Source organism: Streptomyces sp. NPDC059861 (assembly GCF_042731435.1).
Classification (GTDB): domain Bacteria; phylum Actinomycetota; class Actinomycetes; order Streptomycetales; family Streptomycetaceae; genus Streptomyces.
Genome location: NZ_JBHWJQ010000048.1, coordinates 1 through 55,744 on the forward strand (window position 1 = coordinate 1; position 55,744 = coordinate 55,744).

Consider the following 55,744-nt stretch of genomic DNA (forward strand, 5'->3'; position numbering starts at 1 on the left):
AGGTCATCAAGACCGTCCCGGAGTCGAAGATCGTCGAAACCCTCATCGAGGAGGCCATGAAGCTGGCCGAGCAGATGGAGGCGGACGGGGCGGCGTCGGGCGAGCCCTCGGTTTCCGTCGCGGGCTGAACGACGCCCTGAGGGGGCGCGGGGAACTGCGCGACGAGCCACACGGAACCCGCACCCCCAAGCCTCCGAACGACCCGAGACGGTGGGCGCACATCACGCCGCCCACTTCACGGCGGGCGGTGCCTCATGCGGGGCGGCACCGCTCAGCTTCCGCGGGTACAGTGCGGAGATCAGCAGACCCCACCCGTGAGGCCCCGCCCGTGTTGACCCAGACGACCTCCCGGGTCCTCGAACCGAGCGACCTGGACGCCGCGCTCACCATCCTCGACCGCGAGCCGGTGGCCAACGCCTTCGTGACCTCCCGGGTCCAGGTCGCCGGTCTCGACCCGTGGCGGCTCGGCGGCGAGATGTGGGGCTGGTACGAGGACGGCATGCTCACGTCCCTCTGCTACGCGGGCGCCAACCTCGTCCCCATCTGCGCCACCCCGCGCGCCGTCCGCGCCTTCGCCGACCGCGCCCGCCGGTCCGGCCGCCGCTGCTCCTCCGTGGTCGGCCCCGCCGACCCCACCGGCCAGCTCTGGCGGCTCCTCGAACCCCACTGGGGCCCCGCCCGCGAGGTCCGCGCCCACCAGCCCCTCATGGTCACCGACCGGATGCCCACCGGCATCGCCCCGGACCCCTACGTCCGCCGCGTCCGCAAGGACGAGATGGAGACGATCATGCCGGCGTGCGTGGCGATGTTCACCGAGGAGGTCGGCGTCTCCCCGTTGGCCGGCGACGGCGGCCTGCTCTACCAGGCCCGTGTCGCCGAACTCGTGGGCTCCGGCCGCTCCTTCGCGCGCCTCGACGAACACGGCAGGGTCGTCTTCAAGGCGGAGATCGGCGCCGCGACCGACCGGGCCTGCCAGATCCAGGGCGTCTGGGTGGCCCCCGAGTACCGGGGCCAGGGCCTCGCGGCCCCCGGCATGGCGGCGGTCCTTCGCTACGCCCTCGCGGACATCGCCCCGGTCGTCAGCCTGTACGTCAACGACTACAACACGGCGGCGAGACGGACGTACCGAAGGGTCGGCTTCCAGGAGGTCGGCGCCTTCATGAGTGTCTTGTTCTAGACGCCCGCGAAGGCGCGGCCGGCCCCGACCCACCCGCCCCCGACGGACCACCGAAACCCCCCTGTAAGCTCCCCGCCATGGACCTCGTCTTCGGCCCCCTGGATCTCCCCGCCCACGTAGACGAGGCCCTCGCAGTCCAAGCCGCGGCCTTCGGTCTGGGCTCCGACGAGATCGCCGTCCGCCGCCAGATCGTCCTGCGCCACATGAGCTACCCCGGCGCACGCGCCCTCGGTGCCACCGCGGACGATCGCCTCGTGGGCTTCGTCTACGGCATGCCCAACGACCGCGCCCACTGGTGGTCCACCGTCGTCGAGCCCTACCTGCGCGCCCAGCACCACGACGAGTGGCTCGACGACTCCTTCGTCATCACCGAGCTGCACGTCCACCCGCGCCACCAGAACCAGGGCATCGGCCGGACGCTCATCACCGCGATCACGGACACGGCGGCCGAACCCCGCTCGATCCTCTCGGCGATCGACACCGACAGCCCCGCCCGCGGCCTCTACCGCTCCCTCGGCTACCAGGACCTCGCCCGCCAGGTCCACTTCCCCAGCGCCCCCAAGCCGTACGCCGTGATGGGCGCCCCGCTGCCGCTGCGCCGATAACCGATTTCCACCGTCCCGTACCGCCCGGCTAACCTCCTTGGCACCACCCTTACGCAGCAGGAGTACGAGAACCATGGCGAACGCATCGGTCCAGCGCATGTCCCAGTTGATGGCGAAGACTCTGCGCGACGACCCGGCGGACGCCGAGGTCCTCAGCCACAAGCTGCTCGTCCGCGCCGGCTACGTGCGCCGGACCGCCGCCGGCGTGTGGTCCTGGCTGCCGCTCGGCAAGAAGGTCCTCGCCAACGTGGAGCGGATCGTCCGCGAGGAGATGGACGCGATCGGCGCCCAGGAGGTGCTGCTCCCCGCGCTGCTGCCGCGCGAGCCCTACGACGCGACCGGCCGCTGGGACGAGTACGGCCAGGAGCTGTTCCGGCTGAAGGACCGCAGGGGCGGCGACTACCTCCTCGGTCCCACCCACGAGGAGATCTTCACGCTGCTGGTGAAGGACCAGGCGTCCTCCTACAAGGACCTGCCCGTGATCCTCTACCAGATCCAGAACAAGTTCCGCGACGAGGCCCGTCCGCGCGCGGGCATCCTGCGCGGCCGTGAGTTCCTGATGAAGGACTCCTACTCCTTCGACCTCGCCGACGAGGGCCTCGCCCACTCCTACGCCCTGCACCGCGAGGCGTACCAGAAGATCTTCACGCGCCTCGGCCTCGACTACCGCATCTGCGCGGCGACCGCCGGCGCGATGGGCGGCTCCAAGTCGGAGGAGTTCCTCGCGCCGGCCGACGCCGGCGAGGACACCTTCGCGGACTGCCCGAACTGCGACTTCGCCGCCAACACCGAGGCGATCACCTACGGGCTGAACCCGGTGGACGCGTCCGGCGTCCCGGCCGCCGAGGAGATCCCCACCCCCGACACCCCGACCATCGAGACCCTCGCCGCCTCGCTCGGCGTCCCGGCCTCCGCCACGCTGAAGAACCTCCTCGTGAAGGTGGCCGGCGAGATCGTCGCCGTCGGCGTGCCCGGTGACCGCGAGGTCGACCTGGACAAGGTGGAGGCGCACTTCGCCCCGGCGGCGGTCGAGATGGTCACGGTCGAGGACTTCGTGGGCCGCCCGGACCTGGTCCGCGGTTACGTCGGCCCGCAGGGCCTGGGCGAGAAGGTGAAGTACATCGCCGACCCGCGCGTGGCGCCGGGCACGGCCTGGATCACCGGCGCCAACAAGGCGGACACGCACGCGAAGAACGTCGTCGCGGGCCGCGACTTCGAGGTCGACGCGTACGTGGACGTCGTCGTGGTGCAGGAGGGCGACCCCTGCCCCAAGTGCGGCACCGGCCTCAAGCTGGACCGCGCCATCGAGATCGGCCACATCTTCCAACTGGGCCGCAAGTACGCCGACGCCCTCAAGCTCGACGTCCTCGGCCAGAATGGCAAGCCGGTCCGCGTGACCATGGGCTCCTACGGCGTCGGCGTCTCCCGCGCGGTGGCCGCCCTCGCGGAGCAGACGGCCGACGACAAGGGCCTGTGCTGGCCCAAGGAGGTCGCCCCGGCCGATGTGCACGTCGTCGCCGCGGGCAAGGCCCTCCAGACCGAACTCGCCCTGGACGTCTCGGAGAAGCTGGCCGCGGCCGGCCTCCGCGTCCTGGTGGACGACCGCGCCGGGGTCTCGCCGGGCGTGAAGTTCACCGACGCGGAACTGATCGGCGTACCGCAGATCCTGGTGGCCGGGCGGCGTGCGGGCGAGGGCGTCGTCGAGCTCAAGGACCGCAGGACGGGTGAGCGCGAGGAGCTGCCGGTCGACGAGGCGATCGCCCGCCTGACCGCCTGATCCCGCACCCGGGGCGAGCGACGCCGGCCGGCGGCGGCCCGGCGTTCTTCGGTGGCCGCTGCGGGTCCGAGCCGGCCGGCTCGCGCTCGCGGCTGGTCCGTGGCTCCGTCGGCCGCCGCGCGCCCGGGCCGGCCGCCCGGGTCACAGCCAGCCCGCGAACTCCAGCAGCCCGGGCCGGCCGCCCGGGTCACAGCCAGCCCGCGAACTCCAGCAGCAGCTCCGAGTCCTGCACCCGGCCCACCCGCCGGGCCCGGACACCCGACTCCACGGCCCGGAACAGCGTCCAACCGCGCAGCCGTTCCTGGTCCACCTCCAGCGACTCCGCGAGCCGCTTCACCCGCCGTCGGGTCGTCGAGGCGCCCGACGGCGTGGCGATCAGGTCCTCCACCCGGTCCCGGACGAGCCGCGCCAGATCGAAGGCGCACTCGCCGACCACCGGATCGGGCCCGACCGCCAGCCAGGGCATCCGGTCCCCGGAGAGCACCTTGCTCTGCCGGAACGTGCCGTGCAGCAGCCGGTGGTCGGGCGGCGCCGCCAGCAGCTCCTCGCGGGCCGCGAGCGCCGCGTCGACCAGCGGGACGAGATCCGCGCCGGCGCTCTTCCGCATCGCCTCCGCCTGCCGTCCGGTGCGCCCGGCCACGGTCTCGAAGGAATGCCCCTGTGGCGGCTCCACCCACAGCTTCCGCAGCGTCCCCGCCGCCTCCAGCAGCGCCTTCGCCTCGGGCAACGACCGCACCGACATCTCCGGATGCAGCCGCTCCAGCAGCAGCACACCCCCGTCGCCGGGTTCGAGCAGCTGTACGGCCCCCAGGCCGCCCCAGTGCGCCAGCGCGGCCCGCTCGCTCTCCGGGCGGGCCCGGGGCGGGGCCAGCTTCAGCACCGCGGGCGTGCCGTCAGCCCGCCGCACCAGCAGCACCAGGCTGCTCCGGCCGCCCGGCACCTGCACCCGTTCCACGGTCAACTCGCGTAGAGCAACGGCCTGTTGCGCCGCCTCGGGCAGCTTCTCCAGCCAGTCGTCACTGTCCGCCGCCGTCTCACCGAGCGCCCTGACCAGTCGCTGCGGCGGTTCGAAAGCCATACGCGAGATGTCCCCTTCCTGTGCGCGTCAAGCCGTCGGTGTCGCCGGCGCCGAGGCGGCACCGGCCCGCTCGGCGAGCCCAGGGAAGGTTACGCTCCGGCCCTGCCAGCGCACCGCCCGCACCGCCGCTTCCCGCAGCGCCGCCGCGGCCGTGCCCCGCAGCCCGTCGCCGGCCGCCCGCACCAGGTCGGAGTACACCCCGGCCACCCGCTCCTCCAGCTCGGCGGCGAGCCGGACCGCCGTCTCCTGGTCGGTCACCTGGAACGGCAGCGCGTACCCGGCGGCCGCGGCCACCGGCTCGGCGCCCAGCGCGCGGACCTGGCGCACCAGGGTGTCCCGCCGGGCGCGATGGGCGTCGTACGCCGTCCGTGCCTCGGTGCGCCGCGCCTTGCCGATGGTCCCGCCGACGACGCCGTAGCCGTACACCGCCGCGTGCTCGGCGGCCAGTGCCGCCTGCAGGGCCCGCAGCTCCCCGTCCTTCGCCTCGCTCATGCCTTGCCGTCACCCTCCGTGAGCAGATACGCGTGCGCCGCACCGGCCGCCGCCACCGACGCCAGCAGCCGCGCCAGCTCGCCCGGCACGCCGAGCAGGGCCTTGGCCCGCCGGTCCGCGAGGGCGCGCTCGGCGGCGGCCAGCTCGGCGAGGGCGGCCCGCTCGGTGTCCGGCACCTTCAGCGAAACGTTCCTGGTGCCGCCGGAGGCCGTCGCGGTCGGGGAGGCCTGCGCCGTCACGCCGCCGAACGCCTCCGCGTGCCGCACCGCCGCGTTCCGCAGCGGCAGCAGCCGTTTCGCCAGTCCGGGATGTGCGGCGATCACGGCGTCGTACCGAGTGACCAGGCCGTCGCTGTCCCGGGCCGCACGCGCGCGTGCCCGGGTCGCGGCCGACGGGCTGCCGCCCGTCGTGTCGGAGCCGTCGGGGCCGCCGGAGCAGCCGGTGAGCAGGGCGACGCCCGCGGCGGAGGCGAGCAGGGTCCTTCTGCGCGGCCCCGAGGGCATGCGCGGCGGCAGGAGAAACGGCACGGCTGACGTCCTCGAAGGCTCGTACGAAAGGACTGGGCGGCATGCCCGTGATCACCGTACCCGTGCATGTGTCCGAAACCACTCACCGGCACCGCACAGACACAGGTGGACGGCATCACCGTCCGGGACCGGATACCCTTTCACCAGACACGCGACCTTCCCACAACAGCACACGCGGCCGAGGAGTCACCCGGATGAGCACCACCCAGAGCGAGAGGCTGCGAGAACTGCTCGAACCGCTCGTCACCTCCCAGGGTCTGGATCTCGAGGAGATCGCGGTGGACTCCGTCGGACGCAAGAGAGTGCTGCGCGTCGTCGTCGACTCCGACTCCGGAGCGGATCTCGACCAGATCGCCGATGTGAGCCGTGCGCTCTCGGCGAAGCTCGACGAGAGCGACGCGATGGGCGAGGGCGAGTACACCCTCGAGGTGGGAACCCCCGGCGCGGAGCGCCTCCTCACTCAGCACCGCCACTACGTGCGCGCCATCGGTCGGCTGGTCGGCTTCCAGCTGGCGGAGGGCGGCGAACTGGTGGCCAGGATCCTCACCGTCGACGACGAGGGCGTCGATCTGGAGATCCCCGGGGTCAAGGGGCGCAAGCCCACCGCGCGCCGGATCACCTTCGGCGACATCGCCAAGGCGCGCGTTCAGGTCGAGTTCAGCCGCAAGGACAAGAAGGAAGAGGAGGCGTAGCCGTGGACATCGACATGAGCGCCCTGCGGGGCTTGGTCCGGGAGAAGGAGATCTCCTTCGACCTGCTGGTCGAGGCGATCGAGGCGGCCCTCCTCATCGCCTACCACCGCACCGAGGGAAGCCGCCGGCACGCGCGCGTGGAGCTCAACCGGGAGACCGGACACGTGACCGTGTGGGCGAAGGAGGACCCCGAGGACCTCGACGAGGGCCAGGAGCCCCGCGAGTTCGACGACACCCCGTCCGGTTTCGGCCGGATCGCCGCGACCACCGCCAAGCAGGTCATCCTGCAGCGGCTGCGCGACGCCGAGGACGACGCCACGCTCGGCGAGTACGCCGGCCGCGAGGGCGACATCGTCACCGGCGTGGTGCAGCAGGGCCGTGACCCGAAGAACGTGCTCGTCGACATCGGCAAGCTGGAGGCCATCCTGCCGGTGCAGGAGCAGGTGCCCGGCGAGACCTACCCGCACGGGCTGCGGCTGCGGTCGTACGTCGTCCGGGTGGCCAAGGGCGTCCGCGGTCCGTCGGTGACCCTGTCGCGTACGCATCCCAATCTGGTGAGGAAGCTCTTCGCGCTCGAGGTGCCGGAGATCGCCGACGGGTCCGTCGAGATCTCCGGCATCGCGCGTGAGGCCGGCCACCGCACCAAGATCGCCGTCCGGTCCACCCGTTCGGGCCTGAACGCCAAGGGCGCCTGCATCGGCCCCATGGGCGGGCGGGTGCGCAACGTGATGGCCGAGCTGAACGGCGAGAAGATCGACATCGTGGACTGGTCGGACGACCCGGCCGAGATGGTGGCGAACGCCTTGTCCCCAGCCCGGGTGTCCAAGGTCGAGGTCGTTGACATGTCGGCCCGTTCCGCGCGCGTCACGGTGCCGGACTACCAGCTGTCCCTGGCGATCGGCAAGGAAGGGCAGAATGCCCGACTTGCGGCCCGGCTCACCGGATGGCGGATCGACATCCGTCCGGACACCGAACAGCCGGAGGAATAGATCTCGGCCCCGAGTGGGTTGGATCACGACAGTTATCGGTGCTGCAACTGTTCGATCTCTGCCCCAAAGGGGTGAGGTCGCTACGGGGAGGTAGACTTAGCGGTGTCTGGCCGGACGCGAGCCCGCGCATGCCCGGAACGCACCTGTGTCGGGTGCCGGGAGCGAGCGGCCAAGACCGAGCTGCTGCGCATCGTGGCGATCAAGGGCGAATGTGTCCCCGATCCTCGCGGTACGCTGCCCGGCCGGGGTGCGTATGTACACCCCGCCTTGGTCTGTCTCGACCAGGCGATACGTCGCCGGGCGTTCACGCGGGCGTTGCGCGCCCCGGGATCGCCCGACACAAAGGCGTTGCGCCGGTACGTCGAGCGGACGACAGTTGCCGAGCAGGCAACACGGTAAGAAAGCTTGCCGTGCGGAACCCCCCGTGCGGCCTGGTACCTCGCGAGTCGAAAGCAGGTCGAGATTGCGATGAGCACTCGATGAGTACGCGATGAGTACGCCCATGAACTAGCGACGGTCCGGCCGCAACCCGGACCTCAGAGGAGCGAAGTGGCTAAGGTCCGGGTCTACGAACTCGCCAAGGAGTTCGGTGTCGAGAGCAAGGTCGTCATGGCCAAGCTCCAGGAACTCGGTGAATTCGTCCGATCGGCGTCTTCGACGATCGAGGCGCCCGTAGTACGCAAACTGACCGACGCCTTCCAGCAGGGCAGTGGCAACGGCAAGTCCGCCGCGAAGCCTGCCCCCCGGAAGGCCACCCCCAAGCCCGGCGCGCCCTCACCGGCGCAGTCGGCGCGTCCGGCCGCCCCCAGGCCGGCCGCCCCCAAGCCCGCCGCTGCCCAGCAGCCCGCGGCTCCCGCGGCCCCGGCGGCTCCCGCCGCTCCGGCGCCCGCGCCGTCCTCGGGTCCGCGTCCGACGCCGGGCCCCAAGCCCGCGCCGCGTCCGGCTCCGGCCGCCCCGGAGTTCACCGCTCCGCCGTCGGCCCCCACCCCGGCCGCCGCGTCCGGCCCCAAGCCGGCCGGCGCCCGTCCCGGTGCCCCCAAGCCCGGCGGCGCCCGTCCGGGTGGCCAGGACCGTCCGGACCGTCAGGACCGTCAGGGCCAGCGCCCCGGTGGTCAGGGTCCGCGTCCCGGCGCTTCCGCGCCGCGTCCCGGTGCCCGTCCGGCCGGCCCGCGTCCGGGTAACAACCCCTTCACCTCCGGCGGCTCCACCGGCATGGCGCGCCCGCAGGCGCCCCGTCCGCAGGGCCAGCGTCCCGGTGGTGGCCCCGGTGCCCCCGGCGCCGGTCCCCGTCCCCAGGGTCCGGGTGGCCAGGGTGGCGGTCCGCGTCCGCAGGCTCCGGGCTCCCGTCCGAGCCCCGGCTCGATGCCGCGTCCGCAGGGCGGTGCCCCGCGTCCCGGCGGCGGTCCCGCAGGTCCCCGTCCGAACCCCGGCATGATGCCGCAGCGTCCCGCTGCCGGCCCGCGCCCGGGTCCCGGCGGCGGTCGCGGCCCGGCCGGTGCCGGTCGTCCCGGTGGTGGCGGCGGCGGTGGCGGTCGTCCCGGTGGTGGCGGCGGCTTCGCCGGTCGTCCCGGTGGTGGCGGCGGTGGCGGTCGTCCGGGTGGTGGCGGCGGCTTCGCCGGTCGTCCCGGTGGCGGTGGCCCCGGTGGTGGCGGCGGTGGCTTCGGTGGCGGCGGTGGCCGTCCCGGCTTCGGCGGTCGTCCCGGTGGTCCCGGTGGCCGTGGTGGCACGCAGGGCGCCTTCGGCCGTCCCGGCGGTCCCGCGCGTCGCGGCCGCAAGTCGAAGCGGCAGAGGCGCCAGGAGTACGAGGCCATGCAGGCCCCGTCGGTCGGCGGTGTGATGCTGCCTCGCGGCAACGGCGAGACCATTCGCCTGTCGCGCGGTGCCTCCCTCACCGACTTCGCAGAGAAGATCAACGCCAACCCGGCGTCGCTCGTCGCGGTCATGATGAACCTCGGCGAGATGGTCACGGCCACGCAGTCCGTCTCCGACGCGACCCTCGAGGTCCTCGCCGGCGAGATGAACTACACGGTCCAGATCGTCAGCCCCGAGGAGGAGGACCGCGAGCTGCTCGAGTCCTTCGACATCGAGTTCGGTGAGGACGAGGGCTCCGAGGACGACCTGGTCGTCCGTCCGCCGGTCGTGACCGTCATGGGTCACGTCGACCACGGTAAGACCCGCCTGCTCGACGCCATCCGCAAGACGAACGTCATCGCGGGCGAGGCCGGTGGCATCACCCAGCACATCGGTGCCTACCAGGTCGCGACCGAGGTCAACGACGAAGAGCGCAAGATCACCTTCATCGACACCCCGGGTCACGAGGCGTTCACCGCCATGCGTGCCCGTGGTGCGAAGTCGACCGACATCGCGATCCTGGTCGTCGCGGCCAACGACGGCGTCATGCCGCAGACGGTCGAGGCGCTCAACCACGCCAAGGCGGCCGACGTGCCGATCGTGGTCGCGGTGAACAAGATCGACGTCGAGGGTGCCGACCCGACCAAGGTGCGCGGTCAGCTGACCGAGTACGGCCTCGTGGCCGAGGAGTACGGCGGCGACACCATGTTCGTCGACATCTCCGCCAAGCAGGGTCTGCACATCGACTCGCTGCTGGAGGCCGTGATCCTGACGGCCGACGCCTCGCTCGACCTGCGGGCCAACCCGCACCAGGACGCGCAGGGCATCTCGATCGAGTCCCGTCTCGACCGCGGCCGCGGTGCCGTGTCGACGGTCCTCGTCCAGCGAGGCACGCTGCGGGTCGGCGACACGATGGTCGTGGGCGACGCCTACGGCCGCGTGCGCGCCATGCTCGACGACAACGGAAACAACGTCGCCGAGGCGGGTCCGTCGACGCCGGTCCAGGTCCTGGGTCTGACCAACGTCCCGGGTGCCGGCGACAACTTCCTCGTCGTCGACGAGGACCGCACGGCACGCCAGATCGCCGAGAAGCGCGCGGCGCGCGAGCGCAACGCGGCCTTCGCCAAGCGCACCCGCAGGGTCTCCCTGGAGGACCTGGACAAGGTGCTCGCGGCCGGCGAGGTCCAGCAGCTCAACCTCATCATCAAGGGTGACGCCTCTGGTTCCGTCGAGGCCCTGGAGTCCTCGCTGCTCCAGCTCGACGTCGGCGAAGAGGTCGACATCCGGGTCCTGCACCGCGGCGTCGGTGCGGTCACGGAGTCCGACATCGACCTGGCGATGGGCTCGGACGCCATCGTGATCGGCTTCAACGTCCGTGCGGCGGGCCGCGCGGCGCAGATGGCCGAGCGCGAGGGCGTGGACGTCCGCTACTACTCGGTCATCTACCAGGCGATCGAGGAGATCGAGGCGGCCCTGAAGGGCATGCTGAAGCCGGAGTTCGAGGAGGTCGAGCTCGGTACGGCGGAGATCCGCGAGGTCTTCAAGTCGTCCAAGCTGGGCAACATCGCGGGTGTTCTCATCCGCTCCGGCGAGGTGCGCCGCAACACGAAGGCCCGCCTCATCCGCGACGGCAAGGTGGTCGCGGAGAGCCTCAACATCGAGGGACTGCGTCGCTTCAAGGACGACGTCACCGAGATCCGCGAAGGGTTCGAGGGCGGTATCAACCTCGGCAACTTCAACGACATCAAGGTCGACGACGTCATCGCGACGTACGAGATGCGCGAGAAGCCGCGGGTGTAACGCCAGTGGCTGACGGTGGCCGACGGGACCTGTGCCCGTCGGCCACCGTGGTTTGCCACGGGGTCGCCGCTGTGCGGCCGGCCCCGGGCAAAACCCGGTCGAGCCCCCGGCGAGGGCGCGGTACCGTTCTTGATGTCCCCGCCCGTCCAGCCGGCGGGGCCGTCGATCCCGGACCGGCGGGTGAACCGGTGGCATACATGTTTGTGGGGACGCTGTCCTTCGACCTCCTCCTCGGCGACGTACGGTCGCTGAAGGAGAAGCGCTCCGTCGTCCGCCCGATCGTCGCCGAACTCCAGCGGAAGTACGCGGTGAGCGCGGCCGAGGTGGACCACATGGACCTCCATCGCAGGGCCCAGATCGGCCTGGCGATGGTGTCCGGCGACGCGGGGCACATCAGCGACGTGCTGGACCGGTGCGAACGGCTGGTCGCCGGGCGCCCCGAGGTGGAACTGCTGTCGGTGAGACGCCGCTTCCACGGCGACGACGACTGACCAGAGAACGTAGATCAGGAAAGAACGGGAGACGGACCAGTGGCCGACAACGCGCGGGCTAAGAGGCTGGCGGACCTCATCCGAGAGGTGGTGGCCCAGAAGCTGCAGCGCGGGATCAAGGACCCGCGGCTCGGCTCGCACGTCACCATCACGGACACCCGGGTGACGGGTGATCTGCGGGAGGCGACCGTCTTCTACACCGTGTACGGGGACGAGGAGGAGCGGGCGGCCGCGGCCGCCGGTCTGGAGAGCGCCAAGGGCATCCTGCGCTCCGAGGTCGGCAAGGCGGCCGGCGTCAAGTTCACGCCGACGCTCACCTTCGTCGCCGACGCCCTCCCGGACACCGCCCGGACCATCGAGGACCTCCTCGACAAGGCCCGCCAGTCCGACGAGAAGGTGCGCGAGGCCTCGGCGGGCGCCGCCTACGCCGGTGACGCCGACCCGTACAAGAAGCCGGGTGAGGACGAGGACGACACCAGCGCATGACCCAGAAGCACTCCACGCCCGACGGCCTTGTCATCGTCGACAAGCCGTCGGGCTTCACTTCGCACGACGTGGTCGCCAAGATGCGGGGCATCGCAAGGACGCGCCGCGTCGGCCACGCCGGCACCCTCGACCCGATGGCGACGGGCGTCCTCGTCCTCGGCGTCGAGCGGGCCACCAAGCTCCTCGGGCACCTCGCGCTGACCGAGAAGGAGTACCTGGGCACGATCCGCCTGGGCCAGACGACCGTCACGGACGACGCCGAGGGCGAGATCACGGGGTCGGTGGACGCCTCGAAGGTCACCCGGGACGCCGTCGACGCGGGGATCGCCAGGCTCACCGGCGAGATCATGCAGGTGCCGTCCAAGGTCAGCGCCATCAAGATCGACGGCGTGCGCTCGTACAAACGGGCCCGGGACGGCGAGGACTTCGACATTCCGGCCAGGCCCGTCACCATCTCGTCGTTCAGCGTGTACGACGTCCGGGAGGCCGTCGCCGAGGACGGCACCCCCGTGCTCGACCTGGTCGTCTCGGTGGTCTGCTCCTCCGGTACCTACATCCGCGCCCTCGCCCGTGACCTGGGCGCCGGCCTGGCAGTCGGCGGCCACCTCACCGCGCTGCGCCGGACCCGTGTCGGACCGTACAAGCTCGACGCGGCGCGCACCCTGGACCAGCTCCAGCAGGAGCTGACCGTGATGCCGATCGCCGAGGCGGCCACCGCCGCGTTCCCGCGCTGGGACGTCGACGGCAGGCGGGCCCGGCTGCTTCTCAACGGTGTGCGGCTCGACATGCCCGACGAGTACGCGGGCTCCGGGGCGGTGGCCGTCTTCGATCCCGAGGGCCGCTTCCTCGCGCTCGTGGAGGCGCAGCGGGGCAAGGCCAAGAGCCTCGCCGTCTTCGGCTGAGGCTCACCTTCGCCTGCCCGTGGAGCGGCGGCACCGAGCCCTGCACTCCTGCCCGTGGAGCGGCGGTCACGGGGCCCTCCACTCCCGCCGCTCCACGGTCCCCCATCGGTTCCCCCACCCCTAGGGTGTATCCAGCGACCCCGGTCCGTTCACCCGGCCGGGCGGGCGCTCGGAGTGAACCAGGGGAGTGCAGGGGGGCGCGTTCGTCCGGCGTGCTTTTTCCCTGATCATCCCGCCCTTACCGTCGATGTCGGAGCACATGTGTACGGCGGTACGGCGGGGAGGTTCGACCATGGCGCCACCGGACCGGCGGATCGCACCGCAGGACGGCGCGTCCGGCCTCCGCGACGACGTTCTCGTCCGTATCCACGACCTCGCCGGGCGCCCGCGCGGCACCGGCTTCGTCGCCGACCACCAGGGCACCGTCCTCACCAGTCACGAGGCCGTCGACGGTCTGGGGCGGCTCGTCCTGCGCGCCGGAGCCCGCAGCTGTGTCGTCACCGCCGAGGCGGTCACCTCGCTGCCGGAGCGGAACCTGGCGCTCGTGCATGCCGAGGAGCTGGGTGTGCGCCCGCTGCCGATCACCGTGCGGGACCGCGTCGCGACCGGCACCTACGTGCGGATCGCCGCGGGCTGCTGGCGTGAGGCGCGGGTGCTGGGAGCGGTGACGGGGGTGACGTACACGGCCACGGACCGCTTCCAGCAGCTCGACGACGTACTGCAGCTGGCGATCGGCACGGCCGGGCGGGACGCCCTGCGGCTGGGCGGCGGGGCGGCCGGGGGGCCGGTCGTCGACGTCGCCACCGGGGCCGTGGTCGCCGTGCTCGGCACCGCGCTGCACACCGGCCACCGCGACAGCGGGTTCGCCGTGCCGCTGCGGCCGGCCGAGAGCGCTCCGCTGGCCCGGGTGCTCGCCCGCAACGCGGCGACGGTGCCCGCCTACGGGGCGGATCTCAATCTTGGCGGGGTGCTTGAACTGGCGGCGATGTCGATGGGGTGGCGCGGGGCGGTGGGGGTGCCGGGTGTGCCGGTCGGGTCGGGCGGCGTGGGCGAGGCGCCGGGCGTGTCAGTGGGGTGGGGCGGAGCGGCTGGGGGGCCGGGTCGAGGTGCCGTCCGGGGAGCCGTCGAGGCGGGCGGGTGGGGTGGTGGTGTTCGGGAGGCGAGCGTCGAGGCTGTCGAACGGGTCGCTGTCGTAAGGGAGTTCGCCGCGTTCGCCGAGGGTCCGGCCACCGTCCTCGGGCTCGTCGGGCCGCCCGGCAGCGGTCGTACGACGGAGCTCGCGGCGCTTGCCGCACGGCGCCGCGGGTGTGCGGAACCGGCGCCGACGGTGTGGCTGCGGGGCGCCGACCTGCGGGACGGGGACGAGTCGGTGGCGGAGGCGGTGCGGCGGGCGCTGAGCCGGGCGGCGCGGGGTGTGGTCGGGTCCGGGGGCGGTGCCGTTCTCGGGGCTGGGGGAGGGCCTCGTAGTGGGGCCATGCCCGGGGGCGGGCCTCTTGGTGGGGCCATGCCCGGAGACCGGGGTACGCCTTCTGGTGGTGCCGGGTCCGGGGGCTGGGTCGGAGGCACGGTGGCGGTGGTTGATGGCGAGGCCATGCTTGCTGGGGCTGGGGCTGGGGCTGGGGCTGGGGCTGGGGCTGGGGCTGGGGCTGGGGCTGGGGCCCGGGCCGGAGGCGATGTCGGGTTGGAGCGGCTCGCGGGCGTTGCGGGCGGGGCGTTGCCCGGTGCGGGCGGGGAAGCGCCTCTCGGGGACACCAGCCCCGAACGCCTCGCCGCGCTCGCCCGTGCCGCCGGCCGCCCCCTGCTTCTGCTGCTCGACGGTCCGGAGGAGATGCCGCCGGGCCTTGACCACCGGCTCAGCGCCTGGTCCGAGGGAACCGTGCGGTGGCTGCGGGAGACCGGGGCGCGGCTGGTCGTGGCGTGCCGGGCGGAGTACTGGGAACGGGCGGGGGCGGAAATCCCCGAGGAGTGCCTGCACCCGGGCGCGGGACCCGTCGGCCTGCCGCCCTGCGTCCCCCTGGACGACCTCGACGAGAACGAGGCCCGCCAAGCCCGCGCCCGCTACGGAGTCCCCGAGGGCGCCCTCGAGGCACCCGAAGCCCGCCATCCGCTCACCCTCCGCCTCCTCTCCGAGGTCCTCGCCGCGGTCCCGGACGCCCGGCAGGCAGCACCTCTGGACCGGCACGACGTCCTCGCCGCCCACCTGGACCTGATGTGCCTGCGCGTGGCCGTACGGCTCGCCGAAGACAACGGCCTGCGCGGGACGGCCGTACGGCGGCTGGCGGCGAAGGCGGCAGGGCGGGTGCACGAGGCGGCCAGGCGCAGCCTCGGACCCGGGCAGGGGAAGCTGGCCCGTGACGCCTTCGAGGAGGTCTTCCCGTGGGGCCGGGCCCCGGACCGGCTCGGCGGCGGCACCGGCTGGGCGTCCGCCGTCCTCGCCGAGGGCCTCCTCGTCCCCGCCGGCACGGGCTACCGCTTCGCCCACGAGGAACTCGCCGACTGGATCCAAGGCACACACCTCGACCTCGACGAGGCCCTGCGCGCGCTGGTCCACCACCAGGCCCCGGACCTCGAGCACCAGGACCCCGTCCCGCACCATCGCATCGGCCCCGTCGTCCAGGCCCTGCTCCTGCTCGCCCGGCAGCATGGCACGCATCGGCTCGCCGTCCGCCTGGAGGAACTGCTCTACGCCCTGGACGAGGCCCCGCACTCCTGGTGGGCTGCCCGGCTGCTCGGCGAGACGCTGTGCCGGGTGCCGGACGCCACGCCGTATCTGCGGGTGCTGCGGCTGCTCGCCGAGTCGATCGTCGACTGGCGGCGGCAGGGACGGGCGGTGCCGGCAGAGTTCGGGCCGCCCTTCTGGGCGGAACCGGCGCTGGGCGGTGCCGACCGTCTGGACCTGCTGCGCCGCCTGCTCCTCGCCGACACCGGCCCGGCCGGCGGGGGCCGGTACCTCGACGCGGTCGCGCAGCTGCTCGCCGCCGACCCCGCCGCCGTGCAGCAGCATCTCATCCGCTGGTTCGACGACGAGCGGGCGCTCCCCGCGGCGCCGCACGCGACCGTGTCGACGGCCGCGCAGGCGCTGCTGCACACGCATCGGCACCGGGCGCTGGACGACCTCACGGAGGTGCTGGCCGACAGTGCGCACCGGCGGGGCGACGAGCTGCTCGGCGTACTCGCCGAGGAGGAGCCCGCCGCCATGTGCCGGGCAGCCGACCGGTGGGCGCACGACGAGCGGCCGGCGCGCCGTGCCGCTGCGGTGACCTACGGGCTGCGCGCCGCGCCCCACATCCGGGACGAGGCCGACCGCGAGCTGCTGCGTCACGCCGCCCTGGCCCTGCTCGCCCGCCCGGGCGGCGGCGCACTGCACGGCGGGGCGCTCGCCCTCCTCGCACGCGATCCGCACACCCGGGCCCGGTACCTGCCCCGGGCCGCCGAGCACTTCGCCGCCGGTGATCCACAGGTGCCCGCGAGTGCGCTGGCGACCGCGCTGGCGACCCATCCCGAGCCGGTACTGGACGCCTTCCGGACCCGGCTGCGGCGGGCGGACGCGGTGGAGGTGCTGTGCGGGCTCACCGAGGCGCTGTTCGCGGGCGGTGGCGGGCTGTTGGCGGCCGGCGGCGCGGGGGGCCCGGTGCCGGCGCGGCGGGTCGCCGAGGTCGTCCGGGAGGCGGTGGCGCTGCGGGTGGGGTGGGCGGGGCCGGTGGCCGCGTATGTCGACGGGCGGCTCGACGCCGGCTGTGGTGGCGTCGAGGGGTCTTCTGAGGGTCCGGGGGCCGGCTGCACGTGCGGCGGCCGGTGTCGTGACGCCAGGACCGTGCTGTTCTCGCTGGTCACCGGACTGCTCGACGGCGGGCCCGAGGAGTTGAGGGTGGCGCTCGCCGGCGTTCTCGCAGCGCCCGGCGCCCCCGCCTCCCGCGCCCTGCGCCGCGAACTGTGCGACTTCCTCCTCATCCATGAGCACGCCGCGGCCGTTCTGGAATCCCTGCTGCGGACGGCCGCGCGGCACGGCGGTGACCGACTGCGCGCCCTGGTCCATCGCACGGGCATGCTCCTCGTCCGCACCCCGGCGGGAGCCACTCGTTTCGACCGCACGCTGCTCGATCTGGGTCGCGAGATCCCGGGATTCGCGGCCCGCGTGGCGCACTGGCTGAACGACGCTCCGCAGGACTGGGCAGCGGTTGTCGGCCCCAGCACCCGCCGCATGATCGAGAGTCTGGCCGGCGTACGGATTCCCGCATGACCGTGCGAGCACACGTGCGTCCGGTCACAGCCCCCATGCCGGTGCGGGCCGAACCTCCTGGGCATGGCACCCTTAGACCTGCGTAAGAGGCATAGACGGACACGGGTTCGAGGAGCGGTCACAGTGCAGCGCTGGCGTGGCTTGGAGGACATCCCCGAGGACTGGGGACGCAGCGTCGTCACCATCGGCTCCTACGACGGTGTCCACCGCGGGCACCAGCTGATCATCCGGCACGCCGTGGAACGCGCCCGTGAGCTGGGCGTTCCCGCCGTCGTCGTCACCTTCGACCCGCACCCCAGCGAGGTCGTCCGCCCCGGCAGCCACCCGCCGCTGCTCGCCCCGCACCACCGCCGTGCCGAGCTGATGGCCGAGCTGGGCGTGGACGCGCTGCTGATCCTCCCCTTCACGGCCGAGTTCTCGAAGCTCTCGCCCGCCGACTTCGTGGGCAAGGTCCTGGTCGACAAGCTGCACGCCAAGGCGGTCGTCGAGGGCCCGAACTTCCGCTTCGGCCACCGCGCCGCCGGAAACGTCGAGTTCCTCGCCGAGCAGGGCAAGGTCTACGACTTCGAGGTCGAGGTCGTCGACCTGTTCGTGTCGGGCGAGGCGGGCGGCGGCGAGCCGTTCTCCTCGACGCTGACGCGGCGGCTGGTGGGCGCGGGGGACGTGGCCGGTGCCGCGGAGATCCTGGGCCGCCCGCACCGGGTCGAGGGCGTCGTCGTACGAGGCGCTCAGCGCGGCCGTGAGCTGGGCTTCCCCACGGCCAACGTCGAGACGCTGCCGCACACCGCGATCCCGGCCGACGGGGTGTACGCGGGGTGGCTCACGGTGGCGGGCGAGGCCATGCCGGCCGCGATCTCCGTGGGCACCAACCCGCAGTTCGACGGGACCGAGCGCACGGTGGAGGCGTACGCCATCGACCGCGTGGGGCTGGATCTCTACGGGCTGCATGTCGCCGTGGACTTCCTGGCGTTCGTGCGCGGGCAGGCGAAGTTCGAGACGCTGGAGGCTCTGCTGGAGCAGATGGCGGAGGACGTGAAGCGGTGCCGCGAGCTGATCGCGGCGTCGCAGGGGTCTTCGTCGTAGGTGGACGTGTGACGTGTACTCGTACGACGTCACTGTTACGACTTGAAGGGCGGCCGGTGCCTGTGGGCACCGGCCGCCCTTCGTGTTCGTGGCGGTTCGCTACTGCTGGGGCGGGGGCCCCTCGGGCTGACCGGGCTGCGGGTAGCCGTAGCCGGGGTGCTGCTGGTGGGGGTGCTGAGGGTGGTGCTGAGGCGGCTGCTGAGGGTGCGGCGCCTGGGGGGCGGCGTGGCCTGGCTGCGGCGGATGGCCGGGGTGGCCCGGCTGCGGCGCGTAGGGCTGGCCGGGGGCGTACTGGCCGGGCATGGGCTGGCCCGGCATCGGCTGTCCCGGAACTGGTTGGCCGGGCATGGGCTGAGCCGGGTAGGAGTGGCCAGGCATCGGCGGGGCGGCGACCGGGGGCGGGTTGCCGTCGCTGGTCCACAGGCCGTGCATCTGCTGGTGGCGCACGAAGTCCTCGGCGACCATGGCCGCGAGGTTGAAGTACGCCTCCCGCACCTTGGGCCGCATCATGTCGAGGTCGACCTCGGCGCCGGCGGAGAGGTGCTCGTCGAACGGAACGACGATGACGCCCCGGCACCGCGTCTCGAAGTGGGAGACGATGTCCTCGACCTTGATCATCTTGCCGGTCTCGCGCACACCCGAGATGACCGTGATGGAGCGTGAGACCAGGTCGGCGTAACCGTGCGCGGACAGCCAGTCCAGCGTCGTACTGGCGCTGCTCGCGCCGTCCACGGACGGCGTCGAGATGATGATGAGCTGGTCGGCGAGGTCGAGCACACCGCGCATGGCGCTGTAGAGGAGACCTGTGCCCGAGTCGGTGAGGATGACCGGGTACTGCTTGCCGAGCACGTCGATCGCGCGCCGGTAGTCCTCGTCGTTGAAGGTCGTCGAGACGGCCGGGTCGACGTCGTTGGCGATGATCTCCAAGCCGGAAGGGGCCTGGGAGGTGAACCGCCGGATGTCCATGTACGAGTTGAGGTACGGGATCGCCTGGACGAGGTCACGGATGGTGGCCCCGGTCTCGCGACGGACACGGCGGCCGAGCGTACCGGCGTCCGGGTTCGCGTCGATCGCGAGGATCTTGTCCTGGCGCTCGATGGCGAGGGTCGAGCCGAGGGCGGTGGTCGTCGTGGTCTTGCCGACGCCGCCCTTGAGGCTGATCACGGCGATGCGGTAGCAGGACAGCACCGGCGTCCGGATCAGCTGCAGCTTCTGCTGACGCTCGGCCTCCTCCTTCTTCGCGCCCAGCTTGAACCGGGAGACGGCGGCGGTCGGACGCCCGCTCTTCGCCTTCTGCCGCTTGTTGTTGAGCAGCCGGTCGGAGGAGAGCTCGACAGCCGCGGTGTAACCGAGCGGCGCCGCACCGGGGTTGGTGGGCTGACGCTGGTCGTGCTGGAGGGGCTGCGGCCAGGCGGTGCCGAGGCGGGGGTCCGCGGGTGGGGCGGGGGGCTGGTTGGGGTTGGGGTGGGGCTGGTGCGGTGCTTGGGGCTGCGGGGCCTGACCCTGGCTCTGGCCCGGCGGCTGGTGCGAGGGCTGGGGGTATCCCTGCGGGGCGTGCGGGGCCTGCGGGTCCTGCGGAGGCTGTGGGGGGTGCTGCTGCTGGTGCTGGGGGTGTTGTTGGTACTGCGCGTGCTGGGGGAACTGGGGCGCCTGCGGGAACTGAGGGCTTTGCGCGTGCTGCGGAGTCCGGGGGTCGTGCTGGGCGTTCGGGGCGGCGGGCTGCGGAGCGACGCCTGGGTGGGCGGCCTGCGGCTGCGCAGGGGGCTGGGGGAACCCGTAGCCGCCCTGGGCGTTCGGGACACCGGGGTGGGGGAAGCCGTAACCATCCTGGGCGTTGGGGGCGCCCGGGTGCGGGAAGCCGTAACCCTGCTGGGCGTTGGGAGCACTCGGGTTGGGGAGGCCGTAGCCCTGCTGGGCGTTGGGAGCACTCGGGTTGGGGAAGCCGTAGCCCTGTTGGGCGTTGGGCTCGGCGTTGGCCTGGTGCGGGATGTTGGGGGTGTGGGGAGCCGGGGTCTGGATCGGCGGGGTCCACGCGGGCAGCGCCGACTGGGGCTGGGGCTGCGGTGGGACTGACGGCTGCTGCGGAGGCAGGGGCGGCGGGCCCTGGGCAGCGGTGGGTTCCGGCTGCGGGTTCGCCGCGCTCGGGTCCGGCTGCTGTGCCTGCGGCTGCTGCGGCTGGGCCTGGGGCTGCGCCGGCCACTGGGCGGCGGGGGCAGGGGCCGCGGGCTGGTACGACGGCGGCAACGGTGGCACGCCGTTGTGCGGGGTGGGCGGGGGAGTCCAGGCCGAGGGCACGTCGGCGGCGCTGTCCTCGGGAGCGTCGTCGGTGGTGTCCGCCTCGGCGGGGCCGGGAGGCTCGCTCGACTCGGCGTCGGTGGGAGTGACGTCGGGCTCGTCGGTACTCGCCTCAGCGTCGGCATCGGCATCGGCGTCGACGTCGGGAGTGTCGTGGTCGTCGGCGCCCTCGGTGACGCCGGTCTCGTCCGACCCACCCGAAGCGTCACCTTCGGACGGCTCACCAGCCTCAGCCTCGGCCTCAGCCGTGGCCTTGTTGTCAGTTTCGGCCGCATCGGCCGCTTGGGCCGCGGCAGCGAGGTCGGCGATCTCCCGCTGCAGAGAGGCGGCGGAGAACCGCATGGTGGCGCCGCTCTCCAGGTCCCCGTTCCCGGGCTCGGCCTCTTCGGAAGCCTGCGGAACAGGGGGAACCTGGGGAACGGGAGGAGCCGGAGCGGCCTCAGGGACAGGCGCGACCGGCGCCTGAGGCTCGAACCCGCTCCCCTCAGGCAACTTGGGCACACCCCCGTGCTCACCGGCCGGCGGCGCAACCGGCGGCGGGAACGGAATTCCCGGTTCAGGAGCAGACGGAGGAGGTGTGAACGGCACGCCAGGCATAGGCACGGGCGCGGGCGGCGTGAAGGGCGCGGCGGCCGGAGCGGGATGGGCCGGCGGATGAGGCCCGGGCCCGAACGCCGGAGGCGGCGGTGACGAAGGAGTGGAAGGCGGGACCGGCCCGGGAGCGGGAGCCGAGGGAACCGGCGCGGCCGTACCGCCCCCGGACACCCCAGAAGCCGCGGACGGCGACGAAGCGGACCCCGAGTCCTCGGAGTTCCCCGAATCCCTGGAATCCCCGGACGCGTTCTGCGTGTACCAGGCAGGCGGCGCGTAGTCGATGGTGAACTCGCCCGTCATCTCGATGGAGGCCTCCGCGTCGGGCTGGTCATCGCCGGGCGTTGCCCAGCCCCCGCGGATCCCGTCCCGATCGCTGCTCACAATTCCTCCTGGTGTGGTCGAGCACCCTCGTAGCGTGCTGGGGCGACCATTGCTGTCGTTCGATTCACTGGGCTGTCCCCCCGGGTAACCCCCGGAACGCGCATCCCCCTGTGCCGGGTACTCGCTACGTGCCCCGCCCCAGCCTAATCAAGAAAGGGGCGGACACGGCAGGCGCGTCTGTCCCCGAGGCACGCCCGGCGCAAAGCCAGGTGGTCGCTGTCGAATCAACAGTCACGTCGGGCACGAATCCGTCGTTTGTCCCTGCCCTCTCAGTCCATCCGGCGGGCCACACCCAGCAGACCGATCTCGGCGTCCGTGGGCTGTGTGACCACGTACTGGCGATCGCCGTCAGTGCACCACAGGGTGAGACCGTCGCCGAGGGTGGGCAGCGGCTCGTACTCGGCGCGGGGCAGGCCGATCACCCGACCGACCTCGGCCGCCTCGTCGGGCGACACGCGTTGCACTCCGATCAGGCGTGCCTGGCGCATCAACCGGGGCGCCACCGGGCTGAGATAGGGCAGCAGCGTGAGCACCGACTGCCAGGGCGCCGACACCACGCGTCCGCGCGGCGGCCGCATGCCGCAGTCCCGGATCACCAGGACCGGGCTGCCCGCCGATGCGCCGAGCGGAGGAACCCGGCCCACGTCGTGCAGGGTCATCCCGGACTGGCCGCCGCCCACGGCGTGCACCACCTGTGCCCAGTGCTGGGCACGGCCGGTCTCGACGGCGACCCGCGCGCCCGTCGCTGCGGCGCGAAGCGCGAGCACTTGGGCCGTCCACAGACCACCGATCAGCAGCACGTCGTACGGCGTCGGACGGTTCACCCCGAGGACGGCGGGCTGGCCCTCGGTGGTGACGCCGACGACCACGCCGTCGTCTCCGATGGGAAGCGACAGCGCGTCGAACTGATCGACCGGCAGACTGTGCCGCGGGTGCCGGGGACCGAGCAGTCCGAAGCCGATGCGCAGCCGCTCCGCGAGGCCGCCGCGCTCGGAGCGCGTGAGGGGCGACGCGGCCGATGTCGAAGTCGGTGTCGTCATCGCGGCCATCAGCGGGCACCTCCGAGTGGCAAGGTGGCGAGGGTTCCGGGGAGTTGTTCGTGGTCGAGACGGGCGAGTCCGGTCCCCGTCCGCCGGGCCACTCGTTCCAACTCCTGGCGCGAGGCAGCCAGTTGGGTGCTGCTGCGGCCGGTGATCCGGACATGCCCGGTGAGGGAGACGTCCTGCTGGCTGCCCCCGCTCAGCGTCAGGCTCAGCGTCGTCGCCAGTGCGGGCACCGAGGTCAACTGCGCCACCAGTTGCGGGAGACCGGTACCGGATCCGCCGAGCGAGGGCCAGCGGCGCACCCAGTACGTGGTGTGCCTGCGGTTGTCGCAACGCCAGCTGCGGCTGGTCTCCTCGGTGCGCCGCCGGGGCGCCTCGCTCTGGCCGGCCTGCGCGGTCACCATCGGGTTGGCGCAGGCAGAGGTGGCGATAGCGGCGGTTACTTCATCCTCGGTGAGTACGTTCACCTGGAACCCGGCACCCGTCAGCCGGCTCGCCAGGTGTTCCGCCGACCGCACCAGGCACTTCTGCGCCCCGACGAGGTCGCCGCCGCGGGCCGCCACAGCCTCCGGGCACAGTTCGGGGTCCAGCTTCAGCGCGATCCACATGACACGGACGGCGGGAGAAGCGATCTGCGCCTGAAGCTGTGTGTAGTTGGTCACGACGACCGACTGCTGGGGCAGGTGCGGCGCGGGCGCGGGTTGGGTGTGCAGCACGATCTGTGCGGACTCCAGGCGGATACCGTCGACATCCAGTGCGTCGCGCACCAGGGCGAGGGGTAGCGGTCGGCGGCTGCGCTCGGCGCGCAGCACCCCGAAGTCCGCCTCCACCTGGAGTACCGCGGTGAGGAAGCCGCCATCTCCGATCATGCCGACGGGCCGTTGGTCGCGGTTGTTGCTGCGGCTGTAGCTGTAGGTGCGCAGGCTCGGGTCGCACTCGAAGGCGGGGGCCAGCCCGGAGTCGATGCCCGGCGGCACCGGACTGTTGGCAGCCCTACGGTTGCGGGAGCGCAGGGCCTGGACGCCGGCCAGCCACTCGGGCAACGAGCGCCCTCGGCGCCGTACCAGCGCGAACACGACAAATATCGCGGCGACGATGGCGGCCAGCACCAGCGCAGAGGTCCCGATCACCCAGCCACACGCGACAAGCGACGCCGCCAGTTCGATCAGTACCAGCCGCTGCACGGCGAACGAGCCTGCGCGCCCCGAACGTGACCTCAAGTGTGGCGTGACAGCGCCTGTTGCGGTACCGGTGCCGCGGGAACCGCCCGGATCAGCGCTGTCTGACCCTGACCTCGATTGCGATCGTGACCGGGTCCGCGGCGCGGAAGCCATCACTCCGAAACCCCCGAATCTCTACCCAAATCCCATGTCCACACGCTCCTGTGAGTGCTGGGCGGCCTACCCATGACACACGCACGGTCACGCAACAGGCATAGTAGGGGCCGCTTCTGACTACCGAGGCACCAAAGGCAACCAAGGCGGGCGACGGATCAACCACCGTCCCCAGGGCTCCGCAACGGGGAGAGAGCGGACACAGATGGCATCACGCCGCGATGAACTCAACGCCTACACCTTCGCGAAGCGCCGAACGCTGGCGTCATTCCTTCGGCCCTCGCCGTCGGGCTCGGAGGAGGGCGCGCCGAAACCGTTGAGCGCGGTCTGGCCCGGTGTCGTCGTCGGCGTGGTGATCCTCGCGGTGTTCGGCGCCATAGGCCTCTTCAGCCCCACTGCGCCGAAGGGGTGGGACAACCCGGGCGAACACGTCATCGTCGCCAGTGACTCGACGACCCGCTACGTCGTCCTGAAGACGGAGGGCAAGGAGCAACTGCACCCGGTCCTCAACATGGCCTCCGCGAAGCTGCTGCTGGACCCCAGCAAGAACAGCATCGTCACCGTCGACGAGAAGGTCCTCGACAGCGGCAAGTACCCGCACGGCGCCACCATCGGCATTCCGTACGCCCCCGACCGGCTGCCCTCCGCCGACGAGGCGGAGACCACCAAGAGGTGGGCGGTCTGCGAGCGCCCCGGCGACGGCGGCCGGGCCATTCAGAAGGCGGCGTTCGTCCTCGCCGAGAAAGAGTGGTCGAAGACCGACGGCAGTGACAAGCTGTCCGGCGGCGACCTGATGTACGTCGTCGGCCCGGACGGCAAGACGCAGTACGTCGTCGACTCCAAGGGCTACGCCTACCCGCTCGCCGACCCCACCGACAAGGAACTCCTCAAGGCCCTCGACACCCAGGGCCGTGCCCCGCAGCGCGTCTCTCAGGACTGGCTCGACACCCTGCACAAGGGCGACTCGCTGGAGGTTCCGTCGATCAACGGCACGCCCGGCGACGACGCCGGCGCGTCCGACCTCCTCGGTCAGCACGACAAGGTCGGAATGGTCATCAAAGCGTACGAAGGCTCGCGCATGCAGTACTACGTCGTCCTCCCCGGCGAGGTCGCCCGGATCACCGAGTTCACCGCCACGCTGCTGCTCAACAGTCGTGCCCTCGTCGCCGTCGGCCAGACCGGAGAGGCGCAGCAGGTCAGCCCTGGCGCGGTGGCCGACAGCACAACTTTCCTCGGCGACAGGAAGTGGCCGACGTACCGGCCGAAGACGGTCAACAACGGCTCCAGCGCCACCACAGGCCACAACACCGTCTGCAATGTCCTGCGCTCGGTGGACGCCAAGACCGGCGCGACAACCCTGTCCACCTGGGCGGGCACCGACTACCCCGCGCAGCTTCCCACCGGCTCCACCAGCGCGTACGTCACCCCCGGCTCCGGACAGCTCTACCGCCAGTTCCAAGGCCAGGAGACCAAAGCCGGCAGCGTTTTCCTGGTCACCGACACCGGACTGCGCTACGCCCTGCAGTCCAACAGCGACAGCGCCACCGACGACAAGGGCATCGGCACCTCCGCCCAACAGCGCAAGCAGGAGCTGAACGAGGCGAAGATCGCCCAGACTCGGCTCGGCTACGAGAAGGTCGACCCGACGCCCGTCCCCAAGGCATGGTCGACGTTCCTGCCCACGGGTCCTCGCCTGTCGGAGGCTGCGGCGCGGCAGCCGCAGGGTTCGTAGCGGATGCTTTGATGGAACTCATGCTGAAAGCACGCGAGATGAGGCCGAAGGGCCGCGCGGTGGTGGCGACACTGCTCGCGACGACCGCCCTCACAGCGACTACGCAACTCGCCCTCCCGGCCCCCGAGGCATGGGCGGACGGCAGCGGCCAGTGCACTTTCGCGTCCAAGCAGTACGAGGGTCGGCCCTGGGCGCTGCAACGCGTCAACCTGGACGAACTGTGGGCGCAGTCGAAGGGCGAGGGTGTTGAGGTTGCCGTGATCGACACGGGCGTGGACGTCAAGAATCCGCAGCTCACCACAGCCGTCGACGCGTCCAAGGGCAAGAACCTTCTCCCCCCGAGGAACAGCAAGGGCGAGGAGATCGAACGCGGCAACGCCAGCGGTACGACCGACACCGTCGGCCACGGCACCCGCGTGGCCGGCATCATCGCCGCGCGCCCCGCCAAGGGAACCGGCTTCGTAGGCCTGGCCCCCGAGGCCATGATCATCCCGATCAAGCAGAACGACGCGGAGGGCAACGGAACGGCGGACAGCCTGGCGAGGTCCATCCACCACGCGGTTGACGTCGGCGCGGAGGTCATCAACATCTCCCAGGACACGGCCAAGGCGGTCAAGCCCGACGAGAGCCTGGAGGAGGCGGTGAAGTATGCCCTCTCCCGGAAGGTCATCGTCGTCGCGTCGGCCGGCAACGACGGCCTCGGCGGCAACGTCAAGATCACTTACCCGGCGGGGTACGAAGGTGTCCTCGCCGTTGCCTCCTCGGACCGCAACAACGAACGGGCCCCCTTCTCCCAGTCCGGCGACTTCGTGGGCGTCGCCGCCCCCGGCGTCGACATGGTCTCCACGGTCCCCGGCAACGGCCACTGCTCCGACAACGGCACCAGCTTCTCCGCCCCCTATGTCGCAGGCGTGGCCGCGCTGCTCAAGGCCAAGTACCCCAAGTGGACGGCACAGCAGATCGTCGCCCAGATCGAGCAGACCGCGGAACGCTCGATCCCCGGCCACGACCTTCGGGTCGGCTGGGGCGTGATCGACCCGGTCAAGGCCCTGACGGACGTGGACCCGGCCAACCCGATCGAGTCTCCCCGGCCCGAGAAGAACCTCACAGGCGGGATGGCCCCCTCGATCGCCCCCGTCCACTTCGGCGAAACATCGGAGGAACGCAACATTCGCCTGGGCACGTTCGTGGTCATCGGAGGGCTGGTCTTGGTGGCGGGCCTCGGGGGGACGGCGGTGGCGATACGGGATGCGCGGTGTCGGCGGGGCAGGACGGCCGGGCGATAGGGACTATTTGATGGTGAGGTGTGGCTGACCGTGACAGCTTTCGGTTTTATACTCGCAGCTCTGCTTGTGATCGTGGCGTGCATCAAGTCGGATCGGGTGCGCGCTTGGCGGGAGAGCCTGAATCCTTCGGCACCGGAGGTTCCGGACTCAGCCTTCGTCGCCGCGCGCATCCTGCTTCTCGTTCTTGCCGCGGCAGTCGTCTACGCGAACGTCCAAGTCATGGTCCTTTCGGAGTGACGTGAGTGGGCGCAGCGGCGGTTCCGAATGAGCGACGAACGAGGTGATCGGTCATATGACATCGTTTAGCGTAGACGACGGAGTCTCATCACGCTGTGTTTGCTCGGCGCGTTTCGCGAAGAGGACGGCACACTCCTTGAGTTTCTTCTCCTATTCGACTTCGGCCCCGGCTCCGCCTGTAGTCAGCATAATCACGCTTCCGACTCCCACTTGAATGATCAGAGACTTCGCTTCCTCTTGGAGGGAGGTACTCAAACCGGTCACGGCATCGTTTGGGTTTCCTATGTCTCCTAGATGCAGCTAGTGAGGCCTTACACTCCGGCTACTCCATGCCTTCCATACCGCGTCGTAGCTCGACTGAGCAACAGCGGAGTCCCTGTATGTCAGCAGTGTGAAGTCGACCTTGGGTTTGCCGTCGCCGCGAAAAGCCGAGATACCGGTGATCTGGACCTTTGAGCACCCCCCAATTCCTTCGCCTTCTTCTGGGGGTAGGCGACAGGCTCGATTGACCTTCCATCCAGGGACGGCCCTGGCGTCAAGCAGGGGTGAGTCGGCATTCTGGGCGTCAAGGACGTCGGACTTGTGCGTAGTGCTGCCAACACAGCCGGTTCAGGAGCAGGAGGGAAGCGCACGGTGCAGCCACAAGTCGGGACAGGTGCCAGAAACTACCGATGTTCGCGGGTTCTCCCGTCAGCGGCATGTGTCCGAGCGCTCCACAGCTTTCGTGTAGGCGGTGATCAGCTCTTTGGTGGCATCGGCGTTGTCCACCCCGTCCGCATGGACCTCCAGGACCGTGAAGAGGGTGTGCTCGGGGTGATCCGCGCTGGTGCAGGAGGACGCGTTCATAACTGCTCCGGTGCCCGACTGGATGAAGTCGTCGTCCGTCAGCTTCGCCGATTCCAGCTGAGGGACCGATCGGGCGACATCCGCAATGCTGTCGCCCTCTTCCCACCACTCCTGGCTGACGATGAGCGCTGCTTTGCCGTCGACGTTCACCTGGCAGTTGCTCCTGCTGGGAACCGGGTTCTTCTCCTGGACCTTAATCGTCCTGCCGGTCGGCAGGAGGTCGGAGACCACATCGGGGTCGGCCGAAATGCCGCACAGCGCGTGCGGGACGTCGTACTCCTTGGCCTCGTCGGAGCCCGAACAGCCGACTAGCGTGCCGGACGCCGCCGCAACCAGTAGCGACACTTCTGCGATTCGTCGAGCGAACAAGAGGAAAAGCCTCACCTTCGATTGGTGGCGACAGGACGGCCAGTGAGGGAGAGATGCGCCGTCACTGGCCAGTCGAGGATCAGATTTCCGTGAGGAGCTCCGGCGCGACACGTTCCATATAGCCACCGGCGTTCAGGTAGCCCTTGGAGGACTCGTCCTCGGCCCACGTGGCGACGTCACCTGCGTGGGGATGGTTGTGTGCCCGCGCGGCTTCCGAAGCCGCCCGCCGTGTGTACTTCATGTTGCTGTCCTGACCGTTCTCCCAGTTCTCGCCCATCTTGGGACCGGCGTCGCCCTTGGCGCTGCCCTCGGCGTCCTTGAACAACTGCTCCAACACGACACTTGTCACGGTTCCGGCCGCGCCGCCGACTCCCGCTCCCACCACCGGTGAGGCGATGAAGGAGGTACCGACGCCGACACCGATGCCGACGGTTCCCGACACGACGTTCTTCCACTGCGCCGTAGCGTGGGCATAGTCCTGGTCCGTGGAGACAGCTCCGGACGCGACCGCCTCGTTGCGTCCCATGGCGAGGACGCCGGACACCTCGCCCGAGTGGCGGGCGATGGCGCGGACCGTGAGCTCCTCGTCATGATCGGGACGGTGGCTGTCGGGCAGGTCCGGATTGAGGTGATAGTCCATGAGATCAGACATGTACGCCTTCTGGCCGACCTCCACGGCTGTGTAGCCCTCGGGGTTCTGCCCGACCGCGAACAGGAAGCGCGAGACATCGCGGTGGTTCAGCTCGGCGGAAGAACCAGCGACGGGGTAGAGGTTTTGCACACGGTCCCAAGCCTGCTGCGCGGCTACGTCTCCCTGGTCCGGGTGCGGGTCCACGTCCGTCGAGGCTCGGTTGATGTCGGGCAGGTACTCGGAAGCGATCTGGCCGATGCTGTCCGACATGTAGCTGTCCTTCGTGAGACGCTCGTTGTTCTCCGAGATGGAGTTCACGAGGCTTTCGAAGAGTCTCGTCTGGCCCGCGTTGTGCGCCGGCGTGTCTGCGTTGGGCCGCTCGCCCGCCGGGTGACCTGTCGTGGCCGCCTCCAGCGCCAGGGCGAGATTGTTCTTGCCCGTATGGAGATCGTCGCCTTGGAGATTCGTCTCGGTCGGCCACTGCCGCTCTTCGAAAAGATACTGGAAGTTGGACAGCGTGACATCACCCTTCTTGCCGTCGCCGTCCCTGTCCCGCTCGAAGGGGTTGTCCGGGTCGCTCCTGGAGATGAACTCCTCGTTGAAGAAGTCCGTTGCGGCGTCGGGGCTGTTGGACAGCCCCTTCAGATAGCCGGTGAGCGGGTCGGAACCGCTGTCCTCGCCGATGCGGTTCAGTCGCGGGTCGATGCTCCCGTGCTGCCACGCCAAATTGGCGTGCTCGCCGTTGCCGGTGAGCTTGCGTTCGGTGGCCATGAGCTTGTTGCCGTAGTCCTTCAGGAATTGGTCGTCGTAGTCCCCGGTGCGCATCAGGTTGCTCATCACCTGGAAGGCCATGGGTCCGCCGCCGTTGTTGCCGTAGAGCGGCTTGTCGCCGATGTCCACCATCGTGCGCTTCCACTCGGTCATCGCGACCGAGTCGCTCTGCGTGGCGTTGGCGAGCGTTGTCCCTAGGCTGCGCTGCAGGTCGTCGAACTGGTCGAGGCGCTTCTGCCCCAGCTCGTAGTTGCCCCGGTGCGGGTCGTTGACCCCGGTCCAGAATTCCAGCGTCTTCTGGGGGCCCACTGTCGTGGCGAACCGTTCGGCGAACAGGTCGTCGTTGCCGAACGTGTTGAGGCCCTTGAGGAGTCGGTCGAACTCCTCGGGCGTGAGGTCCTTGGAGTCCTTCCGTGCCAGTTTCGCCATGGCGTCGGCCTGCTTGATGGCCTCGGCGGCGCCGTCCCGGTCCTTGTACGAGGCGTCCGAGAAGCCGAGCTTGCTCTGGTCGGCGAGGGCCTGCAGAACCGTCTTCACCGAGTTGTCGCTCTCGGTCGCCTTGTCCAGGATCCTCTGGAGTTGGTCGCGGAGCGTGGTGATCTCGGCCTGGTTGTCCTTGTCCTGCTGCGCCCGGCCCTCCGGCGGCACATTCGTGGTGACGGTGAATCCACCCTCGTAGCCGATGACTGTCAAATTGTTCTTCCGGCCGCCCTCGATGGCGTCCACGAGCTCCTGGTGATACTTCTTCAGTTCGCTCCGTGTGTCGTCCAGAATCCTGTGGATGGTCGTGGCCTGGGTGTGCGCATCGCTGAACTCGCCGGCTGTCTTGCCGATGAACTCCTTCGTCACCCGAGAGTTCACACCGGCCCAGTCCGCCTTGTTCGCGGCTTGGTGCAGTTCGTCCTCAGCGTCCTTCTTCAATGTCACGAGGTGCGTGACCAAGGTCGACCAGTCCTTGACGGCATCGTCGAGCAGCTTGAAGTTGGCGTTGCGCAGAGTGTCGAGGTCCATCGGTCTCTATCCCCCCAGAGGTGTCGAGCAGCGGCTGAGTGAATCAGTGAGGTCGTATCGGTCCGGAAGAGGTGACGAGAATCGTTGCCGTCCGTCCCGTCCGCCGCTACTCTCCCTTCTTTTCCTTCTTCTCCCCGTAGATCGGGTTCCTCTCGCCAGGCTGCCCCACGCGCTCGTCGAAGCCGGCGTCCAGGGTGTCGATGCTGCTCATCTGGCGGACGATGTAGTTGTCGTCGCCGGCATGGATCTTCCTGGTGAGCTGTAGATGGTTTGTGATCTGCGCGCATGCGTCCATCAGGGACTTGAGCTGCTCTTCCCACCGGTTCGCCACATGCTGGAGCCCGGCCCCGAGCGCGAAGCCCTGCTTCGACAGGTCACTGGCCGCGGAGTCGCTGGTGGGGACGGCGACGCGGGCCTTGTCCCACAGCTCGTTGTAGAGGGTGTGCGCAGACTTGCTGATCTTGGTCAACGAAGCGTTCGCGACCTTCAGGTCGCCGAACTTGGTCGGGCCTCCGGCCGTCCCCGGCGACCCGTCACCGGGGTCGAGTTGGTTCAACTGCATCTGTGTGGACTGCCGCTCGGCAGCCTGAGACTTGAGCTGCTCCCACTCGTCCCATGCCATGGGTGGTCCCCTTCCCCCGTGCTGCTCGGCTGCCGGAACTCGTGTCAGGTGGATGCCCTGGTTCCGATGCTGTAGTTGTGGCCAACTTAGCAACCTGATCGGTGATGGCACGGCGGTAGGACTGTTGTGCGCGGTTCGTCCGACGCGCAGGTGTGAAGGCGAGGCGTTACGGGGCTGGCCGTTCGTCGCAGCTGCGCGCAGGCGCCCTGGCGATCTGGCCCGTTTCGATGTGGTGACAAGGCGTGCGTAGGGGTTCTGCGAAGATCGCGAAAATGGTGGAGCGACAGGCGGATCGTGCCTCAGCGAAGTGGCAAATAGGTCAAACGGTCGCCCAGGTACCGGTGTTGTGGCTGAGTCATGACGCGTGCCGGTTGGACCAGTTGTACCGGTTGACTAAGGTGGTAAACGCGTTGTCTGGCGCGGCTCGCTTTGCAATCGTACTGCGAGCGAGTGATCGGTCCTGATCTCATCGAGGCCGATGGATGTCACGGGGAAACGGGGAGGAGCGTCTTGCTTCCAGCGGACATGGTGGGGGGCGTGTCGGCGGCCAGAGCGGCGGACCTTGAGGCCAGCGGTGAGGCGCTCGGTGATTTCGTGTCGCGAGTGGACGCGGTGCTCCGGACGCTTGAGGAGTCGGCCGGCAACCCCTCGAGGGTGGGCGCTCAAACGATTCGCGCAACCTCCCTGAGCAATGGGCGGGCCGACGTCTTTCCTGAAGCGCACAGTCTGTACACCCAGTACAACAACGTCCACGAGCACCTCACCACCTTGTCCAAGACGCTGCACCTGCAGATCGAGGCGATCGGTATCGCGGTCAAGGGCGCGTCCATCGGCTTCGACAAGCTTGAAGAGGAGCAGCGTCGACGGTTCTGGGCGATCCAGTGGGAGATCGATCAGATCCAGGGCGAGAAGAGCGGCCAGTACTCCGGCAAGGGCAAGTCCGGGATGGGGGGCTGACATGACCGACGACCAGCGCAAGGCAGACCTGGAGCGCGCCTCCAACCAGAACTCCTTCGCCGACGTCGCCCCGAACGTCGAGCACACGCCCGGCAAGTGGTTTTTCGGCTCGTCGGTGCCCGATCCGCTGCGAGCGGTGGTCGGGTCCACCGCACCGGGCAAGGCAGTATTCGGCAGCACCGACTTCGCAGCGAAGGATCTCGACCTCAACCAGATGATCGATCTGGTCGAGCAGACGAACCCCGAGGACTTGGAGTCGTCCGGAAACGCGCTGTTGGCAGCGCGTACCGCCATCGCGTCGGCGGCGAAGGAGCTTGACGGCCGTATTACTCATGTCCGCTGGGTCGGTGAGGCCGGTAAGGCCTTCCGTGAGTGGGGCGCCTCGCTCGTCACGAGCACGACTGACCTGGGTGAATTCGCCGGGAAGGCGGGCGACCAGCTCCTCGCTGCCTCGATGGGCCTGGCATCGGTGCGCAAAGCCATGCCGGGCCGTGACCCCAAGAACCTCAAGCGCCCCGAGCGCTTCACCGACGCCGAGAAGGCTGCGAAGCAGGAAGATTACGACGCTGCCCTCAAGGTGGAGAAGGACCGCCAAGAGGCGATCAACCAGATGAACCGGTTGGCGTCGTACTACGCGGTGTCGAGTCAGCAGCTCTCGGTGTTGCAGGAGAACCCTCCGACGTTCCGGCCGATGCCGAATGTTGGGGTGCCTCCGGCTCCTGAGCGTGAGTTTGACGGGCCCGGTGGGTCTGCCGCGGCGAGTGGTGGGGCCGGGTCAGCCACACGCTTTGACGCGTCGGCTGAAACAACGGGGCGCACGGGACTGCACGGGTCAGGCGATAGATCGGTCCCGTCGAGTGTTGGCAAGGGAACCGTTGTCTACCCCGACGGCTCTGTAGGCACGAGCATCGACAGTGTCGGAACTCTGCCACCGACGCCCACCACAGCGACTACCGGTCCCATGCCGCCGGTCACGGGGGCCCCACCCACGGCGGGCGGCCAGTCCGGGACGTTCGACAACTTCGGGCCTTCGATCCCCGGACAGTCGCGTGGCAGGACCATGGGTGGAGGAACGAGTGGGTTTCGCCCGCCTGCCTCCGCCCAGGGGCGCACTCAGCCTGGCTTGACCAATCCCGTCACCGGTCGCGCTACAGGTCCTGGTGCCACGAACCAGTTGGGGCGTCCCACGGCGACCGGCCAGCCGGTTGCCAGGGGAGGCGGCCCCGGAGCGAGGCCCCTCCCGACGGGGCACTCGGGGGTGTCCGGCGGCACTCCTCGTGCCGGCGGTACGGTCGGCCCGCGGGCCAATGTCGGTCCGGCCACTGGCGCCGGCCGTGCGAACGGCGTGGTCGGAGGTCGTCCCACGGCGAACGGCGGCACTGCCACAGCGAAAAGTGGGCCGCAGATTCCTCGCGGCACGGTGGTCGGCGCTGGTCCGACGGCCACTCCTCGGCCATCGACTGGTGGTCCCGCGCAGCGTGGCGTCTTCGGTGCGCCTCAGGCCGGTGCAAGGCCCGGTGTCGGCGCAGGTGGCGTTTCTCGTGGTGCAGGCACGGGAGGGTCCAAGCCTGTGACCGGTAGTCCGGCGGGCCGTAACTCCGCTGTACAGGCTGAGCGCAATGGCATGACGCGCGGAGGCGAGGGCCTGGCCCGTCGGCCGGATCGCAAGGCAAAGCCCGGTCACGAGGCGGACGCGCGGGGACCACAGTGCCCTCCCGATGCGGCCGAAGGCGAAGCAACACACCTGCCCAACAAACCCCGGCGCGACGTGCCGCCGGTTGTCAACTGAGCGCTAGCGAGGACTAACAACGCCATGAAGTCAGGGACCAGCGGACGAGGCGAGAGCCTTGCGCTCGTCGGAGCATGGTGCGGTCGACGAGCGCGTGCTGTGGGTGCCGTCGTCGGCGCCGTGGCTGCTGTGAGTGTGGGACTCGCCCCCAGTACCTCTGCTGCTGATGCCCAGTCGCTGCAGTGGTACCTGGGGCCGATGCAGACCGAGCAGATGTGGAAGGTCAGCACGGGCGAAGGCGTCAAGGTCGCTGTCATCGACACAGGCGTAAATCCGAACACGCCATCGCTCAAGGGCCAGCTCCTGACTGATGAAGTCCCGGAGACTGTTGACTACAACGTCACGAAGGACTACGACGGCCATGGAACGACCATGGCGGAGCTGATCGCCGGAACGGGAGCGAGCGGGGGCATCCAGGGATTGGCACCCGGCGCGAAGATCGTTCCCTACCGTATTGCTCTTGAAGGTCTGGAGACCGGGCCGGAGTATGAGAAGACGCCTGCGGCCTGGGAGGCGCTCAGGGCGGCGGCCGACAGTGACGCGAAGATCATCAGCATGTCATTCGATGGCATGACTTCCGAAGAGGACAGGGCCGCCATCAAATACGCTGCCTCGAAGGGCAAGCTACTCGTCGCATCTGTAGGGAACAGAGGCTTTCCCGATGCGCCGGCCCGCTACTCCTACGTTCTCGGTGTGGCAGCGGTCGACTCTTCCTACACGGTGTCGAAGTTTTCGGAGAAGTCGTCGCACGGCTTTGCCGATCTTGCGGCACCCGGTGAGGCTGTTCCCGGCTGGTGTGACGAAACCTTCCGCTCTTACTGCGAGCAAGGTGGAACGAGCCACGCCACCGCCCTCGTCTCCGCCTCCGCCGCCCTCATCTGGTCCGCCCACCCCGACTGGACCGTCAACCAGGTCACTCGCGCCCTGATCGACACCGCGAGCCGCTCCTGGCCGAAGGACGAGCCGAGCAAGTACGCGGGGTACGGATCGGTCCGTCCCCGACTTGTCCTGGGGGACTCCAACTACGACGCCGGTGCGCCGGACGTCGATCCGCTGGCGAAGGTGAACGGCGGCGATCTGCTGGCCAAGGCAGGTCGAAGGGGCGCGAGCGACACCGACAACGCGTCCGACGCCTCGTCCGCGCCCTCCACTTCCGCATCAGCCCCGTCACAGGCCCGGGAAGAGTCTTCAACCGACGGCACCTCGGCCGCAGGATCAACCGCGGAAGCGGCCGCCGACGACAACAACACCCTGTGGATCGTCCTGGGCGCCACAGCCGCAGTGTTCGTGATCGGCGGTGCCGGTGCGGCCGTTCTGCGGGCGCGGCGTGCAAGGTGAGCGGACCAGCCGCCCGAGCCGAGTGAGCACCTGGCCATAGCGCCCTCGGTTCGGCCTCAACAACGCGTTCGCTTCGCCGAGGCGATGACGCGAGACCAATCGACCGGTAATCAGACAGTGGAAGGGAAGGCTGGTCAAGGCTATGGACCAGAAGCTTGAAGATGCAGCAGTAGTCAAGCTGCAGAAGCAGATGTACGAGAAGTACGAGAACATCCGGAAGCGGGTCCACAAGCTCCAGGGCGTCATCGACAGTCTCGAAGGCGGTCAGTGGCAGGGCATCGGTCGTGCCGAGTTCGACCGCAAGCAGTTCGAGATCAACGAGTCCCTGGTGAAGATCGGCAACATCTTGGGTGAGGTCATGGAAGCCATGACCACGGCGCGCAATATCAAGGACTCCCAGGAGGACGAGGTGCGCGCGGCGGTCAACCGGATCAACGTCCAGGACGGTGCCCCCACGGTGTCGCCGTCCGCCTTCAACTCGATGTGAGCGGTCTGGACCGAGTACTTCGGTACCGAGCATCGAGCACGACAGTTCACCGCGCATGACCCCGCACACGATCGAGAAGAGGTAGGCAGGCATGAGCCGTAACAACGACGGACTTTCCGTCTCCTATGACGCGCTGGACTTCGCGGCCACCAACATCGGCAACGAAGCGAAGCTGCTGGAACAGGACCTGCAGGAACTCCGGAAGATGGTGGAGAGCAGCCGGCAGTACTGGGCGGGCAAGGCTCAGAGCGAGTACGGCAACAAGCTGGCCCGCTGGGACACGGAGGCCGGTGACATCCACCAGGCGCTGATGAGCATCGGCCAGGTCGTCGGCCGCGCCGGTGGCACGTACATGGAGGGCGACAAGAAGGCCGCCAGCTACTTCCTGTAGGAGGCGGCCGGATCGGCGGAGCAGTTGCGGGGGGTGGGCATACGCGGGAGGTGCCCACCCCCCAAACTTGTCGGGAGCAGGTACGGTGAGCGGGATTCAGCTCGGCAGTTCCACGTCTGTGCATCCGTGCTTCCTTGCCGACCGCTCCGCGAACGTTTTCAGGGCGGAGAGAAGAAGACTCTTGGTCGGAGCGGCGTACACCGTTGTGCTGATCCGGAAGATGGCCCGCACCCCGTCGGCGCACGATGCCGTTGCCCGTTCCCGTGCCCGGTCGCCGGACGTACCTGTGAACGCGTTGAGTGAGTTCCCTTCGTCGGTTGCCGAGCGCAGGGCCTGCGCATAGGGGCCGTACGAGGCGGACAGGTAGTACAGCGCCTCGTCGGCTGCTTTGGACTCGCCCAGTACGCATGACTCCTTCAGCGCGGAGCTCGAGTCGACGGACTCGTGCATCCAGTCCACCCATTAGCGGTACCAGACGTAGACCGCCGCCAGGCAGGTCACCAAAGAACGAGTATGTAGGCGGCAACCCGCATCATGGTCCTCATCGGCCGCGGCCCTCCGGCACCAACCCCACCTGAACCAACGGCTTCCCCCGCTTCCGCGACACGAACACGCCCCGCCCCGCAGGCATCGGCCGCGCTCGTACGCCGCCCAGCAGGTCGCCCTCGTTGGGGTCACCGGCGAGGACGACGCCCTGGGCGCCGAGTTCCTTCATGTGCTGCATGAACGGCTCGTAGCCCGAGCGGCCCGCGCCCGCGGTGGAGCGGGCGATGATGAAGCGGACTCCGACGTCCCGGGCGAACGGGAGCAGTTCCGTGAGGTCGGACAGCGGGTTGCCGCTCGACGTGGACACCAGGTCGTAGTCGTCGATGACGATGTACACCGTCGGTCCCTGCCACCAAGTGCCGTTGCGTAGTTGTTCGGGGGTGACGTCGGCGGTCGGGGTGCGGCGCTGCATCAGGTTGGCCAGCGCGTCCATGTGGTGCTGCATCTGGTTGGACATGGGGATGTACTCCGCCAGATGCGAGTCGGGGGTCACGCCCAGCAGGGAGCGGCGGTTGTCGACCACGAAGAGTTTCGCCTCGTTGCCGTCGTAGCGCTCGGTGAGGCGCTGGATGAGCAGCTTGAGCAAGTTGGACTTGCCGGACTCGCTCTCGCCGAAGACCAGGAGGAACGGGTCCTGGTCGAAGTCGACGAACACCGGCTCCAGATTGTCCTCGTCGAGCGCGAAGGCGATGCCCCGGTTCGGGAAGCGGTCGCCGGGCGGCAGCTGGTGTGCTGAGAACTCCCTGGGGAGCAGGCGGACTTCAGGCGCCCCGGGCTGCTGCCAGTGGCGGGCGACCTCTGCCGCGAGGGCCTGGGTCGCCTCGGCCAGGTCCGTGTCCGAGGACAGGCCGTCGATGCGCGGCACCGCCGCCATGAAGTGCTGCTTCTGCGGGGTCTGACCTCGGCCCGGAACGCCTATCGGCACGCTGGCCGCGACCTTGCGGTCGAACTCGGAGTCCATGGTATCGCCGAGCCGCAGCTCCAGGCGGTTCATCAGGTGGTCCTTGAGATTGGAGCGGACCTCCATCGAACGCGAGGCGGTGAGGATCAGGTGCATGCCGTAGCCGAGGCCACGCGCCGCGATGTCCAGTACCGCCGGCTCCAGACCGTCGTAGTCGGTGCGGAAATTGCCCCAGCCGTCGATGACGAGGAAGACGTCGCCCCAAGGCTGGTCGGTCATGGAGATGTTGCCGCGGGCACGGCGGGCGCGGAACTCCGCGATGGAGGAGACGCCGGCAGTGCGGAAGTACTCCTCGCGGCGGGTCATGATGCCGTAGACCTCGGCGACCGTACGCCGGACCTTCTCCGGGTCGAGCCGCGAGGCGATCCCGCCCACATGCGGCAGGCCCGCCACGGATGCCAGACCGCCACCACCGAAGTCGAGCCCGTAGAACTGCACTTCCTGGGGGGTGTGGGTGAGCGCGAACGAGGCGACGATCGAGCGCAGCAGAGTCGACTTGCCGGACTGCGGACCACCGAGGATCTGCATGTGGCCGGCCGCGCCGCTGAAGTCGGTCCACAGGGGGTCGCGGCGCTGCTCGTACGGCTTGTCGACGATCCCGACGGGGATGACGAGCCGGCTGGCACCCTCGTAGCCGGGCTGGGTGAGCCCCCGGCCGGGTACGGCGGCCAAGCCGGGCAGCAGGGAATCCAGCGACGGCGGGCTGTCCAGGGGCGGAAGCCACACCTGGTGGGCCGCCGGTCCCTGCGCTTCCAGCCGACGAACAACGACGTCGAGCACAGTGTCCGCCAGCGCGTCGTCGGTCTGGCCCGGCTCTTCCTCCTGCCGCTGCTGGGGCACCGTGACGTAATGGACGGGAACCTCTGACGCCGTGAACAGCGCGGGCCTGCGGTCCACGGGGAGCGGGCCGCCGTACGACGCCGCCTGCCGGACACCGGAGCGGTACACGCCGGAGACGTATGCGGCCTTGAAGCGGACCATTTCGTCCGTGCCGTGCTTCAGGAAGCCGGAACCGGGCACGTTCGGCAGCTCGTAGGCGTCCGGGACGCCGATCGCGGCGCGCGACTCGGCCGCCGAGAAGGTGCGCAGACCGACTCGGTACGAAAGGTAGGTCTCCAGGCCGCGCAGGCGACCCTCCTCCAGACGCTGCGAGGCGAGCAGCAGATGCACACCCAGCGACCGGCCGATGCGGCCGATCTGCACGAACATCTCGATGAAGTCCGGCTTTGCGGTGAGCAGTTCGCTGAACTCGTCGATGACGAGGACGAGCGAGGGAATCGGCTGGAGTGCGGCACCGGCCGTGCGGGCCTTCTCGTACGCGTGGATGTTGGCGTAGTTGCCCGCGTCGCGCAGCATCTCCTGGCGGCGGTTCAGTTCACCGCGGATCGAGTCGCCCATGCGGTCGACGAGCGTCAGGTCGTCGGCGAGGTTGGTGATGACCGCGGCCACGTGCGGCAGCTGGGCCATGCCGGCGAAGGTGGCGCCGCCCTTGAAGTCGGCGAGGACGAAGTTCAGCGTCTCGGAGGAGTGGGTGACCGCGAGGCCGAGTACCAGGGTACGCAGCAGCTCCGACTTACCGGAACCGGTCGCGCCCACGCACAGGCCGTGCGGGCCCATGCCCTCCTGTGCGGCCTCCTTCAGGTCCAGCATGACGGGCCGGCCGTCCTCACCGACACCGATCGGCACGCGCAAGCGCTCGGACTGCGCGCGCGGCCGCCACGTGCGCCGCGGGTCGACGGTGGCCGCGTCGCCCAGGTTCAGCAGGTCCGTGAAATCCAGGTTGGCGAGCAGCGGTTGGTCGTCGTCCCCACCCGAGGCCATCCGCAGCGGTGCCAGCTGCCGGGCCAGGGCCTCCGCCGCCTCGTAGGACAGGACGTCGGGCGTGCCCTCATAGACCATGCCGTTAGCCGACTCCAGGCGCAGCTCGCGCGGGTGCACGACGACGGAGAGGTCGCCACGCCCAGCGGTGAGTTCGCCCGGCACCACCTCCAGGACCGTCACGCCCTGGAGTCCTTCCGGGCTGGCGAGCAGCGAGGTGGGCGGCAGGCTGACGCCGTCGAGGATGACCACCAGGTGTGGCTGCTCGGGCACTGGCGGCGCGCTCGGGTGGAAGCGCGGGCGCCCCTGGAGCCGGGAGCCCAGGAGGTCCTCCAGCTCGACCGGGTTGGTGGTGATCAGGCGCCGGCTGCCCGCGCCGTCCGCCTCGTCCCTGACCTGTACGTGCGGCAGCCACTTTGCCCACTCCCACTCGGGCGCCGACTCCCGGCCGGTGGCGATGGCGATGACAAGGTCCTCGGGGGAGTGCAGTGATGCCATGGCGGCGGCCACCGCGCGGGCCGTACCGTGCACGGTGACCGGCTCACCACTGACCGAAACGTGATAGAAGGCCCGCAGCGAGACCGCCATCGGCAGATCCTCGAGCATGCTGTGTGTGGCCACGAAGCGTTCCAGAGCGCCCGCCGTAAGCGGCTCCAACTGGTCCACCGGCGCCGCTTGCGGTGGGACCAGCGGAGTTGCCAGGCCCTGCGGGCCCAGGCCTACGCGCGCCTGCCCGAAGTCCTCGTCGCCGGCCCGGCGCTCCCACACCCGGCTGCCCTCGGCGACCAGCGCCCACAGTTGCTCAGGTGAAGGGTGCAGGTAGTACTGGGCGTCGCGTTGCGCCTTGGCAGTGGTTTGCGCCTCCCGCCGGGTCTGCGACAGATATCGCAGGTAGTCGCGGCGGATGTCGGCGATCTGCCCCTGGCTGCCCCGCCGGTAGCGAATCAGCATCGCGATTCCCATGGCAATGGTGGAGGCAACCATCACCATGCCCATGATCTTCATGAAGGGCTGGGCCTGGGGATTGAAGAAGAACACCACGGACCCGCCCATGCCGAGCATGGGCAGCAGCTGCATCAGGGCGCCTTCCTGCTGTCCGCGGGGCAGCTCCGGCGGCGGCTGCAAGACGACCTCGTTCGTGGGCACTTCCCGCGGCAGTGCCCTCGCTGGGCGCTTGACGACGATGTGGCTCACTTCGCACCAATTCCCTTGCCCAACCGACCGTTCCGTCCGCCGCCCCGTGTCCGGCGAACGTCGGTCGCGAAGCGCGATCCTACTGAGAACCGCTGACTACGGTGGGCGGTAGGGTGCCCGTGAGACGTGTGAGCAGTTGCGAATCTGGCCCAGAAAGCCAGACGGTCCGCACTGTTCGTTGTGAGCGGTCCCCGCGCATCTCCCGGCCGCAGCGGCGCATGCGGCCGACGGCGCGGGCGGCACGGCACAAGTTAGACAGGATCGTTTCAGGCGATCGAGCGCTCGACGCGTGGTCGCCGTACCATCGACGAGGGGGAACAACAGGTGAGCATGACGGCCTCCGCGCCGACTGGCGGAACGGGCACCGGAACTCCCACCGGACCGGGCACCGGGCTCGGATTCTGCCGGGTCACCATCGTGGCGCCCGACAGCCGCATCGACGTGGCGCTGCCCGACGATGTGTCAGTCGCCGACCTCTACCCGGAGATCCTGCGGCTCTCCCGCCAAAGCCCCGCCGAGGGCGCACCGGTCGGCTATCACCTCGTACGTCGGGACGGCACGGTCCTCGACGGGTCCCGGTCGTTCGCCGCACAGCGCATCCTGGACGGCGAGTTGCTGACGCTGCGTCCGTTCGCCGAGTCGCTGCCACCAGCGGTCCACGACGACGTCTCCGAGGCGGTCGCCTCCGCCGTCACCCAGGACCGCACCCTGTGGAACGGCACCTTGACCCGTGCCGCCGGTCTGATCACCGGAGGCATACTTCCCGCACTGCTCGCGTTCGTGGTCTGGAGCTCGCAGATCCGACACGACATGCACAGTCTCCAGGGCATCCTCGCAGCCGTCACCGGTGTCCTCCTGGTCGCCATCGCGTGCGTCCGTGCGCGGGTCTACCACGACCGCGGCTCGGCCGTCGCGCTCGGCCTGGGGGCCATGCCGAACATCGCCGTGGCCGGCTCCGGACTGCTCCCACTCTCGGGAGGGCAGGGCATCGGGCGGCTGCAGTTTCTGCTCGCGTGCACCGCGGTCCTCGTCGCCTCCGTGGTTCTCACGCTGGTGTCGCCCAGCGGAGACGGCCCCTTCGTGGCGTTCGTGTTCGCCTCCACGATCGGGCTGCTGAGCACCTTCGTCGCGGTGCTCACACACCTGAAGCCGATCGAGACGGCAGCCGTCTGCGCCCCGCTCGCGGTTTGCGCTCTCGCCTTCTTGCCAGGGCTGTCCATGCGATTCGCCCGGCTGCCCATCGGCTTCGAACCGCACAACCCCGGCCTCGGTTACACCCCTGAGGAATCCGCCCCCCAGCAGGATCCCGTCGACATCCGGCGCATCGCTGCCCAGGTACGCCGTGGCCACGAACTCCTCGCCGGCCTCGTCGGTGGCTGTGCGCTCGTCACGGTCGGCGCGTCGATCGTCCTCGGTTTCTCCAGCAACGTATGGGCACAGCTCCTCACCCTTGCCACGGGCATCGCCATGCTGATGCGCGCCCACCTGTTCCGCTACACCGCACAGGTTGGCGCCACACTCGCCGCCGGGCTCACCGCCCTCGTCTTCCTCAGCCTCGGGCTCGCCCTGAACCCGCCCACTGAGCTTCTGCGCGACGCCTTCCAGGGCGACGCCGCCGGTCTCGACATTCGCAGCGTCTGGCTCGCGGCGGCGATCGCCGGAGCCACCGCCCTCGTCACCGCGATCGGCCTGATCACTCCGCGGCGCGGCGTCACCCCCTTCTGGGGCCGCTTCATGGAGATCGCCGAGGGCTTCGCCCTGCTGACCCTGGTGCCGTTGGCGCTCGCCGTGTTCGACGTGTACGCGGCCGCCCGCGCGATGACGAGCTGATTGCCGTGCAGCAAGCAGGTGATGAGCTGGCCGCACGGCACGGAAAGGAACTTCGAGCGTGAGCTTCGGCCCGCCCCCCTCCATATACACGCAGTCCGCGATGTCCGCGGAGGCCGCCCGCGCGAGGCGTCGCCGCAAGATGTTGGTGTGGCCGCTCGCCGTCGTGCTCGTCGCGGCGCTCGGCGCCGGCGGCTGGCTCCTCTGGGGCGGCGACGACGCCAGGACCAGGACGGAGACCACCGCGGGGCGGAGCCGCCTCGACGTCCGCGAGACTGTCGAGAAGCAACCCGCGAGCAGCGTAGGGAAGATGGCGTTCCGGTTCTCCGCGGACGACCTGAGTCCCGGCGAGCACTACGAGATGCCCGGCATGTGGGCCACGGACAAGATCCTCGCCAAGGGCGTCAACAAGACCCTCGTGGGCTTGGCCCTGGGCACCGACGCCGCACCCGGTGACGAGAAGTGGAAGCTTCCCCTCGACGGCCCGATCTGCGGCTACACCCGCCATGTCACCAACGAGAATCGCACGGCCGTCCTGTACCGCGCGGACGACGACGAAGAAGAGGAGGCCTACTGCAACCAGGTCGCCTTCTTCGATCTCGACGACGGCCGCAAGATCTGGTCCCGCGAGTTCCCCGCCACGCAGAGCAGCGCCCCATCCCGCGCCCCGACGAACAGTGCCCTGCAGGACACCCCCAGCGTGACCCTGACCCACGACACGGTCGCCGTCAGCTGGGGCGGGGGCACCGCGGCGTACGGCATGGATCTCGGGAAGGTTCGCTGGCGTACGAAAGCCGTCGGTGCCTGCCAGGACAGTGGTGCTGCCGGAGGACGTGCGCTGCTCGTGCGCGAGCTCTGCTGGAACAGCGACAAGAGTCTGCCCGTCGACTCTCCGGAACACATCTCGTACAAGGTGCGCAAGGTCGATCCGGCCACGGGCCGCACGCTGTGGTCGTACTCGGCCGCGAAGGGCGTCCGCGACCTCAGCATCCCGTCCGCCGATCCGGCCGTCCTCGCCGTCGCAGCGGGCGACAGCGGTGTCACCGATCTACTTTCCCTCGGCGACGACGGCAAGAACCGCGCAACGATCCGTCTCCAGAACGGTACCTACGTGGGGGAGTGCTCGTCCGAGGACTATCTCGTCATCGACTATTGCCCGACGGTCGCCGTCGGCAGCAAGCAGGTGTTTCTCCGCAGCAAGGACGACATCGGTGCGCACACGTCCAACTGGGTCATCGGCTTCGACCTGGCGACCGGCAACACCACGACGAAGTTCGACTCCGGACCCAACGCCCTGCTGGTCCCGGTGCGGACGAGCGGCGACCGACTCCTCGCCCTGCGCGAGAGCCAGGACAACGTCACACCCAACGCACTGGTCAGCCTCGACCCGGCGACGGGCAAGGAGACGCCTTACTTCTACTTCGGCCTGCCGGCCGAGGCCTCGACCTTCACCTCGATCGACTTCAACGATGTCCTCGTGCAGCACGGCCGCCTCTTCATCGGCCCCAAATCGGTCTCTGGACCCGCGGCGGACCAGCCGCAGTGGATCTACCTGGTCCTCGGCATCGAAAGCACTGCCCGCAAGACCCCCTGACCGCCGCCCGCGGCGGCCGGCACGCCACCGGCCGCCGCACCGGGACGGGTCTGCCGCACCGGCCCGGGTCTGCCGCACCGAACTTCCCGCACCGGAACGGGTCTGCCGCACCGGAACGGGTCTGCCGCACCGGAACGGGCCTGCCGCACCGAACTTCCCGCACCGGAACGGGCCCTCCCGCACTGACACGGGACTCCCGCACTGACGCGGGACTCCCGCACTGACACGGGACTCCCGCACCGAAACCGAACTACTGCTCCGCAGCCCCCGCGCTCCCCGGCGCGGGCTCCAGATCGAACTCGCCGTCCCGTGCCCCCAGCACGAAGGCCCGCCACTCCGCCTCCGTGTACCGCAGCACGGCCTCCGGGTCGAGCGAGGAGCGCATGGCCACGGCCCCGGCGGGCAGGTAGGCGATCTCCACCCGCTCCTCCTGCTCCTCGGTACCCGGCGCGCTGTGCCACTCGACGTCCGAGATGTCGAGGGCGTACAGCTCGTCCCGCTCCCGTTCCTTGCGCGCCTTGATCTCCGCTTCCGTCTCCGCCATTGAGCAGCGACCCCTTCCCGACGTGCACGTGCTGACGACGATCCGACCGTTCACCCTAGTGGCCGCCCTGCCGTCGTCGGGGCGCTTCGGCTGCCGTGGGCGGAGCGGTCCTCACCAGCTGGTACCCTGGCTGACGGCCGTTTGTGTACGCACCCCCGGAGCCTTGGGCCCTGGAGGCCGCGCCCAGCGGATCCCCGCCTTCCGAGTCATGGAAGCTCCCCCGAGATGCAGACCGGGGGCACTCGGTGGCCCTTCACAGACTATGAGGAGTACGCGTGTCGCTCGACGCCGCTACGAAGAAGCAGATCATCTCCGAGTTCGGTACCAAGGAGGGTGACACCGGCTCCCCCGAGGTCCAGGTCGCTCTGCTGTCGCGTCGGATCTCCGACCTGACGGAGCACCTGAAGACCCACAAGCACGACCACCACTCCCGCCGTGGTCTGCTGATCCTGGTCGGTCAGCGCCGCCGGCTGCTGCAGTACCTCGCCAAGGAGGACATCCAGCGCTTCCGTGCGCTGGTCGACCGCCTCGGCATCCGCCGCGGTGCGGCGGGCGCCAAGTAAGACGCCGTGAAGGGAGCGGTTCCCACTACGAGGGGGCCGCTCCCTTTGCTGTACGTGCGGAGTGTCACCACCCCTTTGTAGTGTGGTAGCACAACGCCGTGCGCACGACGTGACGCAGTACGCACCACGCAACGCCGTACGCGCGACGTGACGCAGCACGTACGACACATCGCAGTACGCACGACACCGCGTGAACCGCCCTCCCATCGGGGTAGGCGGGATCACAAGACGAACGAGGAGGAGCGCACCGCGCCGCCGCCGGTCCTCGGTAGTGGCCCCCGGGGGAAGTGACCCGGGTGCTTCGATCGAAGACCGGCCCGCACCAGACGGAGCGCTTCTCCGCCACCGTCCCCCCGCCAACACGGGCGAGGAGGGACGAAGACGAGGAGAAAACGCTAGTGGAGAACGAGACCCACTACGCCGAGGCCGTTATCGACAACGGCGCATTCGGCACCCGCACCATCCGCTTCGAGACGGGCCGCCTGGCCAAGCAGGCCGCCGGTTCCGCCGTGGCGTATCTGGACGACGACACCATGGTGCTGTCGGCCACCACCGCCTCCAAGCAGCCCAAGGACCAACTCGACTTCTTCCCGCTGACGGTGGACGTCGAGGAGCGGATGTACGCCGCCGGCAAGATCCCCGGCAGCTTCTTCCGTCGTGAGGGCCGGCCCTCCGAGGACGCGATCCTCACCTGCCGCCTCATCGACCGCCCGCTGCGCCCGTCCTTCAAGAAGGGCCTGCGCAACGAGATCCAGGTCGTCGCCACGATCATGGCGCTCAACCCCGACCACCTGTACGACGTCGTGGCGATCAACGCCGCCTCCGCGTCCACGCAGCTGGCCGGCCTGCCCTTCTCCGGCCCGATCGGCGGCGTCCGCGTCGCGCTGATCCGCGGCCAGTGGGTGGCCTTCCCGACGCACACCGAGCTCGAGGACGCCGTCTTCGACATGGTCGTCGCGGGCCGCGTCCTGGAGGACGGCGACGTCGCGATCATGATGGTCGAGGCCGAGGCCACCGAGAAGACCATCAAGCTGGTCGAGGGCGGCTCCGAGGCGCCGACCGAGGAGGTCGTCGCCGCCGGTCTGGACGCCGCGAAGCCCTTCATCAAGGTCCTGTGCAAGGCCCAGTCGGACCTCGCCGCCAAGGCCGCCAAGCCGACCGGCGAGTTCCCGATCTTCCTCGACTACCAGGACGACGTCCTGGAGGCGCTCACCGCCGCGGTCAAGCCCGAGCTCGCCCAGGCGCTCACCATCGCCGGCAAGCAGGAGCGCGAGTCCGAGCTGGACCGCGTGAAGACCCTCGCCGCCGAGAAGCTCCTGCCGGAGTTCGAGGGCCGCGAGAAGGAGATCTCCGCCGCGTACCGCTCGCTCACCAAGCAGCTGGTCCGCGAGCGCGTGATCAAGGAGAAGAAGCGCATCGACGGCCGTGGCGTGACGGACATCCGTACGCTCGCCGCCGAGGTCGAGGCCATCCCGCGCGTGCACGGTTCCGCGGTGTTCGAGCGTGGCGAGACCCAGATCCTGGGCGTCACCACCCTCAACATGCTCCGCATGGAGCAGCAGCTGGACACCCTCTCCCCGGTGACCCGCAAGCGCTACATGCACAACTACAACTTCCCGCCGTACTCCACCGGCGAGACCGGTCGCGTCGGCTCCCCCAAGCGCCGCGAGATCGGCCACGGCGCCCTCGCCGAGCGCGCCCTCGTGCCGGTCCTGCCGACCCGCGAGGAGTTCCCCTACGCGATCCGCCAGGTCTCCGAGGCGCTGAGCTCCAACGGCTCGACGTCCATGGGCTCGGTCTGCGCCTCCACCATGTCGCTGCTGAACGCCGGTGTGCCGCTGAAGGCCCCCGTCGCCGGTATCGCCATGGGCCTGATCTCCCAGGAGATCGAGGGAGAGACGCACTACGTCACCCTCACCGACATCCTCGGTGCGGAGGACGCCTTCGGTGACATGGACTTCAAGGTCGCCGGCACCAAGGAGTTCGTGACCGCCCTCCAGCTCGACACCAAGCTGGACGGCATCCCGGCCTCCGTGCTCGCCGCCGCCCTGAAGCAGGCCCGGGACGCGCGTCTCCACATCCTCGACGTGATGATGGAGGCCATCGACCGGCCCGACGAGATGTCCCCGAACGCGCCGCGGATCATCACCGTGAAGATCCCGGTCGACAAGATCGGTGAGGTCATCGGCCCCAAGGGCAAGATGATCAACCAGATCCAGGAGGACACGGGCGCCGAGATCACCATCGAGGACGACGGCACGATCTACATCGGTGCCGCCGACGGCCCGGCCGCCGAGGCCGCCCGCGCCACGATCAACGGCATCGCCAACCCGACGATGCCCGAGGTCGGCGAGCGCTACCTGGGCACGGTCGTGAAGACGACCACCTTCGGCGCGTTCGTCTCCCTGCTGCCCGGCAAGGACGGTCTGCTGCACATCTCGCAGATCCGCAAGCTGGCCGGCGGCAAGCGCGTGGAGAACGTCGAGGACGTGCTCGGTGTGGGCCACAAGGTCCAGGTCGAGATCGCCGAGATCGACTCCCGCGGCAAGCTCTCCCTGATCCCCGTGATCGAGGGCGAGGAAGCCTCCGAGGACAAGAAGGACGACGCCGACCAGTGACGTCCCGTGGCTCCAAGGTGACGGCCCGCTCCTCTTCGGAGGCGCGGGCCGTCGCCCGTACCCAAACCCTCATCAAGGGCGAGGCCGGCATCGGCACGGTCCGCAAGACCACCCTCCCCGGTGGCCTGCGCATCGTCACCGAGACCCTGCCCTCCGTGCGCTCCGCCACCTTCGGCATCTGGGCGCACGTCGGCTCCCGTGACGAGACGCCGTCCCTCAACGGCGCCACGCACTACCTGGAGCACCTGCTCTTCAAGGGCACGCAGCGCAGAAGCGCCCTGGACATCTCCTCCGCCCTCGACGCGGTCGGTGGCGAGATGAACGCGTTCACGGCGAAGGAGTACACGTGCTACTACGCACGCGTGCTCGACGCCGACCTGCCGCTCGCCATCGACGTGGTCTGCGACATGCTGACCGGCTCGCTCATCCTCGAAGAGGACGTGAACGTCGAGCGCGGCGCGATCCTCGAAGAGATCGCGATGACCGAGGACGACCCGGGCGACTGCGTGCACGACCTGTTCGCGCACACGATGTTCGGGGACAACGCGCTCGGCCGCCCGGTCCTCGGCACGGTCGACACCGTCAACGCCCTGACCGCCGACCGCATCCGCCGCTTCTACAAGAAGCACTACGACCCGACCCACCTCGTGGTCGCCTGCGCCGGCAACGTCGATCACAACAAGGTCGTACGGCTGGTGCGCGCGGCCTTCGAGAAGGCCGGCGCCCTCAAGGACGCCGCCGCGCAGCCCATCGCCCCGCGCGACGGCCGCCGCGCCATCCGCGCCACCGGCCGTGTCGAGCTGATCGGCCGCAAGACCGAGCAGGCCCATGTCGTGCTCGGCATGCCGGGTCTGGCCCGCACGGACGACCGCCGCTGGTCCCTCGGCGTGCTGAACACCGCCCTCGGCGGCGGCATGTCGTCACGCCTCTTCCAGGAGGTTCGGGAGAAGCGCGGCCTTGCCTACAGCGTCTACTCGTACACCTCGGGCTTCGCCGACTGCGGTCTGTTCGGCGTGTACGCCGGCTGCCGTCCGTCCCAGGTGCACGACGTGCTGAAGATCTGCCGCGACGAACTCGACCACGTCGCCGAGCACGGCCTGTCCGACGAGGAGATCGCCCGCGCCGTCGGCCAGCTCCGCGGCTCCACGGTCCTCGGCCTGGAGGACACCGGCGCGTTGATGAACCGAATCGGCAAGAGCGAGCTGTGCTGGGGCGAGCAGATGTCCGTCGACGACATGCTGGCCCGGATAGCGGCGGTGACCCCCGACGAGGTCCGCGCGGTCGCGCGCGACGTCCTCGGACAGCGGCCCTCGCTGTCGGTCATCGGCCCGCTGAAGGACAAGCAGGCGTCGCGTCTGCACGATGCCGTCGCCTGACACCCGAACCCGTCATCGGTAAGGAAGCAAGAACATGAGCAAGCTGCGCGTGGCGGTACTCGGCGCCAAGGGCCGTATCGGCTCCGAGGCGGTTCGGGCGGTCGAGGCCGCCGAGGACATGGAGCTGGTCGCGGCCCTCTCCCGGGGCGACAAGCTGGAGACCCTGGCCGAGACCGGCGCCCAGGTCGCCGTCGAACTCACCACCCCCGCCTCGGTGATGGGCAACCTCGACTTCTGCGTACGGCACGGCATCCACGCCGTCGTCGGTACGACGGGCTGGACCGACGAGCGTCTCGCGCAGCTGCGCGGCTGGCTGGACCAGTCCCCGGAGACGGGCGTGCTGATCGCGCCCAACTTCTCCATCGGGGCCGTCCTCACCATGAAGTTCGCGCAGATCGCCGCGCCCTACTTCGAGTCCGTCGAGGTCGTCGAGCTGCACCACCCGGGCAAGGTCGACGCCCCCAGCGGCACCGCGACCCGTACCGCCCAGCTCATCGCCGAGGCGCGCGCCAAGGCGGGCTCGGCGCCCGCGCCGGACGCCACGGTCACGGCCCTGGAGGGGGCCCGCGGCGCCGACGTGGACGGCGTGCCCGTGCACGCGGTGCGCCTGCGCGGTCTGCTCGCGCACCAGGAGGTCCTGCTCGGCGGCGAGGGCGAGACCCTCACCGTCCGGCACGACTCGCTGCACCACAGCAGCTTCATGCCGGGCATCCTGCTGGGCGCCCGCCGTGTGGTGAGCACGCCGGGGCTCACGTTCGGCCTGGAAAACTTCCTGGACCTGGGCTGAGCCGGACCCCCATGCGCGCGAAACTCTCCTACTTCGTCACGGCCGCCGTCCTGGTCTTCTACTTCGTCCTGGTCGGCAGCCGCGGCGTGCTGCTCGTCAAGACCGGCACGGTCCTCGCCGTCACCTTCGGCGTGGCGGTGCTGGTCCTGCCGGTGATCGGTCTGTGGTTCCTGTGGAAGAACACCCAGTTCGTCCGCAGGGCCAACCGGCTCGCCGCCGAACTCGACGCCGAGGGCGGCCTGCCCGTCGACGAGCTCAAGCGGCTGCCCAGCGGTCGCGTCGACCGTGACTCGGCCGACGAGGTCTTCGCCCGGCGCAAAGCCGAGACGGAGGCGGCGCCGGAGGACTGGCGCACCTGGTTCCGTCTGGCCGTCGCCTATCAGGACGCCCGCGACACCCCGCGCGCCCGCAAGGCCATGCAGCGGGCGATCGCTCTCCACGAGGGCAGGCCCGCCGAGGCCTGACGCCTCACCGGTCCCGGGTGAGGGGGCTCAGCCCTGCCGGTACTCCGCCGCCCACGCCTCCACCGCGTCCGCCGCCCGGTCGAACGCCCCGGACCGGGCCAGGAAGTCGGCGTTGTGCGTGGTCAGCAGATACGGCATGTCGTCCGCGGAGCGGTCCTTGCGTACGAGGATCAGCGCCTGCCCCTGCACCGTGCGCGGCAGCCCCAGCCAGCGCACCGGCTGCTGCAGCGTCCGCACGGCGGCCACCCGGTCCCACGGCACCGTCCGGGTGTGCAGGAAGCGCACCTGACGCAGCCCGTGCGCGCTCACCCACACGCCCATGCGCAGCAGCCGCAGGGCGATGGCGATGACCGCCAGCGCGATACCGAAGACCACGGCGGAGGCGGACGGCGTACCGGTCAGGGCGATGATCACCGCCGCGAACAGCACGTACGAGGCGAGCAGCAGCCACACCGCGGCCGCGCCCACCCGCCAGGGGCCGGGGCGGTAGGGCCGCCGCCAGCGGTCGCGGTCGTCGAACGGCAGCGCGACATCGTCGGCTGTGTCGTAGGCGCTGTCGGCCGTCAGGAAGGACAGGGGCACGGCTGGGTCCTCGCTCATCCATGCATGGGCTGTGCCCGGTGAGGCTATCGACCCGTGTTCCCACCCACCACCCTCGGGGGTCCGTCCGAGTACGGGGCCCGCTCAGCGGCGGTCGGACGCCTGGGACTGCTGCGTCGGCGTCGACAGGTGATCCTGCTCCAGCGCCGGCGTCCCGATCACCAAGGAGCCCGCGAGCCCGGCCACGATGGTGAGTCCCATCAGCCAGTGCCCGGCTATCTGCCCGGCGGACGCACGCCGGCGGGGCGGGGGAGTGACATTGCTGCGGAACCGCTCTGCTTCGGCGATGAAGGCGAAGGGTACGGGCTCACGCCGACGGAACATCGGGGGCCTGCTCCTCTCTGAGGACGCTGGGGTGCGAATGAACGACTGTCACCAGTACAGACGCGCGAGTACCCGCCGAAGTGCCGTCTTACCGGGAAAAACCTCGCTCAACGCACTGAGTAAAGTGGGCGCCACTCAAGCCGTGATGGGAAGGATCCTCTTGACCTCCGCCGATGCCCCCCACCCCGACATCGCTCTGCGCGGTGATGTCACGGTCGAACTGGTGAAGTCCAGCGCCTCCGACTCGGACGTCCTGTTCGCCGCTCGCGTCTCGACTCTCGGCGAGCAGTCCCTCGCCGAGCTGCAGAAGGACCCGGAGCGTTCGAAGGGCCTGATCAACTACTTGATGAGGGACAGGCACGGCAGCCCGTTCGAGCACAACTCGATGACCTTCCTGATCAGTGCGCCGATCTTCGTCTTCCGGGAGTTCATGCGGCACCGCGTCGGTTGGTCGTACAACGAGGAGTCCGGCCGGTACCGGGAGCTTCAGCCCGTCTTCTACGTGCCCGACACCTCCCGCAAGCTGGTCCAGGAGGGGCGCCCGGGCAAGTACACCTTCGTGGAAGGAACGCCGGCGCAGTACGAGACGGTCCACCGTGTGCTCGACGAGTCGTACCAGCAGGCCTACGCCGCCTACCAGAAGCTCCTCGCGGAGGGCGTCGCCCGTGAGGTCGCCCGCGCGGTGCTCCCGGTCGGCCTGTTCTCCTCGATGTACGCCACCTGCAACGCCCGCTCGCTGATGCACTTCCTCGGTCTGCGCACCCAGCACGAGCTCGCCCAGGTCCCGTCCTTCCCGCAGCGCGAGATCGAGATGGTCGGCGAGAAGATGGAGGCGGAGTGGGCCGAGCTCATGCCGCTCACGTACGCCGCCTTCAACGCCAACGGCCGGGTGGCGCCGTAACGCATGCCTGTTTCCCCGGCAGGCACAGATGTACGGGCCAGCCGGGCGAAGTGTCCGTATTGCGGCATTTAGAGAAGTTCATCTAGCCTGATCAAACGGACCCGGCACTGCTTGAACCCCCGAGCAGGCAGTGCCGGGCTCCTTATTTGTCCGGACTTGTCGCGCACCCCGAGGGCAGACCGCGCCTTGAGCAACGAGTAGCGTGTAACCCATGGCTCCGACCTCCACTCCGCAGACCCCCTTCGGGCGGGTCCTTACCGCCATGGTCACGCCCTTCACGGCGGACGGCGCACTTGACCTCGACGGCGCGCAGCGGCTCGCCACGCACCTGGTGGACGCAGGCAACGACGGCCTGATCATCAACGGCACCACCGGCGAGTCCCCCACCACCAGCGACGTGGAGAAAACGGACCTCGTACGAGCCGTCCTGGAGGCCGTGGGCGACCGCGCCCATGTCGTCGCCGGCGTCGGCACGAACGACACCCACCACAGCATCGAGCTGGCCCGCGCGGCGGAGCGCACCGGCGCACACGGCCTGCTGGTCGTGACCCCGTACTACAACAAGCCCCCGCAAGAGGGCCTGTACCGCCACTTCACGGCCGTCGCCGACGCCGCCGAGCTGCCGGTCATGCTCTACGACATCCCCGGCCGCAGCGGCGTCCCCATCAACACGGAGACGCTGGTCCGGCTCGCCGAGCACCCGCGGATCGTCGCCAACAAGGACGCCAAGGGCGACCTCGGCCGCGCGAGCTGGGCCATCGCACGCTCCGGCCTCGCCTGGTACTCCGGCGACGACATGCTCAACCTGCCGCTGCTCTCCGTGGGCGCCGTCGGCTTCGTCTCCGTCGTCGGGCACGTGGTCACCCCCGAGCTGCGCCAGCTGGTCGAGGCGTACACCAGCGGCGACGTCCAGAAGGCGACCGAGATCCACCAGAAGCTGCTCCCGGTCTACACGGGCATGTTCCGCACCCAGGGCGTCATGACCACCAAGGCCGCACTCACCCTTCAGGGACTGCCCGGCGGCCCGCTGCGGCCGCCCATGGTCGAGCTCACGCCTCAGGAGATCGAGCAACTCAAGATCGATCTTGCTGCCGGCGGGGTACAGCTCTGACAACAGACTTCGCCCCGAACGGGCGCGTATGGACTTCACAACTGAATAAGCGGGCACCGGTGCCCGCGTCCCACAACGACAACTGCTTCTGCACGAACGTCACGCGCGCCACGTGCCCCACCGGTACGTGGCGCGCGTGGTGAGGAGAGTCTTTTGAGTCATCCGCATCCTGAACTCGGCTCGCCGCCGCCGCTCCCCGAGGGCGGCCTGCGGGTCACCCCACTCGGCGGCCTCGGTGAAATCGGCCGCAACATGACGGTCTTCGAGTACGGCGGCCGCCTGCTGATCGTCGACTGCGGGGTGCTCTTCCCGGAGGAGGAGCAGCCCGGAATCGACCTGATCCTGCCGGACTTCTCGTCCGTCCGGGACCGCCTCGACGACATCGAGGGCATCGTCCTCACGCACGGCCACGAGGACCACATCGGCGGCGTCCCCTTCTTGCTGCGCGAGAAGCCGGACATCCCGCTGATCGGCTCCAAGCTGACCCTCGCCCTGATCGAGGCGAAGCTCCAGGAACACCGCATCCGCCCGTACACGCTCGAGGTCGCCGAGGGCCACCGCGAGCGCGTCGGCCCCTTCGACTGCGAGTTCGTCGCGGTCAACCACTCCATCCCGGACGCGCTCGCGGTCGCCATCCGTACACCCGCCGGCATGGTCGTCCACACCGGCGACTTCAAGATGGACCAGCTCCCGCTGGACGGCCGCCTCACGGACCTGCACGCGTTCGCACGCCTGAGCGAGGAAGGCATCGACCTTCTTCTCTCGGACTCGACGAACGCCGAGGTCCCGGGCTTCGTGCCGCCCGAGCGCGACATCTCCAACGTCCTGCGCCAGGTCTTCGGGTCCGCCCGCAAGCGGATCATCGTGGCGAGCTTCGCCAGCCATGTCCACCGCATCCAGCAGATCCTGGACGCCGCCCACGAGTACGGCCGCCGGGTCGCCTTCGTCGGTCGCTCCATGGTCCGCAACATGGGCATCGCCAGGGACCTGGGCTATCTGAAGGTTCCGCCGGGTCTCGTCGTCGACGTCAAGACGCTCGACGACCTCCCGGACAGCCAGGTGGTCCTCGTCTGCACGGGATCGCAGGGTGAACCGATGGCCGCGCTCTCGCGCATGGCCAACCGGGACCACCAGATCCGGATCGTCGACGGCGACACGGTCATCCTGGCGTCCTCCCTGATCCCCGGCAACGAGAACGCGGTCTACCGCGTCATCAACGGCCTCACCCGCTGGGGCGCCAACGTCGTCCACAAGGGCAACGCCAAGGTGCACGTCTCCGGCCACGCCTCGGCGGGCGAGCTCCTGTACTTCTACAACATCTGCCGGCCGCGCAACCTGATGCCCGTCCACGGCGAATGGCGCCACCTGCGCGCCAACGCCGAGCTGGGCGCCCTCACCGGCGTCCCGCACGACCGCATCGTGATCGCCGAGGACGGCGTCGCCGTCGACCTGGTCGAGGGCAAGGCGAAGATCTCCGGCAAGGTCCAGGCCGGCTATGTCTACGTCGACGGCCTCTCGGTCGGTGACGTGGGCGAGCCGGCGCTGAAGGACCGCAAGATCCTCGGCGAGGAGGGCATCATCTCGGTCTTCGTCGTCGTGGACTCGTCCACCGGCAAGATCACAGGTGGCCCGCACGTCCAGGCCCGAGGCTCCGGCATCGAGGACTCGGCCTTCGTCGACGTCCTCCCGAAGATCACCGAAGTCCTGGAGCGCTCGGCGCAGGACGGCGTCGTGGAACCCCACCAGCTGCAGCAACTGATCCGCCGCACGCTGGGCAAGTGGGTCTCCGACACGTACCGCCGCAGGCCGATGATCCTGCCGGTCGTCGTGGAGGTCTGACCGGCGTACGACCCGTTCGTACGCGCGGACTTGGAGCGGGGCGCTTCGATTTGCATCGGGGCGCCCCGCTCCAGTACGTTTACGGCTCGCTCCCCCGGGAACCCGGCCACTACGTGCGCCGGAGACAGTCTCCGGAGCGGGGCGGAAATTCCGACTCAGAATCTCTGATAAAGTCGGAAGCGCCGGAAAGGGAAACGCGGAAGCGGGAACCTGGAAAGCACCGATGAAATCGGGTCGAGAAAAGATCTGATAGAGTCGGAAACGCAAGACCGAAGGGAAAGCGCCCGGAGGAAAGCCGCGAGAGAGATTCTCGGGTGAGTACAAAGGAAGCGTCCGTTCCTTGAGAACTCAACAGCGTGCCAAAAGTCAACGC

At 69.8% G+C, this 55,744-nt stretch carries 44 protein-coding genes and 1 pseudogene; 31 read left to right on the forward strand and 14 right to left on the reverse strand.

Annotated elements, in window-relative coordinates; translation table 11 throughout:
* The 4 genes and pseudogenes from ACFV6X_RS31315 to ACFV6X_RS31330 form a co-directional block, all read left to right on the forward strand.
* Nucleotides 1-128, forward strand: a pseudogene (locus ACFV6X_RS31315) (4-hydroxy-3-methylbut-2-en-1-yl diphosphate synthase); the annotation flags it as partial.
* 200 nt (nucleotides 129-328) lie between these two features.
* Complete coding sequence (locus ACFV6X_RS31320) at nucleotides 329-1,177, forward strand: GNAT family N-acetyltransferase (protein ID WP_365459454.1); 849 nt, start codon at nucleotides 329-331, stop codon at nucleotides 1,175-1,177.
* A 77-nt stretch (nucleotides 1,178-1,254) separates the two neighbouring features.
* The gene (locus ACFV6X_RS31325; RefSeq protein WP_385389327.1) at nucleotides 1,255-1,782 is read left to right on the forward strand and encodes a GNAT family N-acetyltransferase; all 528 of its coding nucleotides are present in this window, start codon (nucleotides 1,255-1,257) and stop codon (nucleotides 1,780-1,782) included.
* 73 nt (nucleotides 1,783-1,855) lie between these two features.
* On the forward strand, nucleotides 1,856-3,559 hold the full coding sequence (locus ACFV6X_RS31330) for a proline--tRNA ligase (RefSeq protein WP_385389330.1): 1,704 nt from the start codon (nucleotides 1,856-1,858) through the stop codon (nucleotides 3,557-3,559).
* A gap of 187 nt (nucleotides 3,560-3,746) precedes the next feature.
* Here ACFV6X_RS31330 and ACFV6X_RS31335 read toward each other — a convergent pair whose 3' ends face one another.
* The 3 genes from ACFV6X_RS31335 to ACFV6X_RS31345 are packed head-to-tail and all read right to left on the reverse strand — an operon-like array spanning nucleotide 3,747 to nucleotide 5,656.
* Nucleotides 3,747-4,637 (reverse strand): aminoglycoside phosphotransferase family protein, encoded by an 891-nt coding sequence (locus tag ACFV6X_RS31335; protein ID WP_385389333.1) that lies wholly within the window; start codon nucleotides 4,635-4,637, stop codon nucleotides 3,747-3,749.
* A gap of 27 nt (nucleotides 4,638-4,664) precedes the next feature.
* A complete protein-coding gene (locus ACFV6X_RS31340) occupies nucleotides 4,665-5,129 on the reverse strand; it encodes a ferritin-like domain-containing protein (protein ID WP_385389335.1) in 465 nt (154 codons plus the stop codon).
* Entirely contained in the window at nucleotides 5,126-5,656 is a 531-nt protein-coding gene (locus ACFV6X_RS31345; protein WP_385389337.1) for a hypothetical protein, read from the reverse strand. Before ACFV6X_RS31345 ends, ACFV6X_RS31340 begins: the two co-directional genes overlap by 4 nt.
* 194 nt (nucleotides 5,657-5,850) lie before the next feature.
* Here ACFV6X_RS31345 and rimP point away from each other — a divergent pair, with 194 nt between their 5' ends.
* From rimP to ACFV6X_RS31390, 9 genes are all read left to right on the forward strand, one after another.
* Nucleotides 5,851-6,348: a ribosome maturation factor RimP gene (gene rimP / locus ACFV6X_RS31350; RefSeq protein ID WP_385389340.1), complete on the forward strand. Its 498-nt coding sequence runs from the start codon at nucleotides 5,851-5,853 to the stop codon at nucleotides 6,346-6,348.
* Between the two features lie 2 nt (nucleotides 6,349-6,350).
* Nucleotides 6,351-7,337, forward strand: coding sequence for a transcription termination factor NusA (gene nusA, locus ACFV6X_RS31355; protein ID WP_385389343.1), 987 nt, complete (start codon nucleotides 6,351-6,353; stop codon nucleotides 7,335-7,337).
* Nucleotides 7,338-7,439: 102 nt separating this feature from the next.
* Nucleotides 7,440-7,736, forward strand: a complete 297-nt coding sequence (locus ACFV6X_RS31360) for a YlxR family protein (RefSeq protein WP_385389344.1) — start codon at nucleotides 7,440-7,442, stop codon at nucleotides 7,734-7,736.
* A gap of 150 nt (nucleotides 7,737-7,886) precedes the next feature.
* Nucleotides 7,887-10,988, forward strand: coding sequence for a translation initiation factor IF-2 (infB, locus tag ACFV6X_RS31365; RefSeq protein ID WP_385389347.1), 3,102 nt, complete (start codon nucleotides 7,887-7,889; stop codon nucleotides 10,986-10,988).
* A gap of 197 nt (nucleotides 10,989-11,185) precedes the next feature.
* A complete protein-coding gene (locus ACFV6X_RS31370) occupies nucleotides 11,186-11,479 on the forward strand; it encodes a DUF503 domain-containing protein (protein WP_385389418.1) in 294 nt (97 codons plus the stop codon).
* Nucleotides 11,480-11,518: 39 nt separating this feature from the next.
* Nucleotides 11,519-11,965: a 30S ribosome-binding factor RbfA gene (rbfA, locus tag ACFV6X_RS31375; protein WP_365452577.1), complete on the forward strand. Its 447-nt coding sequence runs from the start codon at nucleotides 11,519-11,521 to the stop codon at nucleotides 11,963-11,965.
* Complete coding sequence (gene truB / locus ACFV6X_RS31380; protein ID WP_385389349.1) at nucleotides 11,962-12,867, forward strand: tRNA pseudouridine(55) synthase TruB; 906 nt, start codon at nucleotides 11,962-11,964, stop codon at nucleotides 12,865-12,867. Before rbfA ends, truB begins: the two co-directional genes overlap by 4 nt.
* 292 nt (nucleotides 12,868-13,159) lie before the next feature.
* Complete coding sequence (locus ACFV6X_RS31385; protein WP_385389351.1) at nucleotides 13,160-17,107, forward strand: serine protease; 3,948 nt, start codon at nucleotides 13,160-13,162, stop codon at nucleotides 17,105-17,107.
* Between the two features lie 123 nt (nucleotides 17,108-17,230).
* Nucleotides 17,231-18,190, forward strand: a complete 960-nt coding sequence (locus tag ACFV6X_RS31390; RefSeq protein ID WP_385389353.1) for a bifunctional riboflavin kinase/FAD synthetase — start codon at nucleotides 17,231-17,233, stop codon at nucleotides 18,188-18,190.
* Nucleotides 18,191-18,289: 99 nt separating this feature from the next.
* Here the strand turns inward: ACFV6X_RS31390 and ACFV6X_RS31395 are convergent, their stop codons facing one another.
* From ACFV6X_RS31395 to eccE, 3 genes are all read right to left on the reverse strand, one after another.
* On the reverse strand, nucleotides 18,290-21,460 hold the full coding sequence (locus tag ACFV6X_RS31395) for an SCO5717 family growth-regulating ATPase (RefSeq protein WP_385389356.1): 3,171 nt from the start codon (nucleotides 21,458-21,460) through the stop codon (nucleotides 18,290-18,292).
* A gap of 269 nt (nucleotides 21,461-21,729) precedes the next feature.
* A complete protein-coding gene (locus ACFV6X_RS31400) occupies nucleotides 21,730-22,500 on the reverse strand; it encodes a hypothetical protein (protein ID WP_385389358.1) in 771 nt (256 codons plus the stop codon).
* A gap of 8 nt (nucleotides 22,501-22,508) precedes the next feature.
* Complete coding sequence (eccE, locus tag ACFV6X_RS31405; RefSeq protein ID WP_385389360.1) at nucleotides 22,509-23,837, reverse strand: type VII secretion protein EccE; 1,329 nt, start codon at nucleotides 23,835-23,837, stop codon at nucleotides 22,509-22,511.
* Nucleotides 23,838-24,042: 205 nt separating this feature from the next.
* Here eccE and eccB point away from each other — a divergent pair, with 205 nt between their 5' ends.
* The 3 genes from eccB to ACFV6X_RS31420 are packed head-to-tail and all read left to right on the forward strand — an operon-like array spanning nucleotide 24,043 to nucleotide 27,092.
* Nucleotides 24,043-25,569, forward strand: coding sequence for a type VII secretion protein EccB (gene eccB, locus ACFV6X_RS31410; protein WP_385389362.1), 1,527 nt, complete (start codon nucleotides 24,043-24,045; stop codon nucleotides 25,567-25,569).
* Between the two features lie 20 nt (nucleotides 25,570-25,589).
* Complete coding sequence (mycP, locus tag ACFV6X_RS31415; RefSeq protein WP_385389365.1) at nucleotides 25,590-26,855, forward strand: type VII secretion-associated serine protease mycosin; 1,266 nt, start codon at nucleotides 25,590-25,592, stop codon at nucleotides 26,853-26,855.
* A 30-nt stretch (nucleotides 26,856-26,885) separates the two neighbouring features.
* The gene (locus ACFV6X_RS31420; RefSeq protein ID WP_385389367.1) at nucleotides 26,886-27,092 is read left to right on the forward strand and encodes a hypothetical protein; all 207 of its coding nucleotides are present in this window, start codon (nucleotides 26,886-26,888) and stop codon (nucleotides 27,090-27,092) included.
* A gap of 690 nt (nucleotides 27,093-27,782) precedes the next feature.
* Here ACFV6X_RS31420 and ACFV6X_RS31425 read toward each other — a convergent pair.
* The 3 genes from ACFV6X_RS31425 to ACFV6X_RS31435 all read right to left on the reverse strand — a co-directional run bounded on the left by ACFV6X_RS31425 (nucleotide 27,783) and on the right by ACFV6X_RS31435 (nucleotide 31,342).
* Nucleotides 27,783-28,322 (reverse strand): hypothetical protein, encoded by a 540-nt coding sequence (locus tag ACFV6X_RS31425; RefSeq protein WP_385389369.1) that lies wholly within the window; start codon nucleotides 28,320-28,322, stop codon nucleotides 27,783-27,785.
* Nucleotides 28,323-28,386: 64 nt separating this feature from the next.
* The gene (locus tag ACFV6X_RS31430; RefSeq protein WP_385389372.1) at nucleotides 28,387-30,720 is read right to left on the reverse strand and encodes a hypothetical protein; all 2,334 of its coding nucleotides are present in this window, start codon (nucleotides 30,718-30,720) and stop codon (nucleotides 28,387-28,389) included.
* A gap of 106 nt (nucleotides 30,721-30,826) precedes the next feature.
* A complete protein-coding gene (locus ACFV6X_RS31435) occupies nucleotides 30,827-31,342 on the reverse strand; it encodes a hypothetical protein (RefSeq protein ID WP_385389375.1) in 516 nt (171 codons plus the stop codon).
* A 537-nt stretch (nucleotides 31,343-31,879) separates the two neighbouring features.
* Between ACFV6X_RS31435 and ACFV6X_RS31440 the strand changes: the two genes are divergently transcribed.
* The 5 genes from ACFV6X_RS31440 (at nucleotide 31,880) to ACFV6X_RS31460 (ending at nucleotide 36,304) form a co-directional block, all read left to right on the forward strand.
* A complete protein-coding gene (locus ACFV6X_RS31440; RefSeq protein WP_385389378.1) occupies nucleotides 31,880-32,299 on the forward strand; it encodes a hypothetical protein in 420 nt (139 codons plus the stop codon).
* A 1-nt stretch (nucleotide 32,300) separates the two neighbouring features.
* Nucleotides 32,301-34,088 (forward strand): hypothetical protein, encoded by a 1,788-nt coding sequence (locus ACFV6X_RS31445; RefSeq protein WP_385389380.1) that lies wholly within the window; start codon nucleotides 32,301-32,303, stop codon nucleotides 34,086-34,088.
* 99 nt (nucleotides 34,089-34,187) lie between these two features.
* Nucleotides 34,188-35,426: a S8 family serine peptidase gene (locus ACFV6X_RS31450; RefSeq protein ID WP_385389383.1), complete on the forward strand. Its 1,239-nt coding sequence runs from the start codon at nucleotides 34,188-34,190 to the stop codon at nucleotides 35,424-35,426.
* A 142-nt stretch (nucleotides 35,427-35,568) separates the two neighbouring features.
* The gene (locus ACFV6X_RS31455; RefSeq protein WP_385389385.1) at nucleotides 35,569-35,913 is read left to right on the forward strand and encodes a WXG100 family type VII secretion target; all 345 of its coding nucleotides are present in this window, start codon (nucleotides 35,569-35,571) and stop codon (nucleotides 35,911-35,913) included.
* Between the two features lie 91 nt (nucleotides 35,914-36,004).
* Entirely contained in the window at nucleotides 36,005-36,304 is a 300-nt protein-coding gene (locus ACFV6X_RS31460; RefSeq protein WP_385389388.1) for a WXG100 family type VII secretion target, read from the forward strand.
* Nucleotides 36,305-36,400: 96 nt separating this feature from the next.
* On the opposite strand, the gene ACFV6X_RS31465 is transcribed toward ACFV6X_RS31460, so the two are convergent.
* Together ACFV6X_RS31465 and eccCa are read right to left on the reverse strand one after the other, a co-directional pair.
* On the reverse strand, nucleotides 36,401-36,763 hold the full coding sequence (locus ACFV6X_RS31465; RefSeq protein WP_385389391.1) for a hypothetical protein: 363 nt from the start codon (nucleotides 36,761-36,763) through the stop codon (nucleotides 36,401-36,403).
* Between the two features lie 82 nt (nucleotides 36,764-36,845).
* A complete protein-coding gene (gene eccCa, locus ACFV6X_RS31470; protein WP_385389393.1) occupies nucleotides 36,846-40,823 on the reverse strand; it encodes a type VII secretion protein EccCa in 3,978 nt (1,325 codons plus the stop codon).
* 330 nt (nucleotides 40,824-41,153) lie between these two features.
* On the opposite strand from eccCa, the gene eccD reads away from it, so the two are divergent.
* Nucleotides 41,154-42,653 carry a type VII secretion integral membrane protein EccD gene (gene eccD / locus ACFV6X_RS31475; RefSeq protein ID WP_385389421.1) on the forward strand — a complete coding sequence of 500 codons (1,500 nt, stop codon included), beginning with the start codon at nucleotides 41,154-41,156 and terminating at the stop codon, nucleotides 42,651-42,653.
* A 58-nt stretch (nucleotides 42,654-42,711) separates the two neighbouring features.
* Nucleotides 42,712-44,244: a PQQ-binding-like beta-propeller repeat protein gene (locus ACFV6X_RS31480; protein ID WP_385389395.1), complete on the forward strand. Its 1,533-nt coding sequence runs from the start codon at nucleotides 42,712-42,714 to the stop codon at nucleotides 44,242-44,244.
* Between the two features lie 250 nt (nucleotides 44,245-44,494).
* Here ACFV6X_RS31480 and ACFV6X_RS31485 read toward each other — a convergent pair whose 3' ends face one another.
* The gene (locus ACFV6X_RS31485) at nucleotides 44,495-44,788 is read right to left on the reverse strand and encodes a DUF397 domain-containing protein (protein ID WP_385389397.1); all 294 of its coding nucleotides are present in this window, start codon (nucleotides 44,786-44,788) and stop codon (nucleotides 44,495-44,497) included.
* A gap of 275 nt (nucleotides 44,789-45,063) precedes the next feature.
* On the opposite strand from ACFV6X_RS31485, the gene rpsO reads away from it, so the two are divergent.
* The 5 genes from rpsO to ACFV6X_RS31510 all read left to right on the forward strand — a co-directional run bounded on the left by rpsO (nucleotide 45,064) and on the right by ACFV6X_RS31510 (nucleotide 50,596).
* A complete protein-coding gene (gene rpsO, locus ACFV6X_RS31490; RefSeq protein WP_385389400.1) occupies nucleotides 45,064-45,351 on the forward strand; it encodes a 30S ribosomal protein S15 in 288 nt (95 codons plus the stop codon).
* A 398-nt stretch (nucleotides 45,352-45,749) separates the two neighbouring features.
* Nucleotides 45,750-47,969, forward strand: a complete 2,220-nt coding sequence (locus ACFV6X_RS31495; RefSeq protein WP_385389402.1) for a polyribonucleotide nucleotidyltransferase — start codon at nucleotides 45,750-45,752, stop codon at nucleotides 47,967-47,969.
* Nucleotides 47,966-49,345, forward strand: coding sequence for a M16 family metallopeptidase (locus tag ACFV6X_RS31500; protein ID WP_385389404.1), 1,380 nt, complete (start codon nucleotides 47,966-47,968; stop codon nucleotides 49,343-49,345). The genes ACFV6X_RS31495 and ACFV6X_RS31500 overlap by 4 nt, the downstream gene beginning before the upstream one ends.
* Before the next feature lie 34 nt (nucleotides 49,346-49,379).
* Nucleotides 49,380-50,132, forward strand: a complete 753-nt coding sequence (gene dapB / locus ACFV6X_RS31505; protein ID WP_385389406.1) for a 4-hydroxy-tetrahydrodipicolinate reductase — start codon at nucleotides 49,380-49,382, stop codon at nucleotides 50,130-50,132.
* An 11-nt stretch (nucleotides 50,133-50,143) separates the two neighbouring features.
* The gene (locus tag ACFV6X_RS31510; protein WP_385389408.1) at nucleotides 50,144-50,596 is read left to right on the forward strand and encodes a hypothetical protein; all 453 of its coding nucleotides are present in this window, start codon (nucleotides 50,144-50,146) and stop codon (nucleotides 50,594-50,596) included.
* Nucleotides 50,597-50,623: 27 nt separating this feature from the next.
* On the opposite strand, the gene ACFV6X_RS31515 is transcribed toward ACFV6X_RS31510, so the two are convergent.
* Together ACFV6X_RS31515 and ACFV6X_RS31520 are read right to left on the reverse strand one after the other, a co-directional pair.
* Nucleotides 50,624-51,178, reverse strand: a complete 555-nt coding sequence (locus ACFV6X_RS31515; RefSeq protein ID WP_385389423.1) for a hypothetical protein — start codon at nucleotides 51,176-51,178, stop codon at nucleotides 50,624-50,626.
* Between the two features lie 102 nt (nucleotides 51,179-51,280).
* The gene (locus ACFV6X_RS31520) at nucleotides 51,281-51,520 is read right to left on the reverse strand and encodes a hypothetical protein (RefSeq protein WP_385389411.1); all 240 of its coding nucleotides are present in this window, start codon (nucleotides 51,518-51,520) and stop codon (nucleotides 51,281-51,283) included.
* Nucleotides 51,521-51,665: 145 nt separating this feature from the next.
* Here ACFV6X_RS31520 and thyX point away from each other — a divergent pair, with 145 nt between their 5' ends.
* The 3 genes from thyX to ACFV6X_RS31535 all read left to right on the forward strand — a co-directional run bounded on the left by thyX (nucleotide 51,666) and on the right by ACFV6X_RS31535 (nucleotide 55,371).
* Nucleotides 51,666-52,421, forward strand: coding sequence for an FAD-dependent thymidylate synthase (gene thyX / locus ACFV6X_RS31525; RefSeq protein ID WP_385389413.1), 756 nt, complete (start codon nucleotides 51,666-51,668; stop codon nucleotides 52,419-52,421).
* 211 nt (nucleotides 52,422-52,632) lie between these two features.
* Complete coding sequence (dapA, locus tag ACFV6X_RS31530; RefSeq protein ID WP_365458645.1) at nucleotides 52,633-53,532, forward strand: 4-hydroxy-tetrahydrodipicolinate synthase; 900 nt, start codon at nucleotides 52,633-52,635, stop codon at nucleotides 53,530-53,532.
* Nucleotides 53,533-53,685: 153 nt separating this feature from the next.
* A complete protein-coding gene (locus ACFV6X_RS31535) occupies nucleotides 53,686-55,371 on the forward strand; it encodes a ribonuclease J (RefSeq protein WP_385389415.1) in 1,686 nt (561 codons plus the stop codon).
* The last annotated feature ends 373 nt before the right edge of the window (nucleotides 55,372-55,744 follow it).

Bases quoted from the DNA above. Each gene is read 5' to 3' on its own strand.
- ACFV6X_RS31325 (WP_385389327.1), top strand. From the start codon at position 1,255: ATGGACCTCGTCTTCGGCCCCCTGGATCTCCCCGCCCACGTAGACGAG.
- ACFV6X_RS31330 (WP_385389330.1), top strand. From the start codon at position 1,856: ATGGCGAACGCATCGGTCCAGCGCATGTCCCAGTTGATGGCGAAGACT.
- ACFV6X_RS31335 (WP_385389333.1), bottom strand. From the start codon at position 4,637: ATGGCTTTCGAACCGCCGCAGCGACTGGTCAGGGCGCTCGGTGAGACG.
- ACFV6X_RS31340 (WP_385389335.1), bottom strand. From the start codon at position 5,129: ATGAGCGAGGCGAAGGACGGGGAGCTGCGGGCCCTGCAGGCGGCACTG.
- rimP (WP_385389340.1), top strand. From the start codon at position 5,851: ATGAGCACCACCCAGAGCGAGAGGCTGCGAGAACTGCTCGAACCGCTC.
- ACFV6X_RS31370 (WP_385389418.1), top strand. From the start codon at position 11,186: ATGTTTGTGGGGACGCTGTCCTTCGACCTCCTCCTCGGCGACGTACGG.
- truB (WP_385389349.1), top strand. From the start codon at position 11,962: ATGACCCAGAAGCACTCCACGCCCGACGGCCTTGTCATCGTCGACAAG.
- ACFV6X_RS31385 (WP_385389351.1), top strand. From the start codon at position 13,160: ATGGCGCCACCGGACCGGCGGATCGCACCGCAGGACGGCGCGTCCGGC.
- ACFV6X_RS31400 (WP_385389358.1), bottom strand. From the start codon at position 22,500: ATGACGACACCGACTTCGACATCGGCCGCGTCGCCCCTCACGCGCTCC.
- eccE (WP_385389360.1), bottom strand. From the start codon at position 23,837: ATGGCTTCCGCGCCGCGGACCCGGTCACGATCGCAATCGAGGTCAGGG.
- eccB (WP_385389362.1), top strand. From the start codon at position 24,043: ATGGCATCACGCCGCGATGAACTCAACGCCTACACCTTCGCGAAGCGC.
- mycP (WP_385389365.1), top strand. From the start codon at position 25,590: ATGCTGAAAGCACGCGAGATGAGGCCGAAGGGCCGCGCGGTGGTGGCG.
- ACFV6X_RS31430 (WP_385389372.1), bottom strand. From the start codon at position 30,720: ATGGACCTCGACACTCTGCGCAACGCCAACTTCAAGCTGCTCGACGAT.
- ACFV6X_RS31435 (WP_385389375.1), bottom strand. From the start codon at position 31,342: ATGGCATGGGACGAGTGGGAGCAGCTCAAGTCTCAGGCTGCCGAGCGG.
- ACFV6X_RS31445 (WP_385389380.1), top strand. From the start codon at position 32,301: ATGACCGACGACCAGCGCAAGGCAGACCTGGAGCGCGCCTCCAACCAG.
- ACFV6X_RS31455 (WP_385389385.1), top strand. From the start codon at position 35,569: ATGGACCAGAAGCTTGAAGATGCAGCAGTAGTCAAGCTGCAGAAGCAG.
- ACFV6X_RS31460 (WP_385389388.1), top strand. From the start codon at position 36,005: ATGAGCCGTAACAACGACGGACTTTCCGTCTCCTATGACGCGCTGGAC.
- eccD (WP_385389421.1), top strand. From the start codon at position 41,154: ATGACGGCCTCCGCGCCGACTGGCGGAACGGGCACCGGAACTCCCACC.
- ACFV6X_RS31485 (WP_385389397.1), bottom strand. From the start codon at position 44,788: ATGGCGGAGACGGAAGCGGAGATCAAGGCGCGCAAGGAACGGGAGCGG.
- dapB (WP_385389406.1), top strand. From the start codon at position 49,380: ATGAGCAAGCTGCGCGTGGCGGTACTCGGCGCCAAGGGCCGTATCGGC.
- ACFV6X_RS31510 (WP_385389408.1), top strand. From the start codon at position 50,144: ATGCGCGCGAAACTCTCCTACTTCGTCACGGCCGCCGTCCTGGTCTTC.
- ACFV6X_RS31520 (WP_385389411.1), bottom strand. From the start codon at position 51,520: ATGTTCCGTCGGCGTGAGCCCGTACCCTTCGCCTTCATCGCCGAAGCA.
- thyX (WP_385389413.1), top strand. From the start codon at position 51,666: ATGGGAAGGATCCTCTTGACCTCCGCCGATGCCCCCCACCCCGACATC.
- dapA (WP_365458645.1), top strand. From the start codon at position 52,633: ATGGCTCCGACCTCCACTCCGCAGACCCCCTTCGGGCGGGTCCTTACC.